This is a genomic window from Janthinobacterium sp. UMAB-60 (assembly GCF_900095235.1).
Lineage (GTDB): Bacteria > Pseudomonadota > Gammaproteobacteria > Burkholderiales > Burkholderiaceae_D > Janthinobacterium.
In genome coordinates, this window is record NZ_LT607490.1 from 159,044 (window position 1) to 216,714 (window position 57,671).

Consider the following 57,671-nt stretch of genomic DNA (forward strand, 5'->3'; position numbering starts at 1 on the left):
ATTTCTTGATCGTCAGCGCATTCGCGGCGGCGATGATTTCATTCGATTCTTCCCACGTGGCGCGCACGAAACCGCCCAGGCCGCGGATGGATTTGTATTGCTGCGAGCGCACGGGGTCCTGGCTGATCCAGTCCCAGGCGGTGACGGGGTCCATGGTCTTGCGCGCTTCGCGCCACATTTCCATCAGGCGGCCGCGCACCATCGGGTATTTCACGCGCTGCGCCGAATACACGTACCAGGAATAGCTGGCGCCGCGCGGGCAGCCGCGCGGTTCGTGGTTGGGCAGGTCGGGCCGCGTGCGCGGGTAATCGGTTTGCTGGGTTTCCCAGGTGATCAGGCCATTCTTGACGTACACCTTCCAGCTGCAAGAGCCGGTGCAGTTGACGCCATGCGTGGAGCGCACGATCTTGTCGTGCTGCCAGCGCTGGCGATAGGCGTTTTCCCAGGTACGGTCTTCGTCGACCACGGTGCCATGGCCGTTCGAGAACGGCTCGGCGGGCTTGCTAAAAAATTTAAGACGGTCCAGAAAGTGACTCATGCTACCTCCACATTGCGCCGCAGGAGCGGCGCCAGGTCATAAAAACGCTGCAAGCAGGATGGCTCAAGCGTCGATACAAACAGTCTATCGATGTGCCCTGCCCGGCGGTATTGGCAAGAAGTCGGTTTCCCGCACCAGGAATGCATAGGTGGGTAGTCACTATTGCCTATGGGCGCCGCGACCGTGCTGCGGTATACCTGTCGTCATCGTTCAACACAGAGAAAGAGCACCATGTCGATTACCGATTACGCCAGCCTGCTGCGCAGCGCCCGCGACCAGGAACAGCCGCAACGCCTGCTGTTCACCTTTACCCAGGCGCAAGCCCAGCCAGGCGGCCAGGGCAAGTCCCTTACGCCCGTGATGTGCGCCGACAAGCTGCCCGATGAACTGGGCAGCTTCGAGACATTGATGGAGGAGTCGAAACAGATGCAGACGCACTGGGACGTGGTCTTCGTGGCGGGACTGGCGGGTCGCGAGGGCCAGCCACCCGCCGCGCAGGACTGCGAAGCGCCCCTGCGCGCCATGGTGACGGCCATCGAGCAAGGCCGCATCGACAGCCTGCTGGCGTTTGACCGCAGCGGGGATTTGTTACGGTTTAGCTGAGGGAACTTGTCGGATTACGCCCTGCGGGCTAATCCGACCTACATCATTCTTCCACCAATTATGCAAGGTAGGTCGGATTAGCGTAGCGTAATCCGACACATTGTTGGCGGCACGTTTCGGATTACCTGACCGCATCCGGCCACGGGCGCTCATGCAAATGGCGCGCCCGCTCTATCGGACAGACCAGCGGCAAAAACTGCTGCTGGCGCGCCGAATACGCCATCAGGGCGCCGCTGTCGATGTCGAAATACCATCCATGCAGTTTCAGCACCCCCTGCTCCACCCGGCGCTTCAGCCATGGGTAGGTGAGCAGGTTATCCAGCGACTGCAATATGCTGGCCAGCTCGCACGCATGGTGCTGCTCTTCCGACGAGCGATGCGCCAGCTCGCGCCGCACGCGCTGCGCCACCGGTTCGGCGATGCGCATCCACTGTCCCACGAAGTCCGTTTCCTGCCCTTCCGCGCGCGGCTGCGGTTCCAGCAGCGCGCGGATGCCGCCGCAGCGCGCGTGGCCCAGCACGATGACCCTGGCCACTTCGAGCTTGCAGACGGCAAACTCGATGGCCGAGCTGACGCCGGGCGGCGCGTCGGGCGTACACGGCGGCACGAGGTTGGCGATATTGCGCACGACGAACATGTCACCCGGATCGCTGCCCGTCAGCAGCATGGGGTCGACGCGCGAATCGCAGCAGCCGATCAGCAAGGTCGTGGGCCGCTGCCCGTCGCGCAGGCTGTCGTACAGGGTTTGCGGCTCGCTGAAGTACTGCTGCTGAAACAGGCTGAAGCCGTTGACGAATTTTTCCAGTTCTTCCATGACAGACTCTCATTTCCTCAACGTCTGGCAAGAACGACTTGCCAGACATTCCAACTTTAGCAAGGCATCGGCGCATTCTTGCGCGCATAGCACCACCAGGTGATCGCGATGCAGCTGACATAAAAGCCGATGAAGCACCACAGCGCCGCGTCGGGGCTGCCCGTCAGCGAAATCGAGGTGCCATAGCTTTTCGGGATGAAGAAGGCGCCGTAGGCCGCCACGGCCGACGTGAAGCCCAGGACGGCCGCGCCTTCCTTGTTGGCGTCAAGGATGGCTTGCTCCTGCGCCGCCTTGCCCTTGCCGGCGGCCGCGCGCTGGTGCTCCGTCAAAAAGATCACGGGGATCATGCGGAAAGTCGACGCATTGCCGACGCCCGTGCCGGCGAACAGCAGCATGAACATCCAGAAGAAGCCGCTGAAACTGCCACCCACGCCCGCTTGCGGCATGAAGTACAGCACGCCCAGCACGGCGCCTATCATCAGCAGGAAGGACCACAGGGTGACTCTGGCGCCGCCCAGTTTATCGGAAATCACGCCACCTGCGACCCTCGCCAGCGCACCGACCAAAGGTCCCAGGAAGGCGTAATCGAGCGGATTCACGTCGGGGAACTGGATCTTGATCAGCAGCGGAAACGCGGCCGAATAACCGATGAAGGAGCCGAAGGTGCCCGTGTACAGCCAGCACATGAGCCAGTTGTGCTTGCGCTTGAAAATCACGGCCTGCTCGGAAAACGACGCCTTGGCAGAGGCCAGGTCATTCATGCCGAACCAGGCCAGCAAGGTCGACAGCGCGATGAACGGCACCCAGATGAAGCCCGCGTTTTGCAGCCACATGTCCTTGCTCACGCCATTCTTGACCCAGGTCAGCGAATCGCCGCCCCAGGCGCCGAAGACGGCGAACGTGATCACCAGCGGCACGACGAACTGCACCACCGACACGCCCAGGTTGCCCAGGCCCGCATTCATGCCCAGCGCGAAACCCTTGCTCGCCTTCGGATAGAAAAAGCTGATGTTGGCCATCGACGAGGCGAAATTGCCGCCGCCGAAACCGCACAGCAGGGCCAGGATCAGCATGGTCGGATAGCCGGTGTTCACATCCTGAACGGCCAGGCCGATGCCGATGGCGGGAATCAGCAGCGAGCCCGTGGAAATGGCCGTCCAGCGGCGGCCGCCGAAAATCGGCACCATGAAGGAATAAAAGATGCGCAAGGTGGCGCCGGACAGACCCGGCAAGGCCGTCAGCCAGAACAGCTGGTTGTTACTGTAGGTGAAACCGATGTTGGGCAGATTCACCACCACCACGCTCCACACCATCCACACGGCGAACGCCAGCAGCAGCGCGGGAATCGAAATCCACAGATTGCGCGCGGCCGTGGCCTTGCCCGTGCTTTGCCAGAAGCTCGGGGTTTCCGGCTCCCACGTATTGATCATATAGCGGCTCATTGGTTTGCTCACAGCGTTGCTCCTGCAGGTTGAGGGATAGTCGCCGCACGCAGCGGCTTGAACGAGAAATACATCCAGACGAGGGAAACGCAGACGGTGCCGTACAGCAGCATGAAGGCGCTCGAACGCACGCCGGTGAAGTCCACCAGGGCGCCGAACATCACGGGCAGGATGAAGCCGCCGAGACCGCCGGCCAGGCCCACCACGCCCGAGACGGCGCCGATGTTGTCGGAAAAATCATCGCCGATGAACTTGAAGACGGACGCCTTGCCCACGGCCATGGCGATGCCGACGATGAACAGCAGCGCGGTGAACCACAGCGGCGACAGGCCGATGTGGATGGCCAGCGGCCCCGTGACGGTCTCGATCACCATCTGCGTTTGCGGATACGACAGCAGGAAAAAGCACACCCAGCACACCCACATCACGGCCCAGGTGACTTTCGCCGCACCGTATTTGTCCGCGATCCAGCCGCCAAACGCGCGCAGCACGCCGCCCGGCAGCGAGAAGCAGGCAGCCAGCAGCGCCGCGTGCTTCAAATCAAAACCGTATTCGGCCACGTAATACTTCGTCATCCACAGCGCCAGCGCCACATAGCCGCCAAACACGACAGAGTAGTACTGGCAGTAGCGCCATACGCGGGGGTCCTTCAGCACCTTCATCTGCGCCGAAAAACTTTCGCCCGATGGCGCCAGGTGCGATTTGTCCGTGTACGAAAACAGCCAGAAGATGATGGCCGTGGCCAGCATGGCCACCGCATACACCTTGGGCAGCATCTGCCAGCCGAAGGCGGCGACGATGCCCGGCGCGACGAACTTGGTCAGCGCGGAACCGGAGTTACCGGCGCCGAAGATGCCCATCGCCAGGCCGCGGCGCTCCTTTTCATACCAGCGCGCCACATACGGCGTGCCGACGGAGAACGAGCCGCCCGCCAGGCCCACGAACATGCCCAGCACGAGGAAGTGCCAGTAGGCGGTGGCGTAGGAAATCAGGTAGATCGGCACCACGCTGGCCAGCATCAGCAGGAAGAAAACGCGGCGTCCGCCGTATTTATCCGTCCAGATGCCCAGCGGTACGCGCACGAGAGAGCCCGTCAGCACGGGCATGGCGGCCAGCAGGCCGAATTGTGTTTCAGTCAATCCCAGGCTGGTCTTGATGGGGATGCCCAGTACGGCAAACATCATCCATACCGCGAAGCAGATGGTAAATGCGAAGGTACTGCTTATCAGTACGGACGCCTGCTTGCGCCGCATGCCCGGTTCGACTGCCTTGTTACTACTGTTGTTCTTAGTGCCATCTAGGGTAGCCACGATGTTTCTCCATGAATGCACTGGCCGTCTGGCCAGCCGTCCCGACCAGCTTACGTGGCAGAGGCGAAAGGCACTATCGGCCACAGGGTGATTCTGGAAAGGCAATCTGGATAGCCGCATCGGCAAAAGTGACTAGATGGCGGGGTGCGGACCTAGGCTGGATGGCGGGCGTTTTACAAACGCGGGTATTTTTGGCACACTCGGCACCGACACAACAGGGAGCGGCATGGAGAACAGAACGGAAGCAGATGAAATCGTCACCCGCATGGCCGGGCATGGCGATGTGGCAGCCATGCTGGCATGCGACGCGTATGCGCAGACGCACCCGGAGCGTGGCGATGCCGTGCGCGCCGCCGTCGACAGGGATCTATGCATGGTCGCCATCCGCGCCGACCAGGTGGTCGGCTATGTGCTCACGCACGACGACTTCTTCGGCCACGGTTTTGTCTCGCTGGTGGTGGTCGCTCCCGGCCAGCAGCGGCGCGGCGTGGGCTTGCGCCTGCTGGCGGCCGCCGCAGACGCGTGCCAGACAGAGAAGCTGTTCACCTCGACGAACCAGTCCAATGGCGCCGCGCAACGGCTGTTCGCCAGCGCGGGCTTCGTGCGCAGCGGCCAGATCGAGCATCTCGACGAAGGCGATCCGGAGCTCGTGTACGTCAAATTCCTGCGCTAGGAGCGCATCATCCCGACGGCGTATGGCGCGGCGCGCCAAAGGCGGTTATGCTGGCGCCACCGTCAATCAACACCCACCACATCACGCATGGATTATCTGATCCTCAAGCACTTCCACATGGGTTGCGCCGCCGCCAGCGGCTGTCTTTTCCTCTTGCGCGGCGCCTGGATGCTGCGCGCCTCGCCCGCCTTGCAGCAGCGCTGGGTAAAAATCCTGCCGCACCTGATCGACACGGCCTTGCTGGCCAGCGCCATCGCCCTGGCCGTGTGGAGCGGCCAGTCGCCGGGCAGCCAGCCCTGGCTGGCCGCCAAGCTGTGCGCGCTGGTGGCTTACATCGTGCTGGGCACCATCGCGCTAAAACGGGGCAAGACGCCGGCCGCGCGCCGCGCCGCGTTTGCCGGCGCCGTGCTGGTATTCGCCTACATCATCGCCGTGGCCGTCACCAAACAGGCCTGGCCGCTGTGATGCATCAAAAAATGTAGCGCAGGGTGACGCTGGCATTGCGCGGCGCGCCCCAGTAACCCTGGTTGTACATGCCGAGCTGGCTGTAGTAATGCTTGTCGAACAGGTTGTTGACGTTCGCCTGCAGCGACAGCTGGCGCGACAGCGCATATTTCGCCATCAGGCTGGCCACGGCATAGCCGCCCTGCTCCACGCGCTCCGTGCCCTTCGGCCCCGTGGCATCGCGGTAGGCGCCGCTCTGCCAGTTCACGCCGCCGCCCACCGATAACGCCCGCCAGTCGCCACGCAGCTGATACGTGGAAAACACGCGCGCCAGGGTCTGCGGCACATAGCTGTTCAAGCGCGCGCCCGCGTTGTCCTCGGCCGCCGCGTGCGACACGCTGGCCGATACGTTCCAGCCCTTGGCCAGCTCGCCCGAGACGTCCAGTTCCACACCCTTGCTGGTGGTACCCGAGGCCGCGAAATACGCCTGCGTCAGCGCATTGCCGACAAAATGGCCCGTGTCTTCCTGCGCCAGGCCATCTTGCGCGATGCGGAACACGGCCAGTGCCGCATTGAGTTTGCCGCCAAAATACTCGCCCTTCACGCCCGCTTCCACATTCTTGCCCTGCACGGGGTCGAGATAGCGGCCAAACCGGTCCTGGTAGCCCTGCGGCTTGAAGATCTTGCTGTAGCTGGTGTACAGCGCATGCTGCGCATCGATATCCCATACCAGCCCCGCATACGGCGTGACGGCATGCTTGGCATAGGCGTAGCTGCCGCCCCAGTCATCGACGTGGTCCGCCTTGTAGCGGCTGTAGCGCGCGCCGACGATCAGTTTCAGGGGATCGGCCAGCGAAAAGCGCGCCGTGCCATAGATGCCGCGCTGCTGCACCGTGTCGAGCAATTGCCAGCGCGAGAAATTCGGGTTATTCCAGTCCGGCTCCGGCGTCACGCCCTGCCATTGATGGAAATTGCCGTAGTCGACGCTGCCGCCGGCCAGACCCGGATTGCTGGAAAACTGGTTGCTGCCCGAGACGCCGAACGCCAGATCATGCGTGCGGCCCAGCAGTTGCAGCGGTCCCTGTACATAGGCGTCGACGCTGTCCTGGCGCCGCGTGCCCGAGTAAAAGCCGGCGTAGCCCGTCACGCCCTGCCCCGTGGCCTTGTCCGGCCAGGTATTGGCGAAGAGCTCGGCCGCCGAATAATTGCCCCAGCCGTGATTCAGCATGGCCGTCAGGTTCCAGCCGCTGCCCAGGCTTTGCTCCAGGCGCACAAAAGCCGTCTGGCTGGTGCTGAACCAGCGGCTCCAGGTGGTGGCCGTGGTGGCGGAGCGGGAAAACGTGGCGCGCTCGCCATCCGCATACCACAGCGGCAAGCCGCCATACATGCCGCCGCGCGGGCGGTTATCCTGGTATTCATAACCGGCGATCAGCACGCTGCCGGGCACCAGGTCCGCTTCCACGGTGGCATACGCCATGGCCTTCTTGCCGTGGTACAGATCCACATACGATTCGCTGTCCTGGTAGCTGGCCACGACACGGCCACGCACCTTGCCGTCCGCAGTCAACGGCGTGGAGAGGTCGGCGCTGGCGCGCGCATTGTTCCAGGAACCCAGGCTCAGGGCCGCATTCCCGGCCAGCTGCCCCGCTGACGCGCGCTTGCGCACCAGGTTGATGGTGGCCGACGGTTCGCCCGCGCCCGTCAGCAGGCCGGTGGCGCCGCGCACGATCTCGACCCTGTCGTAGGCCGTCATGTCCAGCGTGCTGTCGCCCACGTTGTAGGCATTGTCGACCGTAGTGGGGATGCCGTCGTACTGATAGCTGGCGATGGAAAAGCCGCGCGCAAAAAACGAAGTACGGTCGCTGTCGTAGCGGTTGATGGCGATGCCGGCCGCGTTTTGCAGCACGTCTTCCACCGTTTGCAGATTCTGGTCATCCATCTGCTGGCGCGTGACCACGCTGACGGCTTGCGGCGTCTCGCGCACGGACAGGCCCAGGCGCGTGGCCGAGCGCATGGTCTGCGTCGTATAGGCGCCGCTGCCTTCCGTCGCGCCGTTCGCATCAAAGCTGGCACTGACCTTCATCTCGGGCATGGTCTGGCCGCCATCGGCCGCTGCCGCGTCGAGCACATAGCCGCCATTTGCCTGCGGTACGGCGCGCAAGCCCGAGCCGGCGACGATGGCGCCCAGCGCTGCAGGCACGCTGTAGCTGCCCGTCAGGCCGGCGCTGCGCTTGCCCGCCAAGGCGGCGGCCTGGTAGGAAAGCATGGTGCCCGTCTGCTGACCGAAGCGCACCAGTACCTGTTCCAGGGTGCCGGCAGGTATCGCCAGCTCGATGCGCGCCGTATTGGCTGTCTGGGCAAGGGGGGCGGCAGCCGAGGCGCCGCTGGCGGCGAGCAACCACAGGGCCTGGCTGACGGCCAGCGCCGCCACGCGGCGGCGGCATACGGTGGAAGCGGAAGAAGCGTAAATAGGAGTTGTGCTGGGCATGCGGACTGTTTTCCTGAAAGTGAATGAAGGGTTCACTTGCCATGTCACGCGAAAATCGAAAACCCCTCAGTTTTTCAGAAAATAATTATGCATGCCGCCGATGCGGCACCACGCTCACCCAGAAACGCGTGCTCTGGCGCACGTCGACGGGCAAGGTGCGCGTCAGCATGTCGAGCACCTGCCCCGTATCGGCCAGCGGGTAGATGCCCGACACGCGCAAGTGCGCGACGGCGGGATCGCAAGCGAGGCGACCATGGCGGTAGCGCGCCAGCTCGCCGATAAACTCGGCCAGCGGCATATCGTGCGCCACCAGCATGCCCGTCGTCCAGGCGTCCGCGCCGGCAGGCAAGGCCTCGATTGCCCCCATGCGGTTCGCCGTGAACATCGTTTGCTGACCGGGGTGCAGCCTTTGCACGGCGCCGGGCGCCAGCATTGGCATGATGTCGACCGCGCCCGCAAACACGCCCAGGCGCGTGACGTCGCCACCGGCGCGCACGGCAAAGCGCGTGCCCACCGGTTGCAAGCGGCCTTGCGCCGTGTGCACCAAAAACGGCCGGCCGGCCGGATCGCGCGCCGTGCTGACCATGATCTCGCCCTTTAATACTGTCACCAGGCGCTGGCCCGCGTCATAGCGCACGTCGATGCTGGACGCCGTATTGAGCGCGATGCGCGTGCCGTCGTCCAGCACGACGTGGCGCAGCTCGCCCGTACCGGTACGGTAATCGGCCAGCCAGAAGCGCGCCTGCTCATCGCCGCCCGCCAGCCAGGCGCCGCCGCCCACGGCCAGCAGCGCCAGGAATGTCAACGACTGGCGGCGCGCGGCGTTGGCCTGGGCATGCGCGGGCTTGCGCGCCAGCGTGCCGTGCGCCAGCGGCGCGGGCAAGTCACGCATGCGCGCCATGCAGACTTCGACATGCTGCCAGGCTTGCTCATGTTCCGGGTCGCTGCCGCGCCAGGCGCGCCAGGCCTGCTCCACTTCCGGCGCTACGTCGCCGGCCTGCAGGCGCACCAGCCATTCGACAGCTTGCAGGCTGGCCGCTTCCGGCGTCAGGGCGCCCATCACGGTGCCGGCTGCGCAAAGAAACATTGGTGCATGGCCTTGACCAGGTAGCGCTGCACGGTGGCCAGCGAGACATTCAGTTCCAGCGCAATGGCCGCCTGCGGCATGCCATCGAGCTGCGACAGCAGAAAGGCGCGGCGCACGGCCGGCGCCAGGCCATCGAGGCGGCGGTCGATGTCGAACAGGGCTTCGAGCAGAATCGCCTGCGCCTCGGGGTCGGGCGCACTTTGCGCCGGCAGGCTGGCCAGGGTGTCCAGATACGCCGCCTCCAGATCGCGGCGGCGATACAGATTGCCCAGCACGCCCTTGGCCACCGTCGTCAGGAAGGCACGCGGCTCGCGCGCGGCGATGCTTTCTTCGCGATTGAGCAGGCGCATGAAAGTGTCGTGCGCCACGTCGGCCGCATCAAAGGCGTTGCCCAACTTGTGCCTGAGCCAGCCTTGCAGCCACCGGTGGTGATCGTGATACAGGCTGCCCACCTCCTGGTGAACGCCGGGTTGGGCAGGCGGCACGTCGCAACCTCCTTGATTCGCGAATAATAATGATTCGCATTCTATATCCATGCGGTGCTGCGGTGCAAGCGCCCTGCAAATGCCTGTCTGACGCGATTCTTGCAAACACTGCCATGATGATCGCGTCCGTCGGCGTAGCGCGCGTTGCAAGTTCTGCAGAGCGCGCCCAGATACGCGGCAATGATAGTATTGGCAACACCTGAACAAGCAGGCCTCCCTGGCCATGTATCCACACCATTGAAAGGCAAACATGCTGCTATCTGAACTGCTGACCAAGCTGACCTGCGGTGAACTGGAAGGAGAGGAACTCGACGAAGCCGTCACCGCCATCACCGCTGCGCCCTCCGCTCCGCGCGACGAGTGGATCGACAGCGATGCGCAGGCCTACACGGTGGCGATCCTCTTGCATCTGGCCCGCCATATGGCGTCGAGCGACAAGCTCGATGAACTGCACGAACAGATACAGGACATGTTCGACGAATTCCCGGACTTCCCCTATGAAATGCTCGAGGACAGCGGCGGTAGCGCGCTGCCCTATTTCGAGTGGCTCGACACGGAACTGGCGCGGCGCGCCGTGGAAGACGGCGGCTATGAGCTGATCCAGATCGACGGCAACGGCTCCGACGAAATGGATGCGCTGGTGGTGTACCGGCGCGACACGGACGATATCATCCAGGCGGCGGCATTGATGGGAGTGACGATAGTCCGGCCGCTCACCTACTATCGCGGCATCGAAGCGACGGTGGGCAAGCGGCCGTTCTGAGTACCCACGACTATTGCATCGGCAAGGCGCTCACGTCGACGGCGGGCGCCTGGCCCGTGGCCGGGCGCGTGAAGTTCTGGCCGGTTTTCACGTACCCGGCGAAGAAACCGCCGTTATGCAGGTAGAACTTGCCGTTTTCCACGCCGCCCGCATAATCCATGCGCTGCGCGTTGGTGGCCGTGGCGTCGCCCGTGTAGCGCCCTGCCGTCACTTCCGACCAGGTGCCGGCAACGTTCCTTGCCCACTGATTGCCGAACTGGACGCGGCGCTCCGTGTGGCCCAGGGTATCGATGAAGTTCTCGAGGAAGGAATGCACGCGCGTCAAATACGTGGAAATCGCCGGCCGCTTCCAGGTGGCGATGTAGCGCCATTTTCCCGTCTCGGGCGCGAAGAACCAGGCCGAGTAATCGCTGCCGCCCTTGCCGTCGGGCCGCGCGCGCGTGATGAAGCGGTACGTGGTGCCGGCCGCCCAATGATAGGAAAGGTAGGTTTGCCCGCCAGTGCCCTCGCCGCCAAATGCGTTGTCGACCACACCGGCGCCCTTGCTGACCAGGGTGGTCTTGGCGCCATTCTCGGCGTCCCACACGGAGAACAGGATCCAGCGCTCGCTGGGAGACTTCACCTGGATGCCCATGTAACCCTGGCCAAAGCCGTTGGCCATGAAGTAGGAGCCAATGGCGTCCTGTCCCACGGGTATCGTCATCTCGTTATAAAAATACTCGGTATTGGCCGGCACCGTGTAGCCCATGTGCACGGACGGCCCGCGCCGCGACCAGTAGTAATTGGCGCGGTCATTCGCGTAATTGAGCGCGGCGCCGGCCGCCACCTTCAGCGCGGCGACCTCGCCGAACGTGGCTTTGGCGCGCGTCAATCCCTGCAAGTCCACCTTCACATAGCCGGCCGCCGGCACATTGACCGTACCGACGGCGTAGGTCTTGCGGTCCTTGCCGGCCAGCCTGACGTCGAACGGCGTGCCGTTGATCTTCACGCGGATGGTGCTGTCGCCGCCATCGGCCAGGCTGGCGTCCAGCGCCACCTGGACGGGACCCGCTTCAGCCACGCGGAAATACGTGCTGGCCACCGCTGCCGGATTGCTCCAGCCGGTCAGGCCATGTTCGCCGATGACGGCGCCCTTGTCTGCACTGGTGATGAAGGCATTGCCGGCCAGTTCCACGCTGGCGGGCGTCGCGGACGCCACGGGCGCGGCCACGCAGGCGGCCACGCAGGTGGCCAGTAAAGGCATGGCGGGAAGGACTGCGTAGAACAAGGAACTTGTGTGTTTCATCAACGTCTCCTGGAATGGAAAAACCCCGCTACGGCGGCAGGCGCGGTAGCGGGTTGTGAAACCTTAGTACTTGCCGTCGAGGGCGAAGATCGGCTTGCGCGCTTTCCACTGGCCGCCCGTGAAGTCGGGGAAGTCCAGGGTCTGGAAGTTGGCGGCGATCGACTGCTCGGACAACGGCGTGATGGCGCTCCACGTGACGGCATCGTAGATATCGATCGGCATCGGCGCGTTGGCCTTCAATGCTTCGACAAAGGCGTGGATGACGAAGAAGTCCATGCCGCCGTGGCCCGCGCCTTCGGCTTGCGCCGCGTATTTGCGCCAGACCGGGTGCTCATACTTGTCCTGGTAAGTCTTGAAGTCGTCCCACTGGTGCGGCTTGCTGACGCCTTCGATATGAATCGAATTATTCAAGTCCATCCACAGGCCGTCCGTGCCTTGCACGCGGAAGCCCAGCGAATACGGGCGCGGCAGGCTGGTATCGTGCTGCAGGATGATGGTTTCGCCGTTTTCGCACGCCAGCGTGGTGGTGACGACGTCGCCCAGCTTGAATTTCACCTTGGCGTTCGCATGCTGCGCGCCGCCCGGCTGCTTGACGATGTAGTCGTGCAAGCCGCGCGCCTTGGTCGCAAAGGCGTTGATGCGCGTAAAACGGTTGCCGCGATTGATGTTCGTGTACATGGCGCACGGGCCGATGCCGTGGCTCGGATACAGTTCGCCATTGCGCTCGACCGAGTGCTGCGTGCGCCAATGGGCTTCCGACCAGCCCTTCTCTCCGAATTCCACGCCGCCGCCATACGGCTTTGCCGGATTGCCGCTGTTGAATTTGACAGCGCGCAAATCGTGCTGGTAGCCGCCCTGCAGGTGCAGCAGTTCGCCGAACAGGCCCGCGCGCACCATCTGCAGCGCGGCCATCACGTCGCGGCGGTAGCACACATTTTCCAGCAACATGTACGGCGTGCCCGTCTTCAGCTGGGTATTCAGGACATCCCAGTGGTCTTGCAGGGTGATGCCGGCCACCACTTCGCAACCGACGGCGATTTTCGCCTGCATCGCGGCAATCGCCATCGGTGCGTGGAATTCCCACGGCGTGGCGATGATCACGCCATCGAGGCCGCCCGCGTCCAGCATGCGCTGGTAGGCTTTCTGGTCGCGATCTTCGCCATAGGTGCGCGGACGCGGCTTGCCCGCTTTGGCCACCTGGCCCAGCGCGTGTTTCAGCATGATCGGTTCGATATCGCACAGGGCAACCACTTCCACGTCGTCGCGGCGCACCAGTTCGGCCAGCAGCACCTGGCCGCGCATGCCCGTGCCGATCAGGCCCAGGCGGACCTTGTCGCGGCCGGCGGCAGGTGCGGCGCTGGCATCGCCAGGCAGCAAGGCGCTGCCGGCCATGGCGCCACCGGCCAGCGCTGCGCTGGCGGACAGGAAATTGCGTCGATTGATTTGTGTCGTCATTGGTCTCTTCTCGCTTCCGTTGGTAATGATCGTCACCGGCACGCCGCACGGCGCGCCGGTTGCAGGTTAATAAGTGTATTCAGCCGTGAAGCGCACGGAACGCGGCGCCGTGCGTCCATCGACCTGCAGGTAATTGCGGGAGATGGCGCCATGGTCTTCGCGCGTTTCGGTATAGCGGGTGACGGTCTGGCTGTTGAACACGTTGAACACGTCCACTTTCAGGCTCAGGCCTTTGACGGCGCTGGGAGTATAGGCCACATTCATATCCAGCTGGGCTTGCCACGGCAGGCGACCCTGGCTGCCGCGCGGCGCCGGCTTGCCGTTGCAATAGAAGTAGGAATCGCCGTAATTGCCCTCGAACTTCAGGTTATCGGGCAGCGCGCCGATGCAGTTGCGCGGCGCGCCCGAGATCAGCGACAGGTTGGCGCCCACCATCACGTCCGGGATGACCTGCATGAAGCCGTAGGCCTTGAAGGCGTGGCGGTGGTCGCCCGGCAGGTAGCCATACGCGTTGTACATCAGTTCCTTGTGGTCGTCGCTGACCGTCAGGCCCACGTCGCCGCCGCCGATGCTGTCCGTCTGGCCTTCCATATTGCCCTTCAGGCCGGACAAGGTGTAGGTCAGCTTGCCGTACCAGCCGTTCGTGTACGGGTGCTCGACAAACATGTTCAAGGCGCGGTAGGTGCGCGATGGCAGCGGGTTGCCCCACTCTGCCGCCGAAATATCCACGCGGCGCAGGCCCTTGCCATCGTCAAAGTCCACCATCAGGCTGTTGTCGCGACCCGGATTGATGATGGCGCACTGGAAGCCGCTCCAGTTAGCCGTATCGACGCTGTTGCGCGTGGCCCAGGCTTGCAGCGGACGCGCGTCGCAGACGTCGTCGTTGGTGTCGTTCAGCTTGCGATACAGGACGCTGGCGCCCACCACCAGTTTCTTGCTCAGGGCGCGTTCGAAGCCCAGCGAGAACTCATCCTGCGACAGCGGTTTCAGGCCAACGGCCGTCACTTCGCGCGCATCGCGGCTCTGTCCATATGCATTGTTGGCCGAATACGGCTTGCTGATCGCGTGCAGGCCCGTCGGCGCGCCCGTGACGGGATCGACGCCCGTGTAAGTGTACATCTCGCTGGTGGCCAGGAAGGGGCTGGCCATGTTGCTCGATAAATTCGATGGCACCGGCAAGTGGTAGCGGCCGCCGTTGGCGAAGAATTTCAGGCTGCCGTCGCCCAGGTAATCCCAGGTGGCGCCCACGCGCGGGGCGATCATGTTGCGCTGCGAAATGAAGGCCACGCCATCGGTGCTGTAGTTGGTGAACTGTTCCCGGCGCAGGCCCAGGTCCAGCAGCACGCGTTCCGTGACCTGATAGTGATCCTGGATGTACTGCGCCGATTGCACGCTGGTCGGACGCGCCAGATTGGCGTTCAATTCCTTGCTGACGTAATAGCCATCCTTGCCATAGCCGTTGCCTTGGGCCGGCGTCTCAAAGGCGCCGTTGATCAGGAGCGTCGGATCCTTGACCTTCTCGTACCTCCAGCGGTAGCCGCCGGCCAGGCTCAGGCCCACTTGCGATTCCACGTCGATGCGGTCGATGCCGCCACGCAGCGAGTGCTTGCCCAGCTTGTATTCCAGGTCCAGGCGCTTGGCCTTCTGGCGGTCTTCCGAGGATGGGTCGACCAGGGTCCCCGTCACCGCCTGCGGATTGGCGTACGTCAGTCCAGGTACACGGGTATCGCTATTCGAGACCGTCTGCGCCAGGCTCGGATCGTAGCCATTCGGCATGCGGCGGTGCGATGTGCGCGATTCGCCCATCATGGCCGTCACCGTCAACTGGTTCGTCAGGTAGCCCGTGTACTTGAAGATGTCGACATTCGCGCCCGGCGCGGCCGACGAACCGCAGCAGTTGATGGTGGTCTCGCTCCCGCCGCCAGGCACGTTGTTGCGTTTCAGCGTGGCATAGTCGAAGCCATAGCTCTGGCTATCCGTAGTCGTGCGGTCATACAGCTTGGTATATTCAAAGTGATGGTCGTCCGTCAGGTTGTAGTCGAGCTTGGCCATCATGCGGTCAACCTTGCTCTTGCTCTCGCGCCAGCCGTTCGGCTGCACCTTGTCCGAGTCGTCGCGCGCACCGGCGACGGCGCCGCCGTCCGTGCGCGTCTGTTCCAGCGCCACGAAGGCGAACAGCTTGTTCTGGATCAGCGGCCCGCTGCCGTACAAGCCGACGACCTTGCTGGTGCTGCCGTTATCGCGGTTCCAGTACTTCAAGGTGCCATCCGTGCCCGGATTGGCGCCCGTGTTCGGGTAGTACCGGTTTTCCGTTGTGCCCTTCAGCGAACGGGGGATGATGGAGACCTTGCCGCCGAATTCGACCTTGTTGCCGCCGCTCTTGGTGGTGATGTTGATCACGCCGCCCGTGGAGCGGCCAAACTCCGAGCCGTAGCCGCCCGACAGCACCTGCAGGTTGGAGATCGCGCCAAACGGCAGCTCCGAGGCGCCCACCTGGGTCAGGATATTCGTGATGGGGAAACCGTTGACGTAGAAGGCGTTTTCCGACTGGCCCGAGCCGCCGATCGACGGCGCATTGCCATACACGCTGTTGGTGCCGCGCGCCACGCCCGGCGTCAGCTGCACGATGGACGCCACATCGTTCCCGACCGGCAGCGCTTTGAGTTCCTTGGCGGTGAAGATCACGCCATTGTTCGTGTTCGATACGTCGATCGGGTTGCGCGACGCTTTCACCACGACGGTCTGCTCCTGGCCCACGGAAGCGGCCACGCCGGCCGGCCCGAAGTTCGCTTCCGCGCCGGCGCCGATCAGGGCTTCGACTTCCTGCGACGCTTCCACCGAACCGGCACGCAGCACGCGCACCGCATAGCGGCCTGGCGGCATGGAGTTGGCCACATAGCGACCCGACGTATCGGGCGTCAAAGTGCGCCGCACGCCCGTGGCCAGGTTTTCCAGCACCACGGTGGCGCCGGCCGGTGCGCTCACTTCGCCGAAAATGGTACTCGTGGCGTTCGACTGTGCCCAGGCCTGGCCTGGCACGCCGGCCGCCAGTGCGATCACGATCGCGGCGGCGCGGCTGATGTCGCGCAATTTGAGTCGGGTGGTATGCATGCTGTGTCTCCGTCTATATCGAGGGTTTTACGCGTCCTCCCCGCTCCGGGACGGAGTCGGGGGAAGGCCATTTTTATGGTGTTCGTCGGAAGGTAGAGCCAGACAGCCGCACCTTTCGGGAAATCAGTCCGTATCGGCTGATTTTCGTTTTCTGGGGATTACTTTAAAAAGAAAAATAAGTATCGTCAACAAAAAGAAAGTTATAACGCAAATTTATCGCTTAACCGGGTAAATAAACGCGATTTATCTTTCGATTCAATCAGTGGCGCGGCAGATAACTTTCGTTATCGTGGTATGACAGATACACGCGTAGGCAGGGAAGTGAGCGGGAACGGTGAAACGGACCAAAAATCCGGGGAGAAAAACGCGAAAACAGCCCTGATGGGCTGCTTTCACTTACGCTTATCTTTCGTATTGCATATTTCGGAATATTGTTTTTCTTTTCCATGGCAATACCCCAGCCCGCACAGGCGGGCCGGGGCAAGGTCACGTTTTAAAAGAACTTGTAGCTGGCCGAGAGCGCAAACTGGCGGCCGAACAGGTCCTGGCTATGGTTGTAGCCTTCCCAGCCGTTCGGGTCGTAGTACGGCTGCTTGTTGAACGCGTTTTTCACGTTCAGGCCCACGTCCAGGTGCTTGATGGGCTTCCAGCTGAAGGCCAGGTTCACCGTGGTGTACGACGGCGCGCCCTTGCACTGGCCGGCCGGCAGCGATACCGAGGCGGCGGTGCAGTTTTCCGGCGTGTTGTCCTTGTCCCAGGGGCCATAGGCCCAGCGCGTCTTGCCCGAGTAGTTGACGAACACGCTGCTGACGAAGTTGCGGTAGCTCCAGTCGGCATTCACGGTGGCGCGGTAGCGCGGCGAATCGTAGTAGCCGACGGTATTGCCCTTGATGTCGCTGCCGTCTTCGCTGTCGTGGGTGTCGCGCTTGCGGATGGTGGCGGCGATGCCGGTGCTCAGCTTGCCCCAGTCACCGAGCGCAAAGCGCGTGCGCGCATCGATGTCCACGCCGTCCATCAGGGTGCGGCCACGGTTCGAATACGAGTTGATCAAGCCGCCCAGGTTGCCCACCGAGTAGCGCGGCACGCCGCCCGCGCACACGCCCGCGTTGGCGGGATTGGCGCACATGGCCGCCACCGCCGCCACATTGCCACGGTCCGTATCCGTCAGGTCGTTGCGGATGGCGCTTGACGTGCCGGCCAGGGTCGGGCCGTACTTGTCCACCAGTTCCGTAAACAGCTCGTTGAAGTCCTGGCGCACGATTTCGTCGCGGCGGTTGATGAACCAGTAATCGATGGAGATGCTCACGTCCTTGGCCGGCTGCAGCACCAGGCCCACGGTGGAAATCTTGGCCTTTTCCGGACGCAGGTTCTGGTTCGGCGGCGTCAGGCCGCCCACCGTCGTGGAGCAGTTCGAATTGAGCAGGCTCTTGCCCAGGTCAGCATCCGTCGCTACTTTTGACTTCATCAGCGCGCGCGCCATGGCATTCGTTTCGTCGCAGCGCACCGTGTCGCGGATGCCGCCCACCTGCGCAAAGACGCCGCCCGAACCCGATTCAGCCAGGTTGGGCGCGCGGAAGCCTTCCGAATACGTCCCGCGCAGCATCAGGTCGGGCCGCGCGCGCCAGATCACGCCCAGCTTGGGCGCCAGATTGGCGGCGAAATGCGGATATTTGTCCAGGCGCGCGGCCGCGTTGACTTCCAGGGTGTCGCTGAGCGGCACCACCACTTCGCCAAACACGGCGGCGATGGTGCGCTTGCCATCGAACCAGGAACCGCCCTGCTGCGTGATCAGGCCATTGGCCGCATCCGCGTTGCCGGGCGTGAGAAAGCTCTCGCGCATGATGTTGGTGCCCACGGCGGCGCGCACTTCGCGTTCGCCCAGCTTGAACAGGGTGCCTTCGACCTTCGCGTCCCACGTCATCAGCTTGGTCCAGGATTCGATGGCGAAGGTCGGATAGGCGGCGCGCACCAGCGCCGCGTTGGCGTCGCTGATTTCGCCGAACTTGTAGGCGGGATTGTCCGAGATATACGTGCGGCCGCTGACGGGGTCTTTCGTGAACGGGCCAAACGCCTGCTCGAAGCCCTTGATGTTGATGTTCGCCGTCTGGAACAGGGTCGAATGGCTGCCCGCCACGCTGAGCGCCGTTTCAAAATCCCAGCCGCCGCCGATGCTGCCGCGCAGGCCGACGAGCGCGCGGTAGTTTTCATCGACATTCTTCTGGCCGAAGTGGCCCGTCGCATCCTGCAGCAGGTAATTCAAGCCGGCCGCGCCGCCCATCTTGGCCACCATATCGGCATCGAGCTTGCCTTTCAGGTAGACGTTGTTCGGGCTGAGGAAGGGCGTGGCGAAGGTGTTCAGGGTGTTGCCTGTGTTGCGCGCGAACCAGTTATTCGTGCTGCCGCTGTTGAAGCTGGACGGGCCATTCTCGCCGCGCATCTTGATGTGGGTGTAGGCGCCTTCCGCGAACGCTTCCATGTCGCCGCCCAGTTTCAGCCGGCCGCTCAGGTAGGCCGTGGCGCGCTCCGAGGTAGGCCCCGTGTCGAGCTGGTTGGGCAGCGCATTCCACACGCAGCGGCTACCCGACGCCTCGGTGATGCTGTTGTTGCAGCCGGGCGCGGCGCGCTGGGTGCGCGCATTGTTCTTCGCCTTGTCGAAGACAAAGAAGGTCCCCGGGTTCATCACGCCCGGTTCGCTGCCGACGCCCACGCGCATGTTCGGGATGAAATTCGGATTGTTCGCATAAAAATACGCGGGACGCTTTTGCCAGGTGTCGGCCAGGGCGATGCGGTCGCGCTGGTAGACGTTCACGGAACCATAGATGTTGTAGCCGTCGCTGGCCAGGTCGCCCAGACCATACAAGACACTGGCCTGGCGCTCGCCATAGGCTTTCACGCTGGGCGAAAACTCGCCGTTGGCGCGCGCTTCCAGGCCTTGATACGATTTTTTGGTGATCACGTTGATGACGCCGGCCACGGCATCGGAGCCATACACGGCCGACGCGCCATCCGTCAAAATTTCCATGCGCTCGATGGCGGCGGCCGGGATGGCGTCGATATTGACGAACATGGTCTGGAAGCCGGCCGGCGCACCGTAGAAGGACAGGCGGCGGCCATTGAGCAGCACCAGCGTGCCCTGCGCCCCCAAGCCGCGCAAGTTCGCTTGCGAGCCGCCGTCCGACCCCGTGAACATCGAGCGGAAGTCCTGCTGCGCGGGGCGCGCGGCGGGCAGGTTGTCGAGCACTTGCAGCAAGGTGAGCGCACCCATGTTTTCGATCTGCTTGGCGTTGATCACCTGTACCGGCGACGCCGTTTCCGCGTTGATGCGCTTCAGGCTGGAACCCGTCACTTCGACGCGCGCCAGCTTCTCCTCCTCCGCCGCCAGCGCCGTCGACGCCAACCCTACCGCCACCATGGCGGCCATCAGTTTTTTCAAGTGCATTCCCATCTCCCTTTTTATAAGTGATTTGTTTTCGTCAGGCTGCAAGAGCCCCTCCCCGGTCCGAAGAGGGGCTCGTTTTTAGTGAAATGATGAAGTATGTCTAGCGCGGCTTGACTGTCGCGCCCTCCGTGCCGGTCAGTACGGCGTTGGCCCAGTTACCGCAGACCTGGGCCGGGTGGGCGCCGCGCGCGCCCAGGGTGCGCAAACTGAGCTGGCTCAGGCCGCGCACGTCGATTTCGGGTTTGACCACCCCGGGAGCCGTGACCAGGCCGCTGTCATACAGCAGCCGCTCACCGCTCCAGACCTGGAATTGCAAGCCGCCCGCGCTGCGGCAGCTATCGTCCACGCCCAGGTCGGCGCGCAGCAGATTCCAGTTGCCCGCCAGTTGCAAGTCGATGCGGCTGGCCGGTCCCACGCCGAGTCCCTTGCGGAACCACAGCCCGTTCATGCGCATCTCGGCCGCCTTGCCGGCCGGCCGGTCTTTCGCGATATGCTTCGGCAGCGCCAGGTCCGACAGATAGCGCTGCACCTCTTCGCCTTCGGCCACGCGGTGCTCGAGCACGCGGAACTCGGACAGGGTCACGGGCGCCACGTCGGTGGCCAGCGCCGCGTCGAACGCCCGCGCCACCGGCCCGGCTTGCGCCGCCGTCACCATCGGGTCGGTGGACGCGGCGCCATCGCCTTCCGGATTTTGCGTGCTCATGACGCGAAAGCGCAGCAAGCGCCCTGCCGTGGCCGGGAAATTGATCGTCTGCGCACCCTCTTGCAATTTGAGGGTGCCGCGCGCAAGCGCCGCGCCCCATTCGCCGTTGTTGTCGCCGATGTAGATTTCGTAATCGCGCACCTGGCCATGCTTCCAGTGCTGGTCGTTGCGCGGCGCCAGTTCGATGCCGTCCACCAGGCGCCGCTCCGTGAAGCCGATCACCCATTCATGCGGCCCGCTTTTCACGGACGGGCTGCGCACGGTGCGGAACCAGGTCTCCGGCTTGCCGTCGAAGGCGTTTTCCAGCGGATAGCCGTTTTCTTCGGCCGGACGCGCCACCACCTGCATGGCGTCGGCCGGCAAGGCGCGGCCCGGCACGGGGGCGGCCGGGAAGTCTGCATCGATTCTCGCCACGGCCAGCGCACCATCGACGTGCAAGGCCAGGGGCTGGCGGATATCCTGCGCCGCCACTTTCACGTGCAGGGTGCCCTGGCGGTCGGCAGGATCGAAATACCAGGCATCAAGCGCCTTGTCGTAGGCGGCGCGGTCGGCGGCTGCCGCGAGCAGCCGTTCGCCAGCGCGCACGGCGGCCGGTGCCTGGCCCGCCAGCATGCGCAGCGCATAGCCGCGGCGCGCTTCCTGGCCCTGGTACTGGCCATCGACGGCGCCAATGTCGACATGCACATCGCCGCCCGTCTGGCGCATGCGGATGACTTGCTGGCTGAAGGCGCCGCCCTGGTACTGGCGCGTGTTGCCATCGTCTTCATACAGGGTGTAGTCGGAATCGCCGTGCGGGTAGATGTCCAGCGTGAGCTGGTCCTTCGGCTTCTGGCCGTCGTACAGCATTTCCGGATACATGGGCAGGATGGCGCCGGCACGCACGAACACGGGTAGCTTGTCCAGCGTGACCTGGAGATCGAGGTCGCGCCCTTTCGCGTCCGCCGTGGCCTGGCGGCCATCCCAGTAGTCGTACCACGTACCTTGCGGCAGGTGGATGCCCTTGCGCCAGCCGCCGCTGACGGCCTGGCTGCGGTAGACGGGCGCCACCAGCACGTCGCGCCCCAGCAGGAATTGGTATTTATACGCTTCCGTGTAGGCGGCCGGGTCTTGCGGGTAATCCCACATCAGGCCGCGCACCAGCGGCGCGCCCGATTGCTCCGCTTCGCGCACCAGGGTATACATATACGGCGTCAAACGCATCTTGAGCTTCAGATAGCGGCGGTTGATGTCGCGGTACGGCTCGTCGAACCACCACGGATGCTTGCGCTCGGCTGCGGCCCAGCCGGACATGCCCATCAGGACGGGCGTAAAGCTTTTCCACTGCAAGTCGCGCAGATAGGTTTCCGGACTGCCGCCGAAGATGGCGTCCACGTCGCCCGATGCATATGCCTGGCCGGACAGGCCCGAGCCGATCAGGGTCGGGATGTGCCAGCGGATGTAATCCCAGCTGGCGCTCTGGTCGCCCGTCCACGCCACGGCGTAGCGCTGGATGCCGGCCCAGCCCATCACCGTCCACAGGAAGGGGCGGCTGTCGGAGTTGTTCAGGATGCCGTCGTAGGCCGACTTGTTCGCATCCATGGCGAACTGGTAGCCCTTGCCCGTCCACGCCACGTCCAGCTTTTGCACGCGGCTGCCCGCCTGACCCACTTCCCAGGCGATCTTGTCGACGCCGTTTTCCGTCCACAGGCCCGTGCGAAAGCCATAGCCGGCCAAGCCCTTCACGGTTTCCGGCAAGTTCGTGTAGCCGCAGCCATAGCCGTCGTTGGGCAGTATCCAGCCGCCCGGCATGTCGTGTTCGCGGTACTGGCGCGCTACGCTTTCCACCACGTCCGGCGTTTTGCCGGTGGGGCCGTCGGTCCAGCCCTTCGGCACGGAACCGGGCTTTTTCACATTGTCGCCATCGTTGTAGCAATCGGCGTCGCCGTATTCCAGCGCCCAGCGGGGCAGCATGCGCGCGCGGCCGGTCAAGTCCGTGTAGCGGGCGACGACGTCGCGCAAGTCCTTGCCGACGAAGAAATACGCGTCGAAACGGCCTTCTGCGTGCTGCAGCGAGATCTGCTCCTTGTCACGCAGGTCGTAGTTCCCGTCGGACCAGGTATTGCGCAGCACGCCCCAGCCCCTTGAACTCATGAGGAATGGCGCGGGATTCGGCCGGTCGCCCTCTTCCCAGCCGCCCGAATACGACACGGGCACCTGCTTGCCCTTGAATTCGAAGCGGCCATTCTGCTGGCCGCCGCCGAAGTAACGCTCGCCCGGCAGGCTCGATAGCACCTGCACGCCCTGCTTGTCGTCGAGCGACAGCGGCTGCACTTCGCGCCACAGCGGCACCAGGTCGCCCTTGCGGAACAAGGTAAAGCGCAAGGGTTTGCGGTCGATGCGCAGGCTCAGGGCCTCGGTGCTGATCAGGATATGGTCGGGCTGTTCATTGATCTGGTACGCCACCTGCGCGGCAGGCTGGCCCACGACGATGGGCGCGGCCTTGTCGCCGGGCCCCGTCAAGCCCCCTTTGCCGCCCGCCTGGATGCGCAGCACGTCCGCCTGCGGCAGGCTGATACGCAGTTGCACGCCCGTGTCGCTGCGCAGATCCCAGCCCAGCGCCTCGCCCTTGGCCACGTCGGCCGCATGCACGGCACTCAGGCTTGTCAGGTTGCCGATAGGCACGGCCTGCACGCCCGGCGCGGCCAGGGTGGCGAGGGCGGCGAGGACACAGGCGGCAAGGGCGCGGCGGGGAAGCGGGAGAGGTTTCATCTGGCGGCTTTCAGAAAATCGAAGTGATGGAAATACTTTAAGAAGAAAAATAAATATCGTCAACAAAAAGAAAGTTAAAGCGGCAATTTATTAATAAAATACCCAAAAATAGCGCATTAATCTTACGTTTCACCAAAATGTCACAAAAGATACTTTCGTTATCGTCGCATTTCAGCGACAGGCGGCAGCACGACTGGGTTTTATGCGGCACTGCAACACGATTGAAAGCAGATAAAACGACATTATTTCGCAAGCCATGCAACTATTTACTTTCGTTTTACTTTCGTATTTGACTTTTCGAAATTTAGTATTTATGCTTTCTCCAACAAACACTTTACTGACACTCCATGACTACCCTTCTTCAGCGTGACATTCAAACCTGGCGCGACATCGGCGGCCTGCACACGGCCGAGGAAATCGCCCACCAGCCGGCCATCTGGCGCGCGCTGGCCGGCATTTTGCGCAACGAGCAAGCCAGCCTGGCCGCCTTCCTGGGCGACGCGCTGTCCAATCCGCAGCAGCGCGTCATCCTGACGGGCGCCGGCAGCTCGGCCTATGTGGGCGAAATCGTCGTCGACACCCTGAATGCGGCCTGGCCCGCGCAGATCCGCGCCATCGCCACCACGACTTTGCTGACGCACCACGAGCTGTACCTGGAAGCGGATGCGCCTACCCTGCTCGTCTCGTTTGCCCGCAGCGGCGACAGCCCGGAAAGCCTGGCGGCCGTGGAACTGCTGCGCCAGGTCGTGCCCGGCGCGCGCTTCCTGAACATCACCTGCAACGCGGATGGCAAGCTGGCGCGCCAGGGCGCCAATGACAGCAATACGTATAATCTGCTGATGCCGGAAGGCAGCTGCGACCGCGGCTTCGCCATGACCAGCAGCTTTAGCAGCATGCTGCTGGCGGCCCTGTCGGTACTGGGCCAGGATACGGATCTGTCTCGCCTGGACACGCTGGCGCAGCTGGGCGAACAAGCCTTGCGCGACTGGTCGGCGCCCGTGGCGGAGCTGGGTTCAACACCCGTGCAACGCGTGGTCTACCTGGGCAGCGGCCCGCTGGAAGCGCTGGCCAAGGAAGCGGCCCTGAAAATCCTGGAATTGACGGGTGGCCGCGTGATGGCGATGGCGAATACCGCGCTGGGCTTCCGCCACGGCCCGAAATCGGCCGTCACCACGGAGTCGCTGGTGATCCTGCTGCGCAGCAGCAAGCCGCTGGCGCGCCAGTACGAAGACGATTTATTGAAAGAACTCCAGCGCGACAGCGTGGCGCAGCGCTGCCTGACCGTGGGCATCGGCGGCGACCTGTCAGCCGACGCGCCGGCCTGGCCCGACGCCTGGCTGGCCCCGCTGTGGCTGCTGATGGCGCAGCAATATGCGCTGCACCAGTCCGCGCTGCTGCAACTGCGCCCCGATAATCCATTCGCCGGCGGCATCGTCAACCGTGTCGTGCAGGGCGTCACCATCTATGGCCATGACCAATTCTAATTCCATCCAGGGCTTTCACGGCATCGACATCGGCGGCAGCAAGATGGAGCTGGTCGCCTTTGCCGACCGCGACGGGGCATTGACGGAAGTTTTCCGCGAACGGGTGGCGACGCCCGGTGACGATTTTGCCGCCTTCGTGCAAGCGATCGTCGACCTGGTGGCGCGCGGCGACGCCGCCCTGGGCACGACGGCGCCCGTCGGCATCGGCTTGCCCGGCGTGATCGACAGCGCCAGCGGCCGGCAACTGAGTTCCAACGTGCCGGCCCTGAACGGCCGCCTGGTGGCGCAAACCCTGCAGCAAGCCTTGCAGCGCCCTGTCGCCATCGGCAACGATTGCCAGTGTTTCGCCCTATCCGAAGCGCAAGGCGGCGCGGCCGGGAATGCCGCCAGCATGTTCGGCGCCATCCTCGGCACGGGCGCCGGCGGCGGCTACTGCGTGGGCGGCCAGCTGCTGCGCGGCTTCAACGGCGTGGCCGGCGAATGGGGCCACTGGAGCCTGCCCGCCACCCTGCTGGCGCAGCACGGCCTGGCCGAATACCCGTGCCCGTGCGGCAAGGCGGGCTGCCTGGAACGTTATGTCTCCGGCCCCGCCATGCGCAAACTCCACGCGCACTTTGGCGGCGACGGCGCCGAGCCGCTGGCCATCGTCGCCCGTGCCAACATGGGCGACGCCGTGGCCGAACGCACGGTGGCCGTGCACCTCGATGTGCTGGGCCACGCGCTGGCCGGCCTGGTGCTGGCCTACGACCCGCACGTCATCGTGCTCGGTGGCGGCCTGTCCAAACTGCCGCACCTGTACGACAAGCTGCCGGCCGCCGTCAAGCGCCATCTGTTCCCCGGCGTGCACGTGCCGCCCATTTTGCCACCCCGCTTTGGCGACGCCGGCGGCGCGCGCGGCGCGGCCCTTTTGATACGACAACATACCAAGGCGTCAACATGATGAAGCAAGTGGAAAACCCGACTTTTACCTTGTCTCCGATCCAGCAAGTGATCAAGGCGCACCGCCGCGGCGAACGCGTGGGCCTGTACGCCGTCTGCTGCAGCCACCCGAGCGTGCTACGCGCCGCCATGCGCGTGGCCAGCGAATACGACACCGTGCTGCTGGTCGAAGCGACCTCGAACCAGGTCGACCAGTTCGGCGGCTACACGGGCATGACGCCGGTCGTTTTCCGCGACACCATGCTGGCACTGGCGCGGGAACAGGGTTTCCCGACCGAGCGCCTGGTGCTGGGCGGCGACCATCTTGGCCCGAACGCCTGGCAGCACCTCGATGCGGCCACCGCGATGGCCCACGCCGAGACCCTGATCGCCGCGTATGCGGCGGCCGGCTTTCATAAAATCCATCTCGATTGCAGCATGCGCTGCGTTGATGACCCTTTGCAGCTCGACGATGAAACCGTGGCCGCCCGCTCGGCGCGCCTGTGCCTCGTCGCCGAAGCGGCCGCCGCCGCCGCCGGCTTCGCGCCGCCCGTCTACGTGATCGGCACGGAAGTGCCGATTCCCGGCGGCGAAGCGTCCTTGGCGCAGGCCGGCGCCGTCACCAGCCCGCAGGCCGCGCACCGCACGCTGGACGTGCACCGCCGCGCCTTCATGGAAAACGATCTGCATGGCGCCTGGCGCCGCGTCATCGCCATGGTGGTGCAGCCGGGCGTCGATTTCGACCAGAGCAGCATCGAGCATTACGATGCGGATGCCGCCGCCGAACTGTCGGCCTTCGTCGCCGAGCAGCCCGGCCTCGTGTTCGAAGCCCATTCCACCGACTACCAGCGCGAATCGGCGCTGCACGCCATGGTGCGCGACCATTTCGCCATCCTGAAAGTGGGGCCGGCCGCCACCTTCGCCCTGCGCGAGGCGCTGTACGCGCTGTGCCAGATCGAGCAGGAACTGCTGCCGGCGCACGCCACGTCGCAGCTGATGCAGGTGCTCGACGATGTGATGCTGGCCAAGCCGAAGCACTGGATCAAGCATTACCTGGGCACGCCGCAAGAACAGCGATTGATGCGCCGCTACGGTTTGAGCGACCGTTGCCGCTATTACTGGGGCGAGCCGGAAGTGGCTGCCGCCGTCGCCAAGCTGCTGGCCAACCTCGACGCCCTGACGATTCCGCTGCCGCTGCTGAGCCAGCATTTGCCGGAACAGTACCTGGCCGTGCTGCAGGGCAGCCTGGCAGCCGAGGCGCCGGCCCTGATCGAGCACAAGATCGGCAGCTTGCTGGCGCAATATGCGCGCGCCTGCAACCGCAATACGGCCGTCGCCGTCGTTGCCGAAGCGGCAATCTGTTAAGCTCGATATTTTCATTTTTACTGAGCCCGCCACCATGCGAAATACCAGCCAACGCCGTGAATCCATCCTCCAAATGCTTACCCAGCAGGGCTCGGTGCAAGTGACCGATCTGGTGGAAAAGCTCGGCGTGTCCGCGGTCACCATCCGCAGCGACTTGAATGCGCTGGAAGCGCAAGGCATGGCCACGCGCAGCCACGGTGGCGCGACCCTGACGCGCACGCCGCCGCCCGAGCATACGATACGCCAGAAGGATGCCATCAACCACGAGCAAAAGGAGCGCATCGGCGCCTATGCGGCGCGGCTGGTGGAACCGGGCGACAACATCATCATCGACTCGGGCACCACCACCATCTCGCTGGCGCGCCATTTGCGCGATGCGACGGGCGTGACGGTGGCCACGAATGGCCTCAACATCGCATGGGAACTGGCCGACGCGCCCGGCGTGGACCTGATCCTGACGGGCGGCCTGCTGCGCAAGCAGTCGCTGTCGATCCAGGGCAGCCAGGCGGAAACCTGCTTGCAGGCCTACAGCTTCGACAAGCTGTTCCTGGGCGTGGACGGCTTCGACCTGCAGTTCGGCGTCACCACCCACCACGAAGCGGAAGCGAGCCTGAACCACAAGATGGTGGAACGGGCCAAGAAAATCATCGTCCTCACGGACGCCTCGAAGTTCGGCCGCGTCAGCCTGCACCGCATCGTGCAGCTGGACCGCGTCGATACCGTCATCACCGATGCCAGCATCAGCCAGGAGTACCGCGAAGGGCTGCAAAAGCTGGGCATCGAACTTTTTATAGCGGAATAACACATGCTGAGCGGCAGAATCCTTACCCCATCTGGCTGGATCACGGGCACCATCACCTTTGACCAGCGCATCGTCCAGATACAAGAAGACCCTGCCGCCGACAGCGCGCTGACCATTTTGCCCGGTTTTATCGACCTGCACGTGCACGGCGCGGCCGGCGTCGACATCATGGAAGGCGGCGATGCGGGCGCCACCGTGGCGCGGGTGCATGCGCGCCACGGCACCACGGCCCTCTTGGGCACCACCCTGACGGCCAAGGAACCGTCGATTTTGCGCGCCCTGCAAGGCCTGGCCGGCGTCATCGCCGAGCGCCCGGCCAACGGCGCGCGCATGCTGGGCGTGCACCTGGAAGGCCCGTTTTTGAACCTGCACCGCCTGGGCGCGCAGCCGCCCGACGTGGTGCAAGCGAGCCTGGCGCTGGTGCAGCGTTTCCACGCCATCGCGCCCATCAAGGTACTCACCATGGCGCCGGAAATCCCCGGCCACCTGGAGCTGATCCCGCAACTGGCGGCGATGGGCATCCGCGTGCAGATCGGCCACAGCGCCGGCACGTATGACGAAGGCGTGGCGGCGCTCAACGCCGGCGTCTCCGGTTTTACCCACCTGTACAACGGCATGACGGGCATGACGCATTACGACCCCGGCATGGTTGGCGCGGCGCTGGCGCATGCCGAATACGCGGAAATCATCCCCGACCTGCAGCACGTGGCCAAGGGCGCCCTGCGCGCGGCCCTGCGCGCCATCCCCCGCCTGTATGGCGTGACGGACGCCACCTCGGCCACCGGCATGCCCGATGGCGAATACGGCCTGGGCACGCAGCGCGTGTACAAATGCCTGGGCTGCGTGCGCCTGGCCACGGGCTCGCTGGCCGGCAGCGTGCTGACCATGGACCAGGCCCTGCGCAATTTCGTCGAGCTGGGCCTGGACCTGGCCGACGCCTCGAATCGCCTCTCGCTGTATCCCGCCGACTACCTGGGTGAATCCGAACGGGGCCGCCTGGCACCGGGCGCCTGGGCCGATATCGTCGTCCTCGATTCCCAATTACAGCCAGTGTCCGTCTTCGTCGAAGGCGCGGCCATCGATCTTTCCACCCGCTAAGTAGGTCGTGGGAAATTATTGTGAAGTTATGACGAACAGAATCGGATGCTCTGCAAGGCGCCAGCTGCGACGCAGTGCGAGCACTGCTAGCAGCGGGCAACACCGCAGAGCGCCGGTTATGGAAGTCAGAAATCACAATAATTTATTGCGACCTACTTAGACCACCTCAACTTACCTCAACCCCGTCCCGGAGTTACCATGCACGACACGTCACACAAGGCCCCCGTGTGGGCCATGCGCTACCTGCTATTTATTGCCGGCATGGGAGGATTGCTGTACGGCATAGACATCGGCATCATCGCCGGCGCCCTGCCCTACCTGGAATCGACGGCCTCCGTGGCCTGGAAACTGACGGCGCAGCAGTTGAGCTTTATCGTCGCCGCCGTGCTATTGGGTTCAGTCCTGTCTTCGCTGTTCGCCGGCGCCCTGGCCGACCTGCTGGGCCGGCGCTGGGTGATGTTCCTGGCCGGCGCCCTGTTCAGCGCCAGCATCCCGCTGATCGCCCTGGCCGACGGCTACACGCCGCTGCTGCTGGGCCGTCTGCTGCAAGGCATCAGCGGCGGCTTGATCGGCGTCGTCGTGCCCCTGTACCTGGCCGAATGCCTGCCCGCGCAGCAGCGCGGACGGGGCGCCGCCCTGTTCCAGCTGCTGCTGACCATCGGCCTGGTGGCCGCCGCCCTGATCGGCCTGCAGCAAGCGCAGACGGTGGAAACGGCCACGCAGGCGGCGCAAGCGTTGCCGGAAGCGGGCCGCATCGCCGCCATCTTCACGGCCAAGGACCACGCCTGGCGCAGCATCTTCTGGGTCTGTTTGACGCCGGGCCTGGTGTTTACCATCGGCGCCCTGCTGCTGGCCGAGTCGCCGCGCTGGCTGGCGCAACGGGGCCGCATCGAACAGGCGCGCCAGTCGCTGCTGCGCACGCGCCTGCCCGCCGCCGCCGACATCGAACTGCGCGAGATGCTCGACACGCCCGAGAATGCGGCCAAGGCCAGCGGCAAGGCGAAAGACCCGCTGCTGAGCCGCCGCTATGTGCTGCCCTTCCTGCTCGCATGCCTGATCCTCGCCTGCACGCAGGCGACGGGCATCAATTCCATCCTCGCCTATGTCGTCAATATCCTCAACCAGGCGGGCCTGTCGGGCGCCTCGGCCAACATGGCGGACGTGCTGCTGAAAGTACTGAATGCCGTGATGACGGTGGTGGCCGTGCTGCTGGTGGACCGCAAGGGCCGCAAGTTCCTGCTGATGCTGGGCACGGGCGGCATCGTCGTCTCGCTGCTGGCGGCCGGGCTGCTGTTCCGCGGCGCCGAAGCGCACCTGGCCGACGTGCGCCCCGCCATCGCCGCCCAGGTACAAGCCGATGGCCTGACCCTGCATCTGGATGCGGCCACCTTGACGGCGCTGGGCGCGGCGGCCGACGGCACCCCGCAGCAGCTGACCATCGCCTACGCCTACGGCCCGTTCACCAACGTGAAAAGCCTGCGCAGCGACGACCCCGTGCTGCGCCAGGTCAGCATTGCCCGCGACGACGCCGTGCAGGCCGACAGCGTGATCGGCGTGTTCTTCCGCAAGCTGCACCTGAACCCGTTCGCCGACCCGGCCGCCGGACGCGAGGCGCCGCTGCGCATCGAGAAGGCCAGCCTGGGTCCCGTGCCCTCGTCCTCGCACGGCTGGCTGGTGGCGATCGCCATCTGCGTGTTCGTTTCCAGCTTTGCCGTGGGGCCGGGCGTATGCGTGTGGCTGGCCCTGTCCGAACTGATGCCGACGCGTATCCGCTCGAACGGCATGAGCATCGCGCTGCTGGTGAACCAGTTCGTCTCGACGGTGATCGCCGCCATCTTCCTGCCCACCGTGGGCTTGCACGGCTATTCGACGCTGTTCTTCTTCGGCGCCGGCTGCACGGTGCTGTATTTCCTGGCCGCCGCCTTCCTGCTGCCGGAAACGAAAGGCAAGACTTTGGAAGAAATTGAAGCGCACTTTTCCAGGTAACCATTAGTAGCAGTCTCCTTTCCAGCCCCGGACCACCATCCGGGGCTGTTTTTTTGCCTGCCGAACATGTTTACGGGGCTGGCGCGCACGGCACGGCACAGTTTTCCTTCTGGAATCACGGGCGCGTGGGCTAGAATCTGGCTGCGTCGTGCTACTCACGAGGCGGCAATGGCGCCATGACAAAAACCACCAGGAGACACAGTGAGCTTATTTAGAACCAAGAATTTGGATGACATGATCGCCCACAGCAAGAAGCCGGGAGGACTGGCCAAGGTGCTGGGACCGTTCGACCTTGTCCTCATGGGCATAGGCGCCATCGTCGGCACTGGCATTTTCGTGCTCACCGGCACGGGCGCGCTGACGGCCGGCCCCGCCCTGTCGCTGTCGTTCGTCGTGGCCGCCGTTGCCTGCTGCTTCGCCGCCCTGTGCTATGCGGAATTCGCCTCCACCGTGCCCGTGGCCGGCTCCATCTATACCTACAGCTATGCCACCCTGGGCGAGCTGGCCGCCTGGATGATAGGCTGGGACTTGCTGCTCGAGTACGGCCTGGCCGCGGCGGCCGTCTCCGTCGGCTGGTCCGGCTACTTCCAGTCGCTGCTGGCCGGCTTTGGCATCACCCTGCCCGCGGCCCTGTCGGCCGCGCCGGGCGCCCTGCCCGGGGTGACGACCTTCATCAACCTGCCGGCCCTGGTCATCATGCTGCTGCTGACGGCCATGCTGGGCTGGGGCGTGCGCGAATCGGCGCGCCTGAACAACATCATGGTGGCCATCAAGGTGGGCGTGGTGCTGCTGTTCATCATCTTCGGTGCGCGCCACGTGCAGCCGGCCAACTGGCAGCCCTACATGCCGTTCGGCTACCACGGCATGCTGAGCGCCGCCGCCCTCGTCTTCTTCGCCTTCATCGGCTTTGACGCCGTCACCTCGGCCGCCGAGGAAGTCAAGAAGCCGTCGCGCGACCTGCCCATCGGGATCATCGGCTCGCTGGCCGTGTGCGCCGTGCTGTACGTGGTGGTCTCGGCCATCATGACGGGCATCGTGCCGTATCAAAAATTCCTCGGCGTCGATCACCCCGTCTCGCTGGCCCTGCAGTATGCGGGTGAAAACTGGATCGCCGGCTTCGTCGACCTGGGCGCCATCCTCGGCATGAGCACCGTGATCCTGGTGATGGCCTTCGGCCAGACGCGCATCATCTTCGCCATGTCGCGCGACGGCCTGCTGCCCAAGCGCCTGTCGACCGTGCACCCGCGCTTCCACACGCCGTTCTTCGCCACCTGGCTGGTCGGCATCGTCTTCGGCCTGATCGCCGCCACGATCCCGCTCAACATCCTCGCCGAGCTGATCAACATTGGCACCCTGGCCGCCTTCACCATGGTGTCGATTGCCGTGGTGGTGCTGCGCAAGAAGCGCCCGGACCTGCCGCGCGCCTTCCGCTGCCCCGGCGTGCCATACGTGCCGGCGCTGGCCGTGATCCTGTGCGTGGGCTTGATGACTTTCCTCAGCTGGGTCACCTGGATGGCCTTTACCATCTGGCTGGTGATCGGCCTGGTCATCTACTTCGGCTACGCGCGCCGCCGTTCGCTGCTGCATCCGCAACAGTAATCCCGTCACTGCGCCCAGCGCAGTAAGATGGCGGTCTCGCAACCCTGCAGGCCGCCATCCATGCAACCTTCCCCCGACCTCATCGCGCAGCTGGACCAGAGCACGGACCAGCTCAAGCGCGCGCGCCTGCGCCACATGCAGCGGCTGGCCGTCGGCTTGCTGCTGCTGGCCGCGCTGGTCTTCGCCGTGGCCCGCGCGCAGCGCGGCGGCCACTCCGCCTGGGGCTATGTGGAAGCATTCGCCGAAGCGGCCATGGTGGGCGCGATCGCCGACTGGTTCGCCGTCGTCGCCCTGTTCCGCCACCCGCTGGGCATCCCCTTGTGGCATACGGCCATCATCCCGAACAGCAAGGCGGACATCGGCCGCAGCCTGGGTGCCTTCGTGGAAAACCATTTCATTACCGAACAAGGCATCGCCGAGCGCATCGTGCAAGCCGACCCCGCCGCGCGCTTGGGCACCTGGCTCAGTGACGAGGTCCACGCGCGGCAACTGGGCATGGCCAGCGCCGGCGTGCTGAAACAGCTGCTGGCGATGGCCGATCACGACACACTGGGCCGGCTGCTGCGCGAACAGGCCAGCAGCTACCTGGGCCAATTGAATCTGTCGGAGGTGGCGGCCGACTGCCTCGACGCGCTGATCGCCGACGGCAAGCCGCAGGAACTGCTGGACTTCCTGCTCGACCGCGGCGCCGCCTACCTGGACGACGAGGCACACCACGCCGCCATCGGCGACTTCGTGCTGGGCGCCTTCCAGATCGAGAACGCGCTGGTGAAAAAGGCCGTGAAAGCGTATGAGCCGCGCATGATCGCCTCGCTGCAAAAGTTTGCCGTCGCCGTGCGCGTCGATGCGCAGCACCCGCTGCGCCAGCGCATCGCCGGCTGGATTGCCGACAGCGCCCTGCACCTGAAGGCCGACCCGCAGTGGCAGGACACCGTGCGCCGCTACCAGCTGCAGCTGATCGCCAGCGACACGGTGCAAGCCATGCTGGGCGAGCTGTGGAACAACATCCGCACACGCCTGCTGGCCGACCTGCACGCGGACGCGCCCGTGCTGGCGCAAGCGATCGCCAGCCTGGCGCGCAACACGGGCAAGGTGCTGGACCAGGACAGGCACGCGCGTGCGTGGCTGAACGACGCCATCGTCGCCGGCAGCGGGTCGCTGGTGCGGCGCTACCGGGGCGAAGTGGGCGCCTTCATCGCCGGACGGCTGGACCTGTGGAGCAAGGACGAAATGAGCGAGCGCATCGAACTGGCCATCGGGCGCGACCTGCAATTCATCCGCATCAACGGCACCATCGTCGGCGGCCTGGCCGGCTTGCTGATTTATTCAGTCAGCCAGGCGTTTTAAGCACTGTTTACCATCCTCGTCACGGATAACTGCTGGCGCGCTGCGGCGGCCCTGGCTGGCTGCCGTGCCACCACGCGGGCAGGAGCACTGCGCACCAGCTGGAAGGCATCAACCAGGGTCGCCAGTTGCACGGCCTGCTGCTGCATGTCGGTGGCCGCGGCGGAAGCCTGTTCGACCAGGGCCGCATTTTGCTGCGTCACGTCATCCATCTGCGTGATGGCCTGGTTGATTTGCTCGATGCCCTCGCTCTGTTCCTGGCTGGCGGCCGTGATGTCGGCCATGTAGCCGGCCACCTGGCGCACCGATTGCTCGATATCCCCCATGGTCTTGCCGGCATCCTGCACCAGCCGGCTGCCCACGCCCACCTTGTCCACCGAGTCGCCGATCAGGACCTTGATTTCCTTGGCCGCCTGGGCCGAGCGGTGCGCCAGGTTGCGCACTTCGGACGCCACCACGGCGAAGCCACGTCCCTGCTCACCAGCGCGCGCCGCCTCCACGGCCGCATTCAGGGCCAGGATATTCGTCTGGAAGGCGATGCCATCGATCACGCCGATGATGTCGACGATCTTGCGCGAGCTTTCCTGGATCGCCCCCATGGTGGCAATCACCTGCGACATGGCTTGCTCGCCCTTGTGCGCCGTCTCCGAGGCAGCGCTGACGAGGCGGTTCGCCTCGCGCGCATTATCGGCATTCTGCTTGACCGTTCCCGTCAGCTCTTCCATGGACGATGCCGTCTCTTCCAGTGCACTGGCCTGCGACTCCGTGCGCTGCGACAGGTTCGCATTGCCGGCGGCGATTTCCTGCGCACCACGGCCGACCACGCCCGTCGATTCCTTGATTTGTCCGACCAGCAGCTTGACATTCGTCTGCAGCACGCGCAGCGCCTGTGCCACCGCTGTCAATTCATCATTGCCGCTGGCGCTGATGCTGGCCGACAAATCTCCCGCGCTCATGCGCTCGATATCGCTGCGCATGCGCTGCAGCGGCGTCACGGCCGAGCGCTGCAAGGTATACCCGCCGGCAGCGCATGACACCACGCCGCACAGGGCGGTAAACAACATCGGCATGCCGGCATGCCCGGCGGCCACGTAAGAGATGGCCGGCGCGGCAACGAACAGCAGCGCCAGCGTGCCAAACACCAGGCCCAGCCTGGCACGCAGCGACAACTGCGCCATCGGGTTCAGGTGCCGCAAGACCGAGCGCTGCACGGCCACGCCCTCGCGCACTTCGAGCGTGCCGCTGCCTTGCTTGATGGCCCGGTAAGCTTGTTCGGCGGCGGCAACCTGTTCCCGGCTGGGTTTGACGCGGATCGAGGTGTAGCCCACCATCTTGCCCTGCTCCAGCATCGGCGCGGCATTCGCTTCCACCCAATAGTAATCGCCATTCTTGCAGCGGTTCTTGACCATGCCCGTCCATGCCTTGCCACTCTTGATGGTGCGCCAGAAATCGGCGAACGCTTCGACCGGCATGTCCGGATGGCGCACGATGTTTTGCGGCGCGCCGATCAGCTCCTCGGCCGAAAAGCCGCTGATGTCGATGAAATCCTGGTTGACATAGGTGATGTTGCCCTGCAGGTCAGTCTTCGAGACCACCGTCTGGCCATCCTGAAGCACATATTCCCTATTCGTTACCGGCATATTTGTACGCATGTTCGTCTCCCCAATCCAGCACAACCGAATGACGGCGCCATCCGGAAACCAGCCAGCTGACGCCCTGGCCTCAGCAGCGTTCGCCTCTTCCTTCCCTGATGATGAACAAGTGCAAAGGCACCACGCCCTCTGCATTTCTTGCCCTTATTCGCCATCTTTTTGATGTAGATCAAATTTATTTTGCTACATAAATTTACCAAATACAACATTTAATTAAAAAATTAACCGAATTTGTTACTTTTTACAATATTGAAAATGAGAGATTTTTCCGCTCAACAGAGGAAAACTGCTTGTTTTTTGGTAAATTCAGGGCTGTGATGGCAGTTGCGCCAGAAATACAAATCATTAAAATCATGAAATTCATTGCATTCAATTTTATTTGAGGTATGATGATTCCTAAGGGAAAACAAAAATGCGGCAGCAATAGCGTGGCCTTCGCCTTCCCAAGTAATCCGCATTCATGCAGGGGACAAGCACATGAACAAAATCCTGGCCTTGCGTCTGCTCGACGCCGCCGACGACGCCGCCGTCATCATCGATGCGGGTTCACGCATCCGCTATGCGAACGACGCCATGTATGCGCTGAGCGGTTATGCCCCGGGCAGCCTGTCGGGCCAGCAGATCGAAGCGCTGCTGCCCGACTCCGTGCGCAAGCAGCATGGCGCACGGATCGGCGCCTATCTGGCCGGCGAAAAGAAGTCCACGGTACTCGGCCACAAGCGCCATTTCGCCATACGCCACCACGATGGCACGATGCTGCCCATCGTGCTCAAGGCCATGGACCTGGGCAAGCTGGACGACGAAAACTACCTGGGCGCCTTTTTCATCGACCAGCGCCACGCACGCGCCATCGAACAGCAGAATGCGGCCCGCTGGCAGCATTTGCAGCGCATCGCCCTGAGCGATCCCCTGACCCACCTGCCGAACCGCCGCGCCTTCGAGATCGAAGCCGTACGTACGGCCGCGCGGGCCAGTCGCGCGGGCAGTGCGATGACCATCGGCATCGCCGACATCGATTTCTTCAAGAAGGTCAATGACCGGCATGGCCACGCCGCCGGCGACGCCGTACTGCAAGCCATCGCGGCCGCGCTGCAGTCCCAGGCACGGGCATCCGATGTCGTCGCCCGCGTGGGCGGCGAGGAATTCGGCTTGCTGTTCCCGCATACGGACATGACGATGGCGTACAAGGTGGCCGAACGCATCCGCCTTGCCGTGGCCGCAACGTGCGTCGACTTCGAGCACGCATCCATCACGGCGACGGTCAGCATCGGCCTGGCGCCGCTGCCCAACAACGGCGACTGGAAAGCCTGTTTCATGCAAGCCGACGCCGCGCTGTACCAGGCCAAGAGCAATGGCCGCAACCGCACCGAGCAGGTTTGAGCACCACCCGGTACCCCTCGCAGTTTCATGCATCACGCATCACCTGACAGGAGCAAACACATGGAAACCACCACGACACATGCCGCAGCAGCGAGCCAGCTGGCGCAAGCGGGCGCCCGGGAATTGCTGGTCTTTGGCCTGGGCAATGAGGAATACGCCATCGACATCGGCCTGGTGCAGGAAATCCGCGGCTACGGCGCCGTGACCCGTATGGCCAATGCGCCCGCCTTCCTCAAGGGCTTCATCCACCTGCGCGGCAGCATCGTGCCGCTGATCGACCTGCGCATCGCGCTGGGCCAGGCCGAGCCCGCATACGACGCCTCGACCGTGGTGATCATCCTCATCTTCGCGCACGGCGCCACCGGCATCGTGGTCGACCGCGTGGCCGATGTGGTGCCGCTGGCCCCGGCACAGATCAAGCCCCCGCCGCAGCTGCACGGCTCGGCGATGGCCGGCCATGTCACGGCCATCGGCAGCCTGGACGAACGCATGCTGATCGTGCTCGACATGGACAGCCTGCTGTCAGGCCTGGGCGTGCAAGCCACGGGCAAACTGGCTGCCTGAGACGCCATCGCCATCGCGTCCGCCACCTGACCGCCATCCGCCGGAGACACCATGAGCATCCTGATCGTCGATGACAACGACACCAACCTGAACCTGCTATCGACGCTGGCGCGCAAGGCCAGCAGCATCGAGCCCGTCTGCATGAGCGACCCCATCGATGCGTTGACCTGGTGCGAGTCGCATGTGCCGGACCTGGTCCTGCTCGACTACCGGATGCCCAGCCTGTCGGGCAATGAATTTCTCAGCATCTTCCGCAAGATGCAGGGCATGGCCGACATCCCCATCATCATGGTCACCACCGAGAACGACCGCGCCGTGCGCAAGCAGGCCTTTTCGCTCGGTGTCACGGAGTTTCTCACCAAGCCCGTCGACACCATCGAGTTCAGCCTGCGCGTGCGCAATCTGCTGTCCCTGCGCATGGCGCAAACCATGCTGGCCGACCGCGCCAAGCTGCTTGAGCATGAAGTGCGCCAGGCCATCGCCAACGTCACGGCGCGCGAGATGGAACTGGTCACGCGCCTGGCGCGGGCGGCCGAATTCCGCGACCCCGAAACGGGCGCTCACATCATGCGCATGGCGCGCTATTCGGCGCTGATCGCCAGGGACCTGGGCATGGATGCGCAATGGCAGGAACTGCTGCTCAAGGCCGCTCCCATGCACGACGTGGGCAAGCTGGCCACGCCCGACCATATCCTGCTCAAGCCGGGCCGGCTGGACCCCGAGGAAATGGCCATCATGCGCCAGCATGCGGAAATCGGCGGCAAGATCCTCGCCGGCAGCGATTCGCCGCTGATCCAGCTGGCCGAGGAAATCGCCTGCGGCCACCACGAAAAATACGACGGCAGCGGCTATCCGCGCGGCCTGGCGGGCGAACAGATACCGCTGTCGGCGCGCATCGTCGCCGTGGCCGATGTCTTCGACGCGCTCACCTCGGAACGCCCGTACAAGCGGGCCTGGCCCGTGGAGCAGGCGCGCCTGTTCCTGCAACAGAACAAAGGCAGCCATTTCTGCCCGCACTGCATCGACGCCTTCCTGGGCGCCTGGGACGAGGTGCTCGACATCCGCAACAGCCTGCCCGACCCCGACCAGCACCACGCCCACCCACTGTAAGCGAGGACCCTGCCATGCGCGTGCAACAACTGATCCTGAAAAACCGTGCCGACATCGATGCCGCACTGGCGCCCCTGGCCGCCATGCAGCCGCAGCTGGTGCTGGTCTTTGGCGCCTGCGCCTATTTTTCCACCCCCGAACTGACGGCGGCGCTGCGCCGCCAGATGCCCGGCGCCGTGATCGCCGGCTGTTCCACGGCCGGCGAGATCGCCGGCAAGCGCGTCTACGACGACAGCTGCGTCATCACCGCCATCGGCTTCGCGCACACCACGGTGGCGATTGCCGACGCCATCATCTGCGACATGGCGGACTCGCACGAGGCGGGCGAGCGCCTGGCACAGGCGCTGCCGCGGGACGGCCTGGCGGCGGTCTTCATGCTGGGCACGGGCGTGGCCATCAACGGCAGTGCCCTGATCGCCGGCCTGCAGGAAAATCTGCCGCCGGGCGTCACCATATCGGGCGGACTGGCCGCCGACGGCGGCGCCTTCCGCCAGACCTGGACCCTGGGTCCGCGCGGCGCGGCCGACAATACCATCGTGGCCGTCGGCCTGTACGGCGAGCATATCCGCCTCGGCTACGGCAGCCATGCGGGCTGGGAAGCGTTCGGTCCCGCGCGCAAGGTGACGCGCTGCGTCGGCAACGTGCTGTATGGCCTCGATGGCGCGCGGGCGCTGGACATCTACAAGCTGTACCTGGGCGACTATGCGTGCGACCTGCCCGGCTCGGGGCTGCTGTTTCCGTTTGAAATGCTCACGGCGGCGCATGAAAAAAGCAATGTGTTTCGCACCATCCTCGCCGTCGACGAAGAACAGGGCTCGCTGACACTGGCCGGCGACATCCTCGCCGACGGCTACCTGAAATTGATGCATTCCAGTACCAACCGGCTGATCGACGGGGCCGAAATGGCCGCGCGCGGCGTCCAGCGCCACGCCGAAACGGTGGGCGACCAGCTGGCCCTGCTGGTCAGCTGCGTGGGGCGCAAGCTGGTCATGGGCGACCGGGTCGAGGAAGAGGTCGAAGCGGTGGCCGACGTGCTGGGCAGCGGCGCCACCTGTATCGCCGGTTTTTACTCCAACGGCGAAATCGGCATCACGCAGCCGCATGGCGCATGCCAGCTGCATAACCAGACGATGACCGTGACTGTGCTGAGCGAAACATGAACCGCACCCTGGCACGCCAATTGAGCCGCGTCTGCGACATCGACTCGGAAAGCGCCTGCATCGCCTTGCTGGAACAGGCCCAGGCATTCGGAGCGCAAGCGGGCACGCCGCCCGAACTGGCCGCTTTCCTGGCCGGCCTGCCGGCCCTGCTGCTGCGCATCGACGGCAGCTACGAACAGGCCGAACGCGACCTGGACTTGCGCTCGCGCAGCCTGGAGCTGAGTTCGACAGAGCTGAGCATGACGAATGACCTGCTGCGCACGGAACTGGCCAGCCGCAACCGCGTCCTGCAATCGCTGCGCGTGGCGGCCGTGCGCCTGCTCGACAACGACGATTCCGGCCTGCACCTGCCGCAGGAAGGCGACATCGAGGGCCTCTCGGTGCTGCTGGCCAAGCTGGTATCGCAGCAGGAACTGCGCCGCATCGAACTGCAGAACCAGCGCTTTGCGATGGACCAGCATGCCATTGTCAGCATCACCGACACGGCCGGCGTCATCATTTACGTCAACGACAAGTTCTGCGCCATCAGCGGCTTCGCGCGCGAAGAGCTGGTCGGCCAGACGCACCGCCTGATCAATTCGCATACGCATCCTGACGCCTACTTTGCGCAGATGTGGCAAACCATCACCACGGGCCAGGTCTGGCATGGCGAAATCTGCAACCACGCCAAGGATGGCGGACAATACTGGGTCGACGCCACCATCGTGCCCTTCCTCGACGCCGCCGGCGAACCCTATCAGTACATCGCCATCCGCACGGAAATCAGCGACAGCAAACGCATGGCCGAGACCATCGCGAAAAGCGAGCGCGAATACCGCAACGTCGTCAACAGCCTCAATGAAGTGGTCTTCCGCACCGACTTGAACGGCGCCTGGACCTTCCTGAACCCCGCCTGGCACACCATCACCGGCTTCGGCACCGCCGACAGCCTGGGCAAGAATGTGCTGCAATTCGTCGATGCGCGCGACCGCGAGCGCGCCGCCGCCGGCCTGTCACAACTGCTCGGTGGCCATGTGGACAGCATGCGTCATGAAGCGCGCTACGTCACCCGCGACGGCGACGTGCGCTGGATCGATGTCTGCGCGCGCGCCGAGCGCGATGGCCTGGGGCGGCTGGCCGGCATCACCGGCAGCCTGACCGACATCACGGAACGGCGTCTGGCGGCGCACGAGCTGCGGCACAACCTCAACTTTGTCGACGCGCTGATCGAGACCATTCCTATCCCTTTGTACCTGAAGGATGTGCAAGGCCGTTACCTGCGCGCCAACCGCGCCTATTGCGCCTTCTTCCAACGCGCGCAAGCGGACATCCTGGGCAAGACGGTGGCCGACATCCTGCCAAAGCAGCAGGCGCAGCAAGTGCTGCAGCGCGACCTGGAGCTGCTGCAGGACCGGGGCAACCAGACGTATGAGGACCGGCTGAGCGTCGGCGCGCGCCAGGTCGATGTCCTGTACAGCAAGGCGGCCCTGCTGAAGTCCGATGGCAGCCTGCACGGCCTGGTCGGCACCATCGTCGACATTTCCAGCCAAAAGGCGGCCGAGCGAGCGCTGCTGCTGGCCAAGGAAGTGGCCGAATCGGCCAGCCGCTCGAAGAGCGAATTCCTGGCCAACATGAGCCACGAGATCCGCACGCCGATGAACGGCATCCTGGGCATGACGGACCTGGTGCTCGATTCCGAACTCGACGTCCACCAGCGCAAATACCTGGAAATCGTCAAGGCTTCGGCCGACGCCCTGCTGTGCATTATCAACGACATCCTCGATTTCTCGAAGATCGAGGCGGGCATGCTGACGCTGGAAAGCATCCCTTTCAAGCTGCGCCAGCTGATGCAGGAAACCATGCGCGCACTCGCCATGCGGGCCCAGGCCGGCGGCCTGGAACTGGTGCTCGACATCGATCCCGCGCTGCCGCACACCTTGCTCGGCGACCCTGGCCGGCTGCGCCAGATACTCACCAACCTGGCGGGCAACGCCATCAAGTTCACGCCGCGCGGCGAGGTCACTGTGAGTGCCCGGCTGCGCGCCAGCGGCGATGGCATGGCCCAGCTGCAGCTGGGCGTGCGCGACACCGGCATCGGCATCGCCGCCGACATGCAGGAGGCCGTCTTCGACGCCTTCCAGCAGGAAGACGGTTCGACCACGCGGCGCTTCGGCGGCACGGGACTGGGCCTGTCGATCACGCGCCGCCTGGTCACGATGATGGGTGGCAGCATCGGCCTGTCGAGCGAACTGGGCAAGGGCAGCAGCTTCAGCGTGGACCTGGCCCTGCCCATCGGCGAGCATCAGCCTTGCCTGCCGCCGCCCGGCGCCTCGCTGGCGGCGCGGGCGATCCTGCTGGTCGATGACAATTCCAGCAGCCTGACCATTTTGCGCAAGATCTTCGAGCACAGCGGTGCCATGGTCACCGCCTGCGAGTCGGGCGAGGCGGCGCTGGAACACTGCCGCACCGCCCTGCCGGCCGACTGCATCATCATGGACTTTGCCATGCCGGGCATGAATGGCTTCGACACGGCATCGGCGCTGGCCGCCCTGCCCCACTGGAGCCAGGTGCCCATCGTCATGCTCTCGTCCAGCGGCAGCCTGGGCGACGCGGCGCGCTGCCGCGAACTGGGCATCGACGGCTACCTGCTCAAGCCGGCCAGCCCCGAGGAATTGCTGGCCATCACCATGAGCGTGCTGGGCACCTGCCGCGGCATGCCCGGCGCAACACCGGTGATGACGCGCCATAGCGTGCGCGAAGGTTCGCCCAGCCTGGACATCCTGCTGGTCGAGGACAATGCCATGAACCGCGAACTGGCCACCGTGCTGCTGTCGAATGCGGGCCACCGGGTCACGCATGCGGCGAATGGCCGCGAAGCGCTCGACCGCCAGGCCGCCAGCCATTTCGACCTGATCCTGATGGACCTGCAGATGCCGGAAATGGGCGGTTTCGAAGCCACCGCGCAGATCCGCCAGCGCGAGGCGCAAGGCATGCCGAAGAGCGTCATCATCGCCATGACGGCCAGCGCCTTCGAAGGCGACCGCGAACGCTGCATCGCCGGCGGCATGGACGATTACCTGTCCAAGCCTTTCCGCACCGCCGCCTTCCAGAGCCTGATCGAGCAGCATGTATTGCAAATAAGCAAGCCAACGCTGCCGCCCGACATGGCGCCGCAAGTGGCAGTGCTGGCCACCGGCAGCGCGCCACGCTTCGACTACGGCGCCGCGCTGGCGAACGCCGACGCCGACGTGATCGCCATCATCGGCGCCTCCTTCCTGGCCGGCTTGCCGGAGCAGCTGGCCGCCTTGCGCGCAGCCCTGCAGGCGGACGACCGGCCCACCGCGAGCCGGCAGGCACATACCCTGGCCGGCTTGCTGGCCAACTTCCATGCCATCCCCGCCGTCGCCATCGCCGCCGCCATCGAGCGCGAAGCGGCACAGGCCCCGCAGGCGGCATTGCTGGCGCGGCTCGCTGCGCTGGAGGAACAGTTGCGCCTGTTCCTTCAGGAAACGGGCGCGGCCATCCAGGCGACAGGCGGGACGCTGCACGCATCCGGGCAAACTTGATGTAGATCATAATTTTTTGAACAAGCTCTTGCTATCCTGTAAAAAAATGACAGGAGTGCTGAATGAGCAAGACGCAGCCGAGCAATGCGGAACAAACCGTTGAACATGAGCGCCTGGGCAGCGCCTGGCAAGGCGTGCCGGCGCCCGACTATCCGGAGAGCGCGCCGGAAGGCGCCACCCTGGACCTGCTGCTGAATGCCTGGCTGGGCAAGTTCACGGGCGGCATTTCGCCGGCCGCGCTGGGCAACGCCTATGCCGACTGGCTCAGCCACCTGGCGCTGGCGCCATCGAAGCAGTTGACCCTGCTGCAGGAAGCGTGGAAGAAGATCGGCCGCTGGCAGCAGTACGCGCTGCAATCGGCGCAGAGCGGCAGCGCCGGTGCGCCGCCGTGCATCGCCCCGCTGCCGCAGGACCGGCGCTTCGCCGACCCGGCCTGGCAGCGCTGGCCGTACAACCTGGCCTACCAGGGCTTCTTGCTGCAGCAGCAGTGGTGGCACCGCGCCACCACGGGCGTGCGCGGCGTCTCGCCGCACCACGAAGATGTCGTCACGTTCACCGTGCGCCAGTGGCTCGACATGCTGGCGCCGTCGAACTTTCTGCTGACCAATCCCGTGGTGCAGCAAACAACCCTGGCGAGCGGTGGCGCCAACCTGGCGAACGGCGCGCAGCACCTGGCCGACGACTTGCGCCGCGCCGCCATGGGCGCGCATGCGCCCGACCAGCGCAGCTACAAGGCAGGCGAGAACGTGGCCGTCACGCCCGGCAAGGTGGTTTACCGCAATGACCTGATCGAGCTGCTGCAGTACGCGCCGGCGACGGCCAGCGTGCATGCCACGCCCCTGCTGTTCGTGCCGGCCTGGATCATGAAATACTACATCCTCGACCTGTCGCCGTCCAATTCGCTGGTGCGCTACCTGGTGCAGCAGGGCCACACGGTGTTCATGATTTCCTGGAAAAATCCCCTCGAAGAAGACCGCGAGCTGTCGCTGGAAGACTACCGCCAGTTGGGCGTGATGGACGCGCTCGACGCCGTTGCCCGCCTCACGGGCGCGCCGCAGGTGCACGCGGCCGGCTACTGCCTGGGTGGCACCCTGCTGGCGATTGCCGCCGCCAGCATGGCGCGCGACGGCGATACCCGCCTGGCCAGCCTCACCATGCTGGCCTCGCAGGTCGACTTCAAGGAACCGGGCGAACTGTCGCTGTTCATCGACGACAGCCAGGTCAGCTTCCTGGAAGCGGCCATGTGGAAGCAGGGCTATCTCGACACGAAGCAGATGGCGGGCGCCTTCCAGCTGCTGCGTTCGAACGACCTGATCTGGTCGCGCCGGCTGCGCCACTACCTGCTCGGACTCGACGAGCAGGACAGCGACCTGATGGCCTGGAATGCGGATGCCACGCGCATGCCCTGCCGCATGCATTCGGAATACCTGCGCCGTCTGTTCCTGCACAACGACCTGGCCGAAGGGCGCTACCGCACGGCAGGCCGGCACATCGCCCTGCCCGACATCGATGCCCCCATCTTTGCCGTCGGCACCCTGACGGACCACGTGGCGCCATGGCGCTCCGTGTATAAACTGCAGCTGCTGACCGACACCGACGTCACCTTCCTGCTCACCTCGGGCGGCCACAATGCGGGCGTGGTCTCGCCGCCGGGCCAGGCGCGCCGCAGCTACCAGCTGGCCACGCACCCGCACGATGCGCCCTACATCGACGCGGACAGCTGGCAGCGCGACGTGCCGCACCACGACGGTTCCTGGTGGCCCACCTGGCAAGCCTGGCTGGCGGAACGCTCGGGCGCGCAGGTGGCGCCGCCGGCCATGGGACCCGACCTGGGCGACGCGCCGGGCAACTACGTGCTGCAGACTTGACAACCGACTTCCGACAACCGAGGAAAACGCCATGCCTTACACTACCCTGCTGGTCCACGTCGACAACTCCCGCCACTGCGCCCAGCGCATCCGCCTGGCCGTGCGCCTGGCCGTCGCCGAAGGCGCGCACCTGATCGGTTCGGCCATGAGCGGCATCTCGCGCTATGCGTATGGCGGCGGCGTCAACGCGCTGCAGTTTGCGCCGGCGCAGATGCAGGCGCTGCGCAGCCAGGCCAGCGAGGCCTTGCACGACTTCGAGCGCATCGCCCGCGAAGAAGGCCTGGGCACCTACGAAACGCGCTTCGTCGACGACGATGCGCAAGGCGCGCTGCTGCTGCAGGCGCGCTATTGCGACTTGCTGATCCTCGGCCAGACGGACGCGCAGGATACGCCCTCGCGCGTCATCGCCGGCACGCCCGAATACCTGATGCTCCATTGCGGCCGGCCCGTGCTGATGGTGCCGCACGCGCCGTCCGCCGCGCTATCGGGCTCCGCGCAGCATCCGCTGCTGGCCTGGAACGGCAGCGCCGAAGCGCTGCGCGCCATCACCGATGCGCTGCCGCTGCTGCAACGCGCGCGGCAGGTGACCCTGGCCGTCGTCAATTCGCACGCCCAGCCGGCTGCGCACGGCGAGCAGCCGGGTGCCGACCTGGCCCTGTACCTGGCGCGCCACCGCGTCAACGTCGAGGTGCTGCAGCACGACACGCCGCCGGGCCAGGACGTGGGCGCGGCCCTGCTGGCCATGGCCGCGCAGCGCCAGTGCGACCTGATCGTGATGGGCTGCTACGGCCACATGCGCCTGCGCGAAGCGCTGCTGGGCGGCGTCACGCGCACGGTGCTGCAGGACATGACCTTGCCGGTGCTGGTGTCGCACTAGCGCGGCCGGCCGGCGGGCGGGCGCGGACCCGCCTGGAACTTACAGGTCGCGCACGGCCAGGATGCGCACCTGGCCGGCGCCCTGCACGTTCTCGCCATTATTCCAGAGCAGGCTGCCCTGCACTGCGCCCAGCGTGGTATTGACCTGGCCCGCGACGGCCGTCAGCACCGTGCCGACGACGGCCGCGCCGCTGCTGGCCGCCACCAGGCAGTTGCCGGCAGGTGCGGGCACGCCATTGGCGCCGTTCCACAGTTGCGTATGGCTGCCCGCGCCGCCGTTCAGATTACCCAGGCCATCGCAATTGAAGGCATATGAACGGGGCGTCGGCGCGCCAGCCGGCTGCAGGCGAATGGAATCGGGCTGCAGCCGCATGCCGCCCGACGGCACCAGCTGGATCTTGACGGACTGTCCCGCCGTGCGGATGCGGCCATAACGGTTGGCCGAATTGGCGCTGAGCGCATGATCGAGGCAGATTTCGATGCCGAAATCGATAGGCTTGCCCAGGCTGTCGTTGATGCCGGGGATGCGGAACAAGGCGCCGCCTTCATTGACGCCCATGACATCGGCAGGCACGACGGCACGAGGGTCGAGCGGCAGCACCGTACCCGGCGTGTGCTGCGCCACGGCGCCATTCCACTGCAGGAAATCGATGGGGGAAATGTAATGCTTGCGCGAGACATAATTGTCCGTGCCATGCAAGGCGCCACCCCGCTGGATCAGCGCGCAATTGTAGATTTCGCCGGGCTGGCGCACGTCGATGACGAACTTGCCGTCGCGCTGGCGGGCGGACGGGAACGACGCGCTCAGGGCGGTGCCGAAGACGAAGATCCAGTCCTCGTATTTCGGCTGGGCCACCAGCGCCCGCAAGGCGCCGAAGAGACCGCGCCAGCGGCCGTTGTAGGGCGCGGGCAGGTTGAACTCGGCCGGCGCCTGGCCATCCCAACCATCGATCAGGTCGTGCAGATACGCGCCGCCCGCGCCCCGGTACAGGAATTCGGGCGCCATGAAGACCTTCAGCGTGCCCGCGCTGCGGTCGCTCGACAGTTCCGCCTTGGTGATGGCGTCGGCCGTGAATGCCAAACGCGCCTCAATGTCCCAGCACTGCCCCAGCACGTCCGTGCGGTTGTCCGGCGTCGGATCCAGCAGACCGCTGTACAAGCCCGTCTTGACCGGTGGACGTGTGACGACGAACGGTCCCGTATGGACTTCCCAGGAAATGAATTGTACTTTGCTGTAATTGCTCATGTGATTGCCTCTTCAAGTAAAAAATAAACAGGATGGCCATGGCGCGTTGGCGCCAGCCCTTGCACTCAGATTTTTCCGCTGATGGCGCCGCCGACGCCGAGGATCTTGCAGGCCCGTTCCCAGTACAGGCGGCGCTGCGCCAGGCCATTCAGGCCGCCGTTGATGCGCCGCGTGATTTCGCTGAAATGCGCGTCGCCGCCCGCTTGCACGGTGCCGTCGGCCAGCTCGTTCAAGCCGTGCGTACGCCAGAACCAGGCGGCCGACAGCGCCGCGCCCGTCGGCTCCTGCAGCAAGTCGGGATGCGTCAGGGCGTCGCAGCCCATGGCGGCCGAAAAATGCGCATAGTTGTCGCGCCCCGTCAGCTGGATCAAGCCCCGGCCCCGGTAGGCCCAGCCGTCACCGCTGGCTTCGTCGCCATTGCCCATGCGCTGCGCGTACACCTTGTTCGCCAGCTTTTGCGGGTTGTGCGCATACTGTTCGGCGACCTGGTCCGTGGGAAAGCGCTGCGGCCACACCTGGCGCAGGCGCTGCGGGCTATAGCTGAGAAACTCCTGCAACTGGCGCAGTTCCGACGATTCCAGCAGGACTTGCGCCAGGAATGCCGCCTGCCGCGTGACGCTGTCGATGGAACAGGCGCGCATGCTGTCGTTGAGCGGCGCCGTCCACAGCTGCGCGCGCGTGTCGGCATCGGATGTGGTGAGCATCGCGGCCAGCTCGGTTGTGCTTAGTTCATGCATACTTCTCCCTCCCTCATGAGATTGGGTTAATGGACTGCTTCAATGGGCTGCTGCGCGAATGTGCTTGCAACGCCGCATGGCGCCAGGTAACGGGCCATGCGGCTCGCAAACTACGCGGTCACTGCGGCATCAATGCACCGCTGGTGCTTGCGGGGTCACGCGCGGCTGGATCGACGTTTGCAGGATGTCGAGCACGCGCGCCAGGCCTTCGGGCATGCCGCCGTCTTCGGCCAGCACCTGCACGTGGTACTTCGCCGAATTGTCCGAGCTGCGGGTGTTTTCCTTGTGCGTGGCGACCGAACCTTCCAGATGCACCTTGACGCTGACAGGACCCCAGCCGGCCTTGATGTCGGCCGAGAATTTGCCCGACTTGTCTTCCGTCTCTTTCGAGCTGAACGACGATTTCACTTCCATGTCGAAGGTGATGTCGACCTTGGTGATCGACAGGCTCGGGATCTTCACGATCGCCAGCAGCGGCACGTCCAGCGAGACGGACTCTTCAACTGTCTTGCTGGGGTCGGCCGGATCAGCCACAGGACGGGTGAACGCAAAGTGCGCCAGGCGGGTGGCGCCCACGCCGTCCTTGTCGCTGTCGGACGGCGGCATGAAGCCGATGTACTTGATGAAATCGGCGGTGGCATGCGCCAGTTTCACTTGCGCATCACAGGCGGCGGTCAGTGGGCCACCGATCAGGTCGCCCATCGGCAAGCCTTTGAATTGCGATGCCATGTCAATAATTTCAGCCATTATCTACTCCTTTAAGATTAAACCCTTGCGGGTAAGAGGATTCCACGTCGTGGATTAATGTCGAGCACCGTTACTATTAACTTTCACGATGCCGACATTATTAGATTACGCTTTAAAATTAATGATTTAATGGCAGTTTCTGACCATCTTGAAAATAACTCAGCGACGCATGAATAATAAATAGTCGAGTATTTTCTTTTTAATCGAAACAGCAATGGTCTGGGCCTCGTGCAGCTGTTTCAATTGCTGTTGCAATGCCGGTTCCAGGCGCACGATGCAATTGATACTGCCGCGGTAACCGGGCCGCTGCGCCGCGGCCAGGCTGATGGCGGCGCCCGCCTGGCGCGCATCGACGGTCAGGGCCAGCAACGGCGCCGGACGCAGCAGGCGCCGCCACCAGGCGGGCCGGCGCAGCAGCAAGGCGGGCTCCGTCTTGCGTTCCCAGCCGAACTGGCGTTCGATGCAATAGCCGTACACCGTCACGCCGAGCGACTCCAGGCACCACGCGTACTGGCGCTCGAACTGCCGGGCGGGAATGTCCTGGCCGGCGCTGGCGCCAGCGGGCGCATCGGGCAACACATAGTGGAAAGGCGCGGCGGCGGGAGCGTAGCGGGCGCCGGCCAGGCTGGCCACGCGCAGCGCCGCGTTCGCCGCCGCATGGCTGCGCGCGACCGCGCCGCACAGCGATGGTGCCTGCCACTGCGCGGGGCGGCGCTCAGGCTTGGCCATGATCGTCCAGGAACATCGGCTTGCGGTCGAAGCCGATGTTATAAACGGCATATTGCAGCACCACCTGGTGCTCGCCGATATTATATAAACCAAAACTCTTTTCCACGTTCAGCACATAACCGCGCGGCGTCGATGCCAGGCACAGATTGACCAGATCCATGGCTTGCTGCACTTCGGTTTCTGTTTTCATGCTTTGTGGATTATCATTGCCGACAACAATGCGCTTGATAAATCGGATATTAGCAAGATGAAAATTATTCGTGGCCAAGGTATGCTCCTTAAGTAGGCGAATGAATATGCAGGACTATCAAAGGCGCCATTTAGGCCTTCTCGCCGCCGCGCCGCATGGCAACGGGACCCTGCGCCTTGACGACATCGTTGACCAGCCGCGCAAGGCCTTCCGACTTGTCGGTGGCGACCAGCTTGAGCTTGATGTGGACGGCATTGCCGTTCTTGCTGGCCAGTCCGCCATTGCCGGCATTGACCATCAGTCCCGCCTTCTTGTCGGCCGGCGCCGCGCGGCCCAGCTGGTCCATGATGCCTTCGTGTACGCCGCCTCGCTCATGGTCTTCGAACGCGCCCAGTTCCACGTCCAGCTCGATCTCGGCCTCGCCGATGATCAGCGAACTGTGCGGCACGAGCGAGATCACGGGCACGCGGTACTGATAGAACGCTTCCGCCTCCGCGCCGCTGTGAATCGCGGGCAATTCCATATCGATCACGGTGGGCTGGTGCCGGTCGTCGAAAAATGACGCGATGTTGGCCAACTGCGCCTTTTCCACCATGTGCTGTGCATTCATCACCGAGCCGGCAATTGCCCGCACCATGTCCTCAAGACTCGTCAGGACAGCCATAGATTTCTCCCTATCTGGTTGATGTAACAGTTAAAAAAAGTAGCGACACAGCGAGGATAGACCGCGCTCAGGGCCCCTTGCCTGACCGATTCTGACGCCGGCCGCGCAGGCCAGAGATGGTCAGGGCGCGCCTGCGCGCGCGTCCTAGCATGGGATGGCGCGCGCCGCCAGCCGCGGCCAGCGGCGCACCTCATCGACCACCGGAAAAGGGAGTTAGGCATGAACATGTACGAGGTATCAGGGGCGCTGCTGCTGGCATCGGCGCTGACATTGGCATCGGCACCGGCGTCCGCTGCCAGCGAGGCAGGCCAGGACATCTGCTCGGCGCGCTTTCGCGGCACGCCGCAGCAGCAGGTCGAGGCAATGCGCCTGCCGGTGCAGGAAGCCATCGAGACGCTGGACAACGCCAGGATCGACCTGCCGTCGCCAAGCCTACCGAGCGGCAACATCAACTACCTGAGCATCAATCCCAGCTTCGCCGAACAGACGGACAAGGTGTGCGTGCTCGGCTACTTCGAGCTATGGCGCAACAACAGCTACAGCACCCTGCCCTTGCTGGTCGACCATGTCGCCGTCGTCGACAGCCCCAATCCACACGATGCGGCGCGTCCGATTGCCACCACACGCATTTACTTCCGCACGCCTAAAATCGAGGAATTCAGCAATGCCGGCGACTTGAAGGGCAGCTGGGTTTTCTGGAACCGCCACCAGCCGCTGCGCCTGAAAATCGCCGCGTTCGACTATGAGGATGGCCAGCGCGGCCATGTGTACTTCGGCCGCGAAATGAAGCTGACGGTGTCGGGCAAGACCTCCAGCATGGCGGCGGCGCTGCTGTTCACGGCCGGCTGCTACCTGCTGGCCGCGGCGGCCATTCCTGCGCTGGGCAGCAACGGCGCGCAGCCGCCCCCGGGCTGGCGCCAGCGGTGGCACCGCTTGCTGCCCTGGTACATCACCGGTTCGGGTGGCCATGCCAGCCTGTCGCAAATGCAGATGCTGCTGTTTACGCTGATCGTCGCCACGCTGCTGTTCTACCAGTGGCTGCGCACGGGCCTGCTGCAGGAGCTGTCGACAGACCTGCTGTACCTGATCGGCATTTCCACGGCCGGCACGGCGGGCAGCCAGATCACCAGCTCGATCAAGAAGGAACTGGAACCGCAGTTGTATGCATATGTGCAGCAGCTGGGCTGGTTCACCGCGCCGCTGACGGGTGCGCACGCGCGGGCGAGCGCTGCTGAACTGCTGCAAACGGACAAGCGCTTCGACATCTACAAGTTCCAGATGCTGGTGTTTACGGTGGTGATCGCGGCCTATGTGATCGCCAGCGGCGCCGATGCCCTGGGCAATATCCAGATCTCCGCCACCCTGCTGACCTTGATGGGCATGAGCCAGGGCGCGTACGTGGGCGGCCATGCGGCGTCGGACCAGCTCAGCCCCCTGGAAGACCAGCTGACGGGCATGCGCGACTTGCAGCAACGCTACCAGGCCAGCACGGATATGCGCGTGAGCGAAGAACTGCGGCGCCGCTTCCAGCTGGCGGCGGCGCAGGCCGGCATGATGTTCAGCCGCATCTTTCCCCGCACCTTGCCTGACTACATGCTGGACATGCCGCTCGATGCGGCGCCCCCGGCGCCCCCTGCACAGGAATCTGCCTGATTGCCGGAACGCTGGCCGTAAAAAAGGAGAGGCAAGCCTCTCCTTTTTCATTGCCGCTCAAGCCCCTCAATCAAGCGGCGCGTGCCTGCCCTGCGCCATGTCATCGAGCGCCTTGTGCGTGAGAATGCCGGAGGCCGCCTGCGCCGCGTTCAGCAGCGACGCCGTCTCTTCCGCACCAGTGCGCAGCACGCCGCCCACGTCGGTCAGGAAGCCCGCCACCACCATGGCGGCATCGTCGCGCGTCTGTGCCGCCTGCAGGTCATGCACACAGGCGTGTGCGCGCTGCGCGAAACCCTTGATGGTGCCATTGCTTTGCGCCGACAGATCGTTCGACAGCCTGGCGTGCAGATCCATCAAGGTGAGCACGGTATCGGACGTCAGGCGCGCATCGAAGGAAGCGAGCTGCGTGCGAAACAGCGCGGCATACGCATCGGACTGCGCCTCGCTCCATTCCTTGCTCATTTCCAGGGTTGACTTGAGCAGTTGCGCCATCTGCGCGGGACCGGCTTGCGCACCGGCATCGCGCAGGCCGGCATCGCCGGCGGACGTGAACTGCTTGTATATTTCCAGCGATGACTTGCCAAAAGACAGCCATTGGGTAAGTGGATTAAATGCCATGATCGTTTGCCGTTTCAGGAAAAAGTTAAGGTGCAGGAGCGGAGGCGGAAGCTGTGGCGCGCGGCTGGCCAAGGCGGCGCAGCATGGCGACAACGGCCGCCATCTGCGGCGCGCTGCGGGTCTGGAAGTCGGGCCGCCGCTGATCTTCGCTGGAATAGCCCCAGAAGTCCCAGCAGCCCTTGGGGTTGGGCGGAATACCGTTGGACGGGCGCACCTGCGGATACAGGACAATCATGCGGTTCACATCGGCATATTCGTTGTAACCGGTGCCCATGTAAAAACGCTCGCCCAGCAGCGCGGCGCCCTGCTGGCAGCCGTGGAATGCCACGTGCACGACGCAGGCATTGGCCTGGCAATCGCGCGGTACATAGGCATACCCGGTGTCGTCCATGCTGGCACGGCTGCCCTTGACGAATTCGCGCTGATTGAACCTGACGATGCTCCCCGTCAGCGCGGCGGTGCTGGCCGGCTGGCTGCGCGCGCCATACAAATGCGCCAGCAATTCGGCGGACTGGGAAAAACCGCAATTGTTGATGTACGGCGCGCGCGTCTCGGCGCACGCCACGTCTTCCTGACGCGCGGTGATGATCGCATGGCCGGCCTCATTCCTGCGATAGCGGATGGCATCGTGCGGCGTGCCGGCAAGCCGGTAGTATTTTTCCACCTGGTCAACCACCATCGTCCTGACCGTCCTGTCGCTCGCGCCACTGAACGCGTAGACGCGCTGGCGCGCCAGATTGGCTACCGGATCGATAGTCCCTTCCTGCGCACGGCGCTGCGCGCTCCCCCAGGAGACGGCCGCATCCGCCCCAGCGGCGGCGACCAGCGGCGACATGCACGCCGTGACCGCGTTCTGCAGCGGCGACTGGTCGGGATAGGTGGAGGCGCAGTCGTATGGTCCGCCGGCGATCACGCCGACCCCCGTGAACAGAGAGGAATACGCGGTTGCCAGCTGGGCCGCCATGAAGCCGCCCGAAGAAATGCCGGACACCGTGGTCTGGCTCAGGTCGGCGGCGTAGCCTGGCAATGCCGGTTCGGCGGCGGACGCCACCAGCGGCATGGCCGCCAGTAACAGGCCGCATGGAACGGCCATCATCAATTTCATTTTCATACTCACCTTTCAATAAACGTTATATTCAATCACAGGGCTTGCACGTTTATTTTAAGGAGCTGTACCACGGCCAGCATGACACTTTATGACATATCCTTTTTCTTGTTCATGGATCAATAATTAATACCTCGCCGAAAGAGAATCCACGCACCCTCTCGGTATTCAGCGGCAATTTGACGCCGGCGCCTGATTCCACTTTCTTGCGCAGTCTTCTTAACATGGTGTCGATGCGGTTCTGGTCGTAGGATAAATAATCCTCGCCAAATGCCTGCACTATCTGCTTGCGCGAAACAGCCTCGTTCATTTCCACCAAGGCGAAATTCTTGATGAACTTGAATTCCAGGCTGGTTAATTCCACGATGCGGCGATTTGGTGCTTCAAGGCAACGATTTCCCATGCTGAGGCGCCATCCGGGCATCAGTTGGCGGGCCAGGTTCAGGATGCAAGTGAGCAGGCGTGGCCGCAATTGAATCGCCCCGCCGCTTTCGCCCGATGCATTGGCGTTAAATATGCGGATATCGCGCGACCCGCTGGCGCACGCAAGATTCAACGCGCCGCCACTTGAGACAAATTCATGTGACGGCATTAACTCACCCAATGGCCGACTCAAATAGGACGCCAGATCCCGCACTTCGACGACCTGATAACCTGCGCTCTGAAAAAGCCTGGCCAGTTCGTGACTGCGTTCGGTATCGGCCCCTAACAAAAGTAGATCTATCATTCCGTTTATCTCTGTTCTTGTTTTTGAAGAGTAAACAGTAAGGCAAAAGTAAACGGCGCAACCTGACATAATCTGACGCGATTATTCCGGCGATAGACGCGGGATCAGGAAAACATTTTTTGTGCGCACTATCGGCCAGCCATGGCAGGCATGGCCGGCATGGCCGGCAGCGGCGATGGGAGCGGTGGCGTGTTTTCCCATGCAAACAAATTCACCATTTAGGGAAGTTTTGTCCCAGTCTTTTCTTCAGGCGACCTTCAGGCTAGCCTCAGCGGCGCTTCATGCGCGCTGCCGATACTGGCACCCGCCCCCAACACGCAAGGGACACCCCATGAACCAATCCAACGAGGACGAGCAGCATTTCGAGACCCGCAGGCAGGTCCTGCTGGGCATCACGGCCCGGGCCGCCCTTTCCGCCTGTGGCGGAGGATCGCCCGCCGCCAGTGTCAGGGACCGGCAAATTGGCGTGGCCCCCGGCGTCAGCCTGCATGTGCGCGACTGGCCGGCCGCATCAGGCGGCTATGGCGCATCAAGCAAGCCGCTGCCCGTGAACGACGCCAACGATATGACGTATGCCCCCGCCACCCTGGTGGCCGACCTGCAGGCCGTGCTCGACGCCTTGCAAGTCAAACGCGCCATCGTTGCCGGCCACTCGATCGCCGGCAACGAGCTGACCCTGTTCGCCGGCGACCACCCGCAGCGCGTGCGTGGACTCGTCTATCTGGACACGACCTTCGATTACCTGGCCAGCGGCGGCGATGAGGACTCCGAACCCACGCCCTTCGACGAACCGCCGCCTGGCCAGGCCGACCTGGCATCGGTGGCCGCCTCGATCACCTATGCCAGACGCATCAACAAGCAATGGTGGCCCGCGCTGGAAGCGAACTGGCGCGACGCCCTGGAAGTGCTGCCCGGCGGTGCCGTGCGGCCGAGTACCCCACCCGCCGTCGCCAGGGCCATGGACAGGGCCGCGCACGAAGCGTCAGGCTGCCGTGGCGCCGAACAGCGCCCCGATGCCCGATGCCGCCGCCATCGACAGCGCGCTCCAGAACACCACGCGCAGCACGCCACGGCCCACGCGCGCGCCGCCGGCCCTGGCGGCCAGGCCGCCCAGCAAGGCCAGCGATAGCAGCGACGCCACGACGATGGCTGGCGCCAGCATGGACAACGGCGCCAGCAACACCACCAGCAGCGGCAACGCCGCGCCGACGGCAAAACTGAGCGCCGAGGCGAGCGCCGCCTGCAGCGGACGCGCGCGCATGCTCTCGGTGATGCCCAGTTCATCGCGCGCATGCGCGCCGAGCGCATCGTGCGCCGTCAACGCCCTGGCCACTTGCGCAGCCAGCGCCGGCTCCAGGCCGCGCGCCACATAAATGTGCGTCAGCTCGTGCAGCTCCCCCTTCGGATCGCCGAGCAGCTCACCGCCCTCGCGCTCCAGCGCCGCCTGTTCCGTATCGGCCTGTGACTGCACCGAGACATATTCGCCCGTGGCCATCGACATGGCGCCCGCCACCAGGCCGGCCACGCCGGCCACCAGAATGCTGTCGTGCGTGGCGTGCGCCGCCACCACGCCCAGCACCAGGCTGGCCGTCGAGACGATGCCGTCATTGGCGCCCAGTACGGCGGCGCGCAGCCAGCCCACGTTGTCCATCCGGTGAAACTCGCGGTGTCGCAATGGCATATTTTCTCCTTTAGGTATGCATGGGCGCGTCGGCGGGCGCGGGAAAGCGCACCGTCACCACCAGGCCCGCGCCATCGGGCCCGGCGGCCAGCTGCACGCTGGCGCCATGCGTTTCGGCGATGCGCCGCACGATCGACAAGCCCAGGCCGCTGCCCGGCTGCTGCGCGCCGGCGGCGCGGAAAAAACGTTCGAACACGCGCTCGCGCAACTGCTCGGCGATGCCGGGCCCCGTGTCGCTCACGCGCAGCAGCACGCCGCCGGCCTCGGTGCGGCAATCCAGCGCCAGCGTGCCGCCGGCCGGGGTGTAGCGCATGGCATTGTCCATCAGGTTGCGCGCCAGGATCAGGACATGGTCCGGCTGCAAACGGCACGGCGCCGTGGCCAGGTCGGCCCGCAGCAGCAGATCCTGGCGCTGCGCCTGCGCCATCCAGGCGGGCAGCTGGTCGGCCAGCACGGCGGCCAGGTCCAGCACGGGCAGGTCGGGCGGCGGCTGCGACTGCGGGTCGAGCCGGGACAAGGTCAGCAACTGCGCCACCAGGCGCGTGGCGCGGTCCACGCTCAGGCCCAGGCCCATCACCGATTCCTTGCGCTCGGCATCGCTGCGCGCGCGCTGCAGCACCTGCAGGTTGGTCTTGATGGCCGCCAGCGGCGTGCGCAGTTCATGCGCGGCATCGGCCGTGAAGCGCTGCTCCTGCTCGCGCGTCTGGCGCACGCGCACGAACAGGCGGTTGATGGCCTGCAGCAGCGGCTGCACTTCCAGCGGCGCGCCCGTCACGCTGACACTGGCGAGATCGTCGGGCGTGCGCAGCGCCACTTCATCGGCGCTACGGCGCAAGGCGCGAAACACGCGGTTGATGCTCCACCAGATGGCCAGCGCCGCCAGGGCCGCCATCGGCAAGCCGATGACCAGCAGCTTCAGGGCGAAGCGGCTGCTGATTTCCTGGCGGTGGCTGGCCGGTTCCGCCACCTGGATCTGCAGCTGCGCGTTGTGATTCCAGCTCGTGTAGATGCGCCACAGGCGGCCGTCGTTGTCGTGCCAGCTGTAGCCCACATCGGCCGGCGCGGCGAACGCCCGGTCCGGCGCGCCGGCGTTCTTGTACAGCAGGCGCTGCTGCGCATCCCACACCTGGAACAGCAGATACTGGCGGTGGTTGCGGTTCTGCGCCACCGGCATCACCAGCGACGCGCTCGCGCCATGCTCCTGCACCTCGTGCTCGGCCAACGCGAGCAGCAAATGGCCCGTCTCGGCCAGCGACTGGTCGAACAGTTCCTGGCTTTCGCGCCCCGCTTCCAGATACACGATGGCGGCGCTGAAGCCCCATAAGGTGAACGTCAGTCCCAGCAGCACGGCCAGCAGCGTGCGCCGCAGCGACCATGCGCCCGCGCTACCCGGGATGGCGGGCATCACGGACACGCCTGCATCTCGGGCATATCG

General features: G+C 64.6%; 44 protein-coding genes and 2 pseudogenes (1 of these 46 cut by a window edge). 21 read left to right on the forward strand and 25 right to left on the reverse strand.

Annotated features, from left to right (window positions below; translation table 11 throughout):
• Window positions 1-538: pseudogene (narZ, locus tag K0F86_RS27570) on the reverse strand (nitrate reductase subunit alpha); the annotation flags it as partial.
• Window positions 539-769: 231 nt separating this feature from the next.
• On the opposite strand from narZ, the gene K0F86_RS15825 reads away from it, so the two are divergent.
• Window positions 770-1,141: a ribonucleotide reductase subunit alpha gene (locus K0F86_RS15825; RefSeq protein WP_219135296.1), complete on the forward strand. Its 372-nt coding sequence runs from the start codon at window positions 770-772 to the stop codon at window positions 1,139-1,141.
• 121 nt (window positions 1,142-1,262) lie between these two features.
• Here the strand turns inward: K0F86_RS15825 and K0F86_RS15830 are convergent, their stop codons facing one another.
• Genes K0F86_RS15830 through K0F86_RS15840 form a run of 3 tightly spaced genes read right to left on the reverse strand, consistent with a single transcriptional unit; the run spans window position 1,263 to window position 4,650 of the window.
• The gene (locus tag K0F86_RS15830; protein ID WP_219135297.1) at window positions 1,263-1,955 is read right to left on the reverse strand and encodes a carbonic anhydrase; all 693 of its coding nucleotides are present in this window, start codon (window positions 1,953-1,955) and stop codon (window positions 1,263-1,265) included.
• Between the two features lie 56 nt (window positions 1,956-2,011).
• Entirely contained in the window at window positions 2,012-3,397 is a 1,386-nt protein-coding gene (locus K0F86_RS15835) for a NarK family nitrate/nitrite MFS transporter (protein ID WP_219135357.1), read from the reverse strand.
• Window positions 3,398-3,405: 8 nt separating this feature from the next.
• Entirely contained in the window at window positions 3,406-4,650 is a 1,245-nt protein-coding gene (locus K0F86_RS15840; RefSeq protein ID WP_219135358.1) for a nitrate/nitrite transporter, read from the reverse strand.
• A gap of 283 nt (window positions 4,651-4,933) precedes the next feature.
• On the opposite strand from K0F86_RS15840, the gene K0F86_RS15845 reads away from it, so the two are divergent.
• Together K0F86_RS15845 and K0F86_RS15850 are read left to right on the forward strand one after the other, a co-directional pair.
• The gene (locus tag K0F86_RS15845) at window positions 4,934-5,380 is read left to right on the forward strand and encodes a GNAT family N-acetyltransferase (RefSeq protein ID WP_219135298.1); all 447 of its coding nucleotides are present in this window, start codon (window positions 4,934-4,936) and stop codon (window positions 5,378-5,380) included.
• Window positions 5,381-5,467: 87 nt separating this feature from the next.
• A complete protein-coding gene (locus K0F86_RS15850) occupies window positions 5,468-5,845 on the forward strand; it encodes a SirB2 family protein (protein WP_219135299.1) in 378 nt (125 codons plus the stop codon).
• A 4-nt stretch (window positions 5,846-5,849) separates the two neighbouring features.
• On the opposite strand, the gene K0F86_RS15855 is transcribed toward K0F86_RS15850, so the two are convergent.
• From K0F86_RS15855 to K0F86_RS15865, 3 genes are all read right to left on the reverse strand, one after another.
• Window positions 5,850-8,312, reverse strand: coding sequence for a TonB-dependent receptor (locus K0F86_RS15855; RefSeq protein WP_257572179.1), 2,463 nt, complete (start codon window positions 8,310-8,312; stop codon window positions 5,850-5,852).
• 85 nt (window positions 8,313-8,397) lie between these two features.
• A complete protein-coding gene (locus K0F86_RS15860) occupies window positions 8,398-9,399 on the reverse strand; it encodes a FecR domain-containing protein (RefSeq protein WP_219135300.1) in 1,002 nt (333 codons plus the stop codon).
• On the reverse strand, window positions 9,372-9,884 hold the full coding sequence (locus K0F86_RS15865) for a sigma-70 family RNA polymerase sigma factor (protein WP_257572180.1): 513 nt from the start codon (window positions 9,882-9,884) through the stop codon (window positions 9,372-9,374). The genes K0F86_RS15860 and K0F86_RS15865 overlap by 28 nt, the downstream gene beginning before the upstream one ends.
• A 250-nt stretch (window positions 9,885-10,134) precedes the next feature.
• Between K0F86_RS15865 and K0F86_RS15870 the strand changes: the two genes are divergently transcribed.
• Complete coding sequence (locus tag K0F86_RS15870) at window positions 10,135-10,647, forward strand: hypothetical protein (protein ID WP_219135302.1); 513 nt, start codon at window positions 10,135-10,137, stop codon at window positions 10,645-10,647.
• Window positions 10,648-10,657: 10 nt separating this feature from the next.
• On the opposite strand, the gene K0F86_RS15875 is transcribed toward K0F86_RS15870, so the two are convergent.
• From K0F86_RS15875 to K0F86_RS15895, 5 genes are all read right to left on the reverse strand, one after another.
• Window positions 10,658-11,932 (reverse strand): DUF3472 domain-containing protein, encoded by a 1,275-nt coding sequence (locus tag K0F86_RS15875; protein ID WP_257572181.1) that lies wholly within the window; start codon window positions 11,930-11,932, stop codon window positions 10,658-10,660.
• Between the two features lie 63 nt (window positions 11,933-11,995).
• Window positions 11,996-13,387: a Gfo/Idh/MocA family protein gene (locus K0F86_RS15880; RefSeq protein WP_219135303.1), complete on the reverse strand. Its 1,392-nt coding sequence runs from the start codon at window positions 13,385-13,387 to the stop codon at window positions 11,996-11,998.
• Window positions 13,388-13,453: 66 nt separating this feature from the next.
• Window positions 13,454-16,498, reverse strand: coding sequence for a TonB-dependent receptor (locus K0F86_RS15885; protein WP_219135304.1), 3,045 nt, complete (start codon window positions 16,496-16,498; stop codon window positions 13,454-13,456).
• Between the two features lie 493 nt (window positions 16,499-16,991).
• Window positions 16,992-19,937: a TonB-dependent siderophore receptor gene (locus K0F86_RS15890; protein WP_219135305.1), complete on the reverse strand. Its 2,946-nt coding sequence runs from the start codon at window positions 19,935-19,937 to the stop codon at window positions 16,992-16,994.
• Between the two features lie 100 nt (window positions 19,938-20,037).
• Window positions 20,038-23,388: a TIM-barrel domain-containing protein gene (locus tag K0F86_RS15895; protein ID WP_257572182.1), complete on the reverse strand. Its 3,351-nt coding sequence runs from the start codon at window positions 23,386-23,388 to the stop codon at window positions 20,038-20,040.
• Between the two features lie 347 nt (window positions 23,389-23,735).
• Between K0F86_RS15895 and K0F86_RS15900 the strand changes: the two genes are divergently transcribed.
• From K0F86_RS15900 to K0F86_RS15935, 8 genes are all read left to right on the forward strand, one after another.
• Complete coding sequence (locus K0F86_RS15900; protein ID WP_219135306.1) at window positions 23,736-24,872, forward strand: SIS domain-containing protein; 1,137 nt, start codon at window positions 23,736-23,738, stop codon at window positions 24,870-24,872.
• Window positions 24,859-25,812, forward strand: a complete 954-nt coding sequence (locus tag K0F86_RS15905; RefSeq protein ID WP_219135307.1) for an ROK family protein — start codon at window positions 24,859-24,861, stop codon at window positions 25,810-25,812. The genes K0F86_RS15900 and K0F86_RS15905 overlap by 14 nt, the downstream gene beginning before the upstream one ends.
• On the forward strand, window positions 25,812-27,155 hold the full coding sequence (locus K0F86_RS15910) for a D-tagatose-bisphosphate aldolase, class II, non-catalytic subunit (protein ID WP_219135362.1): 1,344 nt from the start codon (window positions 25,812-25,814) through the stop codon (window positions 27,153-27,155). Before K0F86_RS15905 ends, K0F86_RS15910 begins: the two co-directional genes overlap by 1 nt.
• 34 nt (window positions 27,156-27,189) lie before the next feature.
• Window positions 27,190-27,957, forward strand: a complete 768-nt coding sequence (locus tag K0F86_RS15915) for a DeoR family transcriptional regulator (RefSeq protein WP_101481082.1) — start codon at window positions 27,190-27,192, stop codon at window positions 27,955-27,957.
• 3 nt (window positions 27,958-27,960) lie between these two features.
• Complete coding sequence (locus K0F86_RS15920) at window positions 27,961-29,055, forward strand: N-acetylglucosamine-6-phosphate deacetylase (RefSeq protein WP_219135308.1); 1,095 nt, start codon at window positions 27,961-27,963, stop codon at window positions 29,053-29,055.
• A gap of 198 nt (window positions 29,056-29,253) precedes the next feature.
• The gene (locus tag K0F86_RS15925) at window positions 29,254-31,041 is read left to right on the forward strand and encodes an MFS transporter (protein WP_219135309.1); all 1,788 of its coding nucleotides are present in this window, start codon (window positions 29,254-29,256) and stop codon (window positions 31,039-31,041) included.
• Between the two features lie 201 nt (window positions 31,042-31,242).
• On the forward strand, window positions 31,243-32,640 hold the full coding sequence (locus tag K0F86_RS15930) for an amino acid permease (protein ID WP_306823206.1): 1,398 nt from the start codon (window positions 31,243-31,245) through the stop codon (window positions 32,638-32,640).
• 60 nt (window positions 32,641-32,700) lie between these two features.
• Entirely contained in the window at window positions 32,701-33,987 is a 1,287-nt protein-coding gene (locus K0F86_RS15935) for a DUF445 domain-containing protein (protein WP_219135310.1), read from the forward strand.
• On the opposite strand, the gene K0F86_RS27855 is transcribed toward K0F86_RS15935, so the two are convergent.
• Entirely contained in the window at window positions 33,984-35,636 is a 1,653-nt protein-coding gene (locus K0F86_RS27855) for a PAS domain-containing methyl-accepting chemotaxis protein (RefSeq protein ID WP_219135311.1), read from the reverse strand. The two genes, K0F86_RS15935 and K0F86_RS27855, sit on opposite strands and share 4 nt — an antisense overlap.
• 477 nt (window positions 35,637-36,113) lie before the next feature.
• Between K0F86_RS27855 and K0F86_RS15945 the strand changes: the two genes are divergently transcribed.
• The 7 genes from K0F86_RS15945 to K0F86_RS15975 all read left to right on the forward strand — a co-directional run bounded on the left by K0F86_RS15945 (window position 36,114) and on the right by K0F86_RS15975 (window position 46,140).
• Window positions 36,114-37,016, forward strand: coding sequence for a sensor domain-containing diguanylate cyclase (locus tag K0F86_RS15945; protein ID WP_219135312.1), 903 nt, complete (start codon window positions 36,114-36,116; stop codon window positions 37,014-37,016).
• Window positions 37,017-37,076: 60 nt separating this feature from the next.
• Window positions 37,077-37,580 carry a chemotaxis protein CheW gene (locus tag K0F86_RS15950; protein ID WP_219135313.1) on the forward strand — a complete coding sequence of 168 codons (504 nt, stop codon included), beginning with the start codon at window positions 37,077-37,079 and terminating at the stop codon, window positions 37,578-37,580.
• A gap of 51 nt (window positions 37,581-37,631) precedes the next feature.
• Window positions 37,632-38,690: an HD domain-containing phosphohydrolase gene (locus K0F86_RS15955; protein WP_219135314.1), complete on the forward strand. Its 1,059-nt coding sequence runs from the start codon at window positions 37,632-37,634 to the stop codon at window positions 38,688-38,690.
• Between the two features lie 14 nt (window positions 38,691-38,704).
• A complete protein-coding gene (locus K0F86_RS15960; protein ID WP_219135315.1) occupies window positions 38,705-39,850 on the forward strand; it encodes an FIST signal transduction protein in 1,146 nt (381 codons plus the stop codon).
• Window positions 39,847-43,395 (forward strand): response regulator, encoded by a 3,549-nt coding sequence (locus K0F86_RS15965; protein WP_219135316.1) that lies wholly within the window; start codon window positions 39,847-39,849, stop codon window positions 43,393-43,395. The genes K0F86_RS15960 and K0F86_RS15965 overlap by 4 nt, the downstream gene beginning before the upstream one ends.
• A gap of 62 nt (window positions 43,396-43,457) precedes the next feature.
• Window positions 43,458-45,263 (forward strand): alpha/beta hydrolase, encoded by a 1,806-nt coding sequence (locus tag K0F86_RS15970; protein ID WP_219135317.1) that lies wholly within the window; start codon window positions 43,458-43,460, stop codon window positions 45,261-45,263.
• 31 nt (window positions 45,264-45,294) lie between these two features.
• Window positions 45,295-46,140 carry a universal stress protein gene (locus K0F86_RS15975; RefSeq protein ID WP_219135318.1) on the forward strand — a complete coding sequence of 282 codons (846 nt, stop codon included), beginning with the start codon at window positions 45,295-45,297 and terminating at the stop codon, window positions 46,138-46,140.
• 39 nt (window positions 46,141-46,179) lie between these two features.
• On the opposite strand, the gene K0F86_RS15980 is transcribed toward K0F86_RS15975, so the two are convergent.
• From K0F86_RS15980 to K0F86_RS16005, 6 genes are all read right to left on the reverse strand, one after another.
• Window positions 46,180-47,385 carry a hypothetical protein gene (locus K0F86_RS15980; protein WP_219135319.1) on the reverse strand — a complete coding sequence of 402 codons (1,206 nt, stop codon included), beginning with the start codon at window positions 47,383-47,385 and terminating at the stop codon, window positions 46,180-46,182.
• Window positions 47,386-47,450: 65 nt separating this feature from the next.
• Window positions 47,451-48,122, reverse strand: a complete 672-nt coding sequence (locus K0F86_RS15985; RefSeq protein ID WP_219135320.1) for a glycoside hydrolase family 19 protein — start codon at window positions 48,120-48,122, stop codon at window positions 47,451-47,453.
• A gap of 129 nt (window positions 48,123-48,251) precedes the next feature.
• Entirely contained in the window at window positions 48,252-48,869 is a 618-nt protein-coding gene (locus K0F86_RS15990) for a DUF2589 domain-containing protein (RefSeq protein WP_219135321.1), read from the reverse strand.
• 159 nt (window positions 48,870-49,028) lie between these two features.
• Window positions 49,029-49,598, reverse strand: a complete 570-nt coding sequence (locus K0F86_RS15995) for a hypothetical protein (protein WP_219135322.1) — start codon at window positions 49,596-49,598, stop codon at window positions 49,029-49,031.
• Complete coding sequence (locus K0F86_RS16000) at window positions 49,585-49,866, reverse strand: hypothetical protein (protein WP_219135323.1); 282 nt, start codon at window positions 49,864-49,866, stop codon at window positions 49,585-49,587. The genes K0F86_RS15995 and K0F86_RS16000 overlap by 14 nt, the downstream gene beginning before the upstream one ends.
• 52 nt (window positions 49,867-49,918) lie before the next feature.
• Complete coding sequence (locus K0F86_RS16005; RefSeq protein WP_219135324.1) at window positions 49,919-50,452, reverse strand: DUF2589 domain-containing protein; 534 nt, start codon at window positions 50,450-50,452, stop codon at window positions 49,919-49,921.
• 219 nt (window positions 50,453-50,671) lie between these two features.
• On the opposite strand from K0F86_RS16005, the gene K0F86_RS16010 reads away from it, so the two are divergent.
• Window positions 50,672-52,105 (forward strand): hypothetical protein, encoded by a 1,434-nt coding sequence (locus tag K0F86_RS16010; RefSeq protein WP_219135325.1) that lies wholly within the window; start codon window positions 50,672-50,674, stop codon window positions 52,103-52,105.
• A 66-nt stretch (window positions 52,106-52,171) separates the two neighbouring features.
• Here K0F86_RS16010 and K0F86_RS16015 read toward each other — a convergent pair whose 3' ends face one another.
• The 3 genes from K0F86_RS16015 to K0F86_RS16025 form a co-directional block, all read right to left on the reverse strand.
• Window positions 52,172-52,723, reverse strand: coding sequence for a hypothetical protein (locus K0F86_RS16015; RefSeq protein WP_219135326.1), 552 nt, complete (start codon window positions 52,721-52,723; stop codon window positions 52,172-52,174).
• Between the two features lie 25 nt (window positions 52,724-52,748).
• Entirely contained in the window at window positions 52,749-53,834 is a 1,086-nt protein-coding gene (locus tag K0F86_RS16020) for a poly(3-hydroxybutyrate) depolymerase (protein WP_219135327.1), read from the reverse strand.
• A gap of 106 nt (window positions 53,835-53,940) precedes the next feature.
• The gene (locus K0F86_RS16025) at window positions 53,941-54,555 is read right to left on the reverse strand and encodes a winged helix-turn-helix domain-containing protein (protein ID WP_219135328.1); all 615 of its coding nucleotides are present in this window, start codon (window positions 54,553-54,555) and stop codon (window positions 53,941-53,943) included.
• 331 nt (window positions 54,556-54,886) lie between these two features.
• On the opposite strand from K0F86_RS16025, the pseudogene K0F86_RS27585 reads away from it, so the two are divergent.
• Window positions 54,887-55,288: pseudogene (locus K0F86_RS27585) on the forward strand (alpha/beta fold hydrolase); the annotation flags it as partial.
• A gap of 249 nt (window positions 55,289-55,537) precedes the next feature.
• Here the strand turns inward: K0F86_RS27585 and K0F86_RS16030 are convergent.
• The 3 genes in view from K0F86_RS16030 to K0F86_RS16040 are tightly spaced (at most 10 nt apart) and all read right to left on the reverse strand, a layout consistent with a single transcriptional unit that may run on beyond the window.
• Window positions 55,538-56,236 carry a VIT family protein gene (locus K0F86_RS16030; protein ID WP_219135329.1) on the reverse strand — a complete coding sequence of 233 codons (699 nt, stop codon included), beginning with the start codon at window positions 56,234-56,236 and terminating at the stop codon, window positions 55,538-55,540.
• Window positions 56,237-56,246: 10 nt separating this feature from the next.
• On the reverse strand, window positions 56,247-57,641 hold the full coding sequence (locus K0F86_RS16035; RefSeq protein WP_257572192.1) for an ATP-binding protein: 1,395 nt from the start codon (window positions 57,639-57,641) through the stop codon (window positions 56,247-56,249).
• On the reverse strand, window positions 57,641-57,671 hold the 3' portion of the coding sequence (locus K0F86_RS16040; RefSeq protein ID WP_219135331.1) for a response regulator. 665 nt of this gene lie beyond the right edge of the window; 31 of the gene's 696 nt are visible here — the last part of the coding sequence; its start codon lies beyond the right edge, outside the window — the gene reads right to left on this strand; its stop codon occupies window positions 57,641-57,643. Before K0F86_RS16040 ends, K0F86_RS16035 begins: the two co-directional genes overlap by 1 nt.

Excerpts from the sequence above, each read along its gene's own strand:
- K0F86_RS15825 (WP_219135296.1), top strand. The coding sequence starts at position 770 with ATGTCGATTACCGATTACGCCAGCCTGCTGCGCAGCGCCCGCGACCAG.
- K0F86_RS15830 (WP_219135297.1), bottom strand. The coding sequence starts at position 1,955 with ATGGAAGAACTGGAAAAATTCGTCAACGGCTTCAGCCTGTTTCAGCAG.
- K0F86_RS15835 (WP_219135357.1), bottom strand. The coding sequence starts at position 3,397 with ATGAGCCGCTATATGATCAATACGTGGGAGCCGGAAACCCCGAGCTTC.
- K0F86_RS15840 (WP_219135358.1), bottom strand. The coding sequence starts at position 4,650 with ATGCGGCGCAAGCAGGCGTCCGTACTGATAAGCAGTACCTTCGCATTT.
- K0F86_RS15845 (WP_219135298.1), top strand. The coding sequence starts at position 4,934 with ATGGAGAACAGAACGGAAGCAGATGAAATCGTCACCCGCATGGCCGGG.
- K0F86_RS15850 (WP_219135299.1), top strand. The coding sequence starts at position 5,468 with ATGGATTATCTGATCCTCAAGCACTTCCACATGGGTTGCGCCGCCGCC.
- K0F86_RS15855 (WP_257572179.1), bottom strand. The coding sequence starts at position 8,312 with ATGCCCAGCACAACTCCTATTTACGCTTCTTCCGCTTCCACCGTATGC.
- K0F86_RS15860 (WP_219135300.1), bottom strand. The coding sequence starts at position 9,399 with ATGTTTCTTTGCGCAGCCGGCACCGTGATGGGCGCCCTGACGCCGGAA.
- K0F86_RS15870 (WP_219135302.1), top strand. The coding sequence starts at position 10,135 with ATGCTGCTATCTGAACTGCTGACCAAGCTGACCTGCGGTGAACTGGAA.
- K0F86_RS15875 (WP_257572181.1), bottom strand. The coding sequence starts at position 11,932 with ATGAAACACACAAGTTCCTTGTTCTACGCAGTCCTTCCCGCCATGCCT.
- K0F86_RS15880 (WP_219135303.1), bottom strand. The coding sequence starts at position 13,387 with ATGACGACACAAATCAATCGACGCAATTTCCTGTCCGCCAGCGCAGCG.
- K0F86_RS15885 (WP_219135304.1), bottom strand. The coding sequence starts at position 16,498 with ATGCATACCACCCGACTCAAATTGCGCGACATCAGCCGCGCCGCCGCG.
- K0F86_RS15890 (WP_219135305.1), bottom strand. The coding sequence starts at position 19,937 with ATGCACTTGAAAAAACTGATGGCCGCCATGGTGGCGGTAGGGTTGGCG.
- K0F86_RS15895 (WP_257572182.1), bottom strand. The coding sequence starts at position 23,388 with ATGAAACCTCTCCCGCTTCCCCGCCGCGCCCTTGCCGCCTGTGTCCTC.
- K0F86_RS15900 (WP_219135306.1), top strand. The coding sequence starts at position 23,736 with ATGACTACCCTTCTTCAGCGTGACATTCAAACCTGGCGCGACATCGGC.
- K0F86_RS15905 (WP_219135307.1), top strand. The coding sequence starts at position 24,859 with ATGACCAATTCTAATTCCATCCAGGGCTTTCACGGCATCGACATCGGC.
- K0F86_RS15910 (WP_219135362.1), top strand. The coding sequence starts at position 25,812 with ATGAAGCAAGTGGAAAACCCGACTTTTACCTTGTCTCCGATCCAGCAA.
- K0F86_RS15915 (WP_101481082.1), top strand. The coding sequence starts at position 27,190 with ATGCGAAATACCAGCCAACGCCGTGAATCCATCCTCCAAATGCTTACC.
- K0F86_RS15920 (WP_219135308.1), top strand. The coding sequence starts at position 27,961 with ATGCTGAGCGGCAGAATCCTTACCCCATCTGGCTGGATCACGGGCACC.
- K0F86_RS15925 (WP_219135309.1), top strand. The coding sequence starts at position 29,254 with ATGCACGACACGTCACACAAGGCCCCCGTGTGGGCCATGCGCTACCTG.
- K0F86_RS15935 (WP_219135310.1), top strand. The coding sequence starts at position 32,701 with ATGCAACCTTCCCCCGACCTCATCGCGCAGCTGGACCAGAGCACGGAC.
- K0F86_RS27855 (WP_219135311.1), bottom strand. The coding sequence starts at position 35,636 with ATGCGTACAAATATGCCGGTAACGAATAGGGAATATGTGCTTCAGGAT.
- K0F86_RS15945 (WP_219135312.1), top strand. The coding sequence starts at position 36,114 with ATGAACAAAATCCTGGCCTTGCGTCTGCTCGACGCCGCCGACGACGCC.
- K0F86_RS15950 (WP_219135313.1), top strand. The coding sequence starts at position 37,077 with ATGGAAACCACCACGACACATGCCGCAGCAGCGAGCCAGCTGGCGCAA.
- K0F86_RS15955 (WP_219135314.1), top strand. The coding sequence starts at position 37,632 with ATGAGCATCCTGATCGTCGATGACAACGACACCAACCTGAACCTGCTA.
- K0F86_RS15960 (WP_219135315.1), top strand. The coding sequence starts at position 38,705 with ATGCGCGTGCAACAACTGATCCTGAAAAACCGTGCCGACATCGATGCC.
- K0F86_RS15965 (WP_219135316.1), top strand. The coding sequence starts at position 39,847 with ATGAACCGCACCCTGGCACGCCAATTGAGCCGCGTCTGCGACATCGAC.
- K0F86_RS15970 (WP_219135317.1), top strand. The coding sequence starts at position 43,458 with ATGAGCAAGACGCAGCCGAGCAATGCGGAACAAACCGTTGAACATGAG.
- K0F86_RS15975 (WP_219135318.1), top strand. The coding sequence starts at position 45,295 with ATGCCTTACACTACCCTGCTGGTCCACGTCGACAACTCCCGCCACTGC.
- K0F86_RS15980 (WP_219135319.1), bottom strand. The coding sequence starts at position 47,385 with ATGAGCAATTACAGCAAAGTACAATTCATTTCCTGGGAAGTCCATACG.
- K0F86_RS15985 (WP_219135320.1), bottom strand. The coding sequence starts at position 48,122 with ATGCATGAACTAAGCACAACCGAGCTGGCCGCGATGCTCACCACATCC.
- K0F86_RS15990 (WP_219135321.1), bottom strand. The coding sequence starts at position 48,869 with ATGGCTGAAATTATTGACATGGCATCGCAATTCAAAGGCTTGCCGATG.
- K0F86_RS15995 (WP_219135322.1), bottom strand. The coding sequence starts at position 49,598 with ATGGCCAAGCCTGAGCGCCGCCCCGCGCAGTGGCAGGCACCATCGCTG.
- K0F86_RS16005 (WP_219135324.1), bottom strand. The coding sequence starts at position 50,452 with ATGGCTGTCCTGACGAGTCTTGAGGACATGGTGCGGGCAATTGCCGGC.
- K0F86_RS16010 (WP_219135325.1), top strand. The coding sequence starts at position 50,672 with ATGAACATGTACGAGGTATCAGGGGCGCTGCTGCTGGCATCGGCGCTG.
- K0F86_RS16015 (WP_219135326.1), bottom strand. The coding sequence starts at position 52,723 with ATGGCATTTAATCCACTTACCCAATGGCTGTCTTTTGGCAAGTCATCG.
- K0F86_RS16020 (WP_219135327.1), bottom strand. The coding sequence starts at position 53,834 with ATGAAAATGAAATTGATGATGGCCGTTCCATGCGGCCTGTTACTGGCG.
- K0F86_RS16025 (WP_219135328.1), bottom strand. The coding sequence starts at position 54,555 with ATGATAGATCTACTTTTGTTAGGGGCCGATACCGAACGCAGTCACGAA.
- K0F86_RS16030 (WP_219135329.1), bottom strand. The coding sequence starts at position 56,236 with ATGCCATTGCGACACCGCGAGTTTCACCGGATGGACAACGTGGGCTGG.
- K0F86_RS16035 (WP_257572192.1), bottom strand. The coding sequence starts at position 57,641 with ATGCCCGCCATCCCGGGTAGCGCGGGCGCATGGTCGCTGCGGCGCACG.